The sequence below is a fragment of the Vibrio sp. S9_S30 genome, from assembly GCF_014694455.1.
Classification (GTDB): domain Bacteria; phylum Pseudomonadota; class Gammaproteobacteria; order Enterobacterales; family Vibrionaceae; genus Vibrio.
This window is the reverse complement of the sequence record NZ_JAAUWT010000006.1, coordinates 230,161-285,848: the sequence shown is the minus strand read 5'-3', so window position 1 is coordinate 285,848 and position 55,688 is coordinate 230,161. Positions and strand designations below refer to the sequence as shown.

The window sequence follows — 55,688 nt, the reverse complement described above, 5'->3', positions numbered from 1 at the left end:
ATCCTCTACGACTACATGATCAAGTGCATGAAGGAGTTGGCGAAAGCTGAGCCTGATATCGATGCACTGCTGCCATGGAACTTCAAGCATTAGTTATGTCGCCCCGTGAGTTCATGGGGCGCTTACCGATGAATGAGAGAGTACCCTCGATCAAATCAGGAGTTCCTGATGGAGCTTCATCGAAATACACAGCAAAAGCGATGTCTACTTTGGATCCGTTGGAAAATTCAGGAGTCGATGGCCACGGAGCGACCAACAAATTATTTACAACTCCACCCCAATGCACTTCAATAGACATATTGCTCACACTCTGAGTTCACTATTTGGAGACGCTATGTCTAACCACGACCCCATCTGGATACCAACCTCAGAAAGAATAGAAAACGCGATACTGACAAATTTCATTCAGCAATTGAATGATCAGTATGCGCTGTCTATTTCAACTTATCACGACTTGCAACAATGGTCGGTGGATGCGAGTGCTCAGTTTTGGTCGTTTTTGTGGGACTACCTTAGTGTCATAGGCGTGAAAGGGGAAATCATCCACGAACTGGGGCCTTCCAAATGGCGAGAAAGCGTCATCAGCAGAGATACACTTTGGTTTCCTGAAGCGACACTCAATTACGCTGAAAATCTATTGGCTGCACCTTCATTACCCTTGCCGTCCTCGGCGATAGAATTTTACAACGAACGAGGTGAATCGCATTCTGTGTCATGGGAACAGCTTCGGAGTCAAGTCTCGATCCTTCAACAATGGCTTCAAGATTGCGGTGTGAAGAAAGGAGATGTCGTTGCGGGTTATCTCCCCTACCTTACCGAAACGGTTGTCGCCATGCTCGCAACAACAAGCTTAGGAGCAATTTGGACGTCTACTTCACCTGATTTCGGCATAGACAGTGTGCTTGAACGCTTCGGTCAGGTAAAACCTAAAGTGTTGTTTTGTTGCGATGGCTACTCCTTCGCAGGGAAGCACCACGATATGCGAAACAAAAACCAAGCACTCAACGAACATCTCGATTCATTACAACAAATTTGCCAAATTGAATACCTCCATTTACCCCCTTTGAAAGGCAGCATCAGTTGGGCTGAAGTGAACCAAAGCTACTCGCCTAAAGACATGGAATATTGCCCGGTAGGTTTTAACGATCCTTTATTTATTCTTTACTCTTCTGGAACAACAGGAAAACCCAAATGCATCACACATTCCGTTGGCGGCACCCTTCTCAACCACAAAAAAGAGCATCAACTCCATTGTGATATCAAGGCAAAAGACCGTGTGTTCTACTACACCACTTGTGGTTGGATGATGTGGAACTGGCATGTGTCTGCGCTCGCCAGCGGCGCAACATTAGTCGTGTTTGATGGCAGCCCAGTGTATCCAAATGAAGGCATTCTGTGGGATATAGCTCAGCGCTCTGGTGTGTCACTGTTTGGAACATCTGCGAAATACTTAGCCGCACTGGAAAAGAATGCCTACTCCCCGAAACAACACTTTGATCTCGCTTCAATTCGAACAATTTGCTCGACAGGATCAGTTCTTTACCCTGAGCAGTTTGATTATGTGTATCGGCATGTCGAACCAGACATTCACCTTGCATCCATTTCTGGGGGGACAGATATCTGCGGTTGTTTTGTGCTAGGAAACCCCATTTCCCCTGTCTATAGAGGCGAGTGCCAAGGACGTGGCTTAGGGCTACATGTCGACGTTGTAGATGAAGACGGACGACCTCTTAGGTCAGAACGAGGGGAGCTAGTCTGCTTAAACAGCTTCCCCAACCAACCGGTAGGTTTTTGGAATGACACCGGCGAACGCTATCACAACGCTTACTGGAATAAGTTTGAAAACGTCTGGCATCATGGAGACGATGTGGTACTAACAGACAACCACGGCATGATCTTCTATGGCCGCAGCGACACGGTGCTCAACCCAGGCGGGATCCGTATAGGCACCGCTGAAATATACCAACAAGTCAATCAATTAGAAGGTATTGCCGATTCCATCGCGGTTGGACAACAATGGGATGGCGACGAGCGCATCGTCCTGTTTGTTCAGTTGGAAAAAACACATTCGCTATCCGATGATTTGGTCATCTTAATTAAAAATACTCTTAAAACCCGTTGCTCACCGAGACATGTTCCCGCCGTCATCCTTGCGATAAGTGACATTCCTAGAACGAAATCGGGAAAACTCGTTGAAGTTGCCGTTAAAGAAGTCATACATGGCAGCGAAGTTAAAAACATCGGGGCGATTGCCAACCCTGAAGTGCTCGGTGAAATCGCCTCTCTCTTTGAGCAAACCGAACGTCAACGCGAACAGACTTAACTCCGTCCCTATCCAAACCCACCTTAATTCAATGCTGGTTTGCTGGGCGATCCTTTACTCATTGCATCGCGCCTTTTGGTTAAGGTGTCGTAAATGGTTGCATTATTTGCTATTTTTTAACGATATCGACTCACATACCTCTCTGGGACAACGCGTTTTATGAACCTTTCTCAAGTTGAAGCCTTTTGCACCGTCGCTGACGTTGGATCGGTTTCTGAAGCCGCTCGGCAACTCGAGTGCAACAGAACCAAACTCAGTATGGCAATCAAAGCGTTAGAGAAAGAACTGAATACGGAATTGTTTGTGCGCTCTGGGAATCACCTTTTCCTTTCTGAAGCTGGAAAAGCGATTTATAAAGATTGCGAGAGTTTATTGGTTACGCAAAAACGGATCGTGCAAACCTGCCGGCAAGTATCGGGTGAATTTAACGCAGAAGTGTGGATTGCGCGAGACGACTCACTGCCAGATGAGCTCTGGCAGAATCTGGCACACGAGATAAACAAGAAGTTTCCAGCTACCTCTTTCAACATGGTGCTTGCCTCAAGTGGTGACTTAGCCAACTTAGTCGAAACTCAGCAAGTCGATTTCGCATTTGGTGTCGATTACGAGCGAACGGACGATCCTCGCGTTACCTACCATCCTATCGGTAAAATTCGAATGATGTCGGTATGTCGCTCAGGGCACCCTTTAACCAAAATGCGCCGTGTCGCCGATGAAGATTTGCGACATGCGATGCAAGCGTCCATCGCGTACTTGAACGAGAAAGATAACCCAGAACTTCAACCTTTCTCTCTTCGCTATATTGGTTTTTCAAGCTTCGATTACATGCTCAATACCATTCTCGGCGAAGATGCTTGGGGTGTATTACCCGAGCCCTTGATTCGTCCTCTTCTTCGTCAAGAACGACTCGCGGTGATTAAGCACACGTATGGGCTAACTCAAGAAGACTATTGCATGTTCACCGCAGCGGGAATGACAGAGGATGCCGCCATGGTTTGGCTGGCGGACAAGCTCAGCGATTACCTTTTTGACTTCTAACTCATCACTCAGAGTCAAATATATTGACACCTAATTTTAGGTTTAACACGTTGATATTTAAACATTATCCCCTCATTCACAACGTTCGCCTTTTTCAATCAGCCAGTTTCCGTTTGTAAAATATCCCTCTAGCACGAAGAATGAAAGTGTATTCACTACCGAGAGATTTTATGTGTGCTAGGACAAGCAAAAACGAAAACAGTGTATTAACCTTTTCAGCCCTTTTTGCTTCAGGCTTTGCATTGGGTGGCTTAATCCTTGGATTATGGGTAGGTTCACTGGTCATCGTTTTTGACGGTGTTTACTCCTTAATCAGTCTGCTGTTAACTTTATTGTCACTAGCTGCCGCATGGTATATTCAAAAACCATCTGACGCTCAATTCCCCTTCGGTCGCGCCGTCATTGAGCCCATCGTCATTATTATTAAAGCAACATCCATACTCGGGGTGGTGGCGTATGCCCTATATTCGGCCATTGAAGCCCTATTGAATGGCGGACGTGAAGTGGATGCTTCCATAGCAACATTATTTGGTGTCGTAAACGTTCTAGGCTGTGGTTACGCATGGTGGGTGATTGCCCGTAAAAGTAAGCAACATTCTTCTGGTTTAATTGAGGTGGAAGCCAAACAGTGGCAAATGGATACATTACTGAGCGTGGTTGTTACTGCTGGGTTTGTTGTTGCTTGGTTAGTTTCTATTTCCCCCTATAGCGAATACGCGGTATACGCGGATCCAGCCATGATGGTGCTCATGTCTTTCTATTTTATTAAAGTCCCATTCAACATGCTGAAGGACGCACTTCGAGAATTACTAATGATGGCACCCAGTAAGGAACTGTGCCAGAAAGTGGATAACGGTATATCTGCCGTAAAACAGGAAATGCCGCAAGACATTCACGTCACGGGTGTCGCTAAGATAGGGCGTGAGCTTAGAGTGGATGTTGATATTCATACCGACAAGAAAACCATAGACATTGATGATATAGAACGTACAAGAACGACGATCACTCGCAAACTTTCAGTCCTCCCTTACGATTTGCAGCTCAATTTGAACATATGCTAATCGCTATTCCAATGAGTTATGACACGCGCTAGATAGAGCGCGTGTTTTATTTACACCACCTAAATTTTTCGGTCATTATCGATATCTTCATTCATACTGAGGTTAATCAAAGTTTTTATAGCGAAACAATTTTAAAGATGTATTATAAATACATCTTTAACTTCTAGAGGTCTGATCTATGTTAAATATCACCGACATGAAAGTCGAAAATAAGACCCCTCCCATCTTGCGCCTTGGTTTTAGACCGTTCTTTCTTGCAGGTTCGGTATACGCCATTATTGCTATTGCTGTCTGGGTATTTGCTTTTCAGAACGGTCAGCCTAGCAACCTAACTGTTCCTGCACTTTGGTGGCACGTGCATGAGATGCTTTTTGGATTCGCCATGGCGATTGTGGCTGGATTTGCTCTCACCGCAGTACAAAATTGGACGGGTGTCAATGGAACCAAAGGGTATCGGCTGGCGACAATTTTCATACTGTGGTGTCTCCCGCGAGTGTTATTCTGGACACCAACACCACTTTGGGTCATAGCTATCATTGAAGCGTTGTTTCTTCTTGCCACCGCTTATGAATTAGGGTTTAGAATACTGAGGACGAAAGGCTGGAAGAACTTGTTTTTTGTGCCTATGTTCTTGCTCGCCATAGCGGCCAACTTTGCCAGTTACGCAGCAATAAAAGGGTTACCCCCTTTTCCTGCAAGTGCTGTATGGCAATCGATGATATGGTGGTTTGTATTACTGCTCTCCATCATGGGTGGCAGAGTCATTCCATTTTTCACAGCGAGTAGATTCCAATTCGAAAAACCCCAGCCACTGCTATGGTTAGAGTGGGTTGCAACCCTGCCTTTGGTGCTTTTATTTATTACGAGCTTTTTCCCACTAACATACCAACAAATTGGACAGTGGCTAATGCTGATTGCCGCGATCGGCCAGTTTTATAAAGTTGCTCGTTGGAAAACCTGGAAAACATTCTCTGAGCCCCTAGTATGGTCGCTGCACTTGACTTATCTGTGCATTCCTATTGCATTGACCATTCGAGGCTTAACGTCCAACGATTTCGTGAGCCATACCATGTTGCATCTCATTGCGATTGGAGCGATTGGTGGTTTGATTCTCTCCATGATATCTCGAGTGACTATGGGGCATACTGGTCGGGAGATTTACAAAGGTCCTAAGATGCAAGTTGCTTTTGCTACTTTAATCTTGGCAGCAGTATTACGCAGTATTGGCGTTTCTATTGCTCCATCCGCCATGATGCCGCTGATCTACACATCGGCACTGCTGTGGGGTATCGCATTCAGCTTATTCGTATGGAAGTTCGCGCCTATGCTTTGGTCACCAAGAATTGATGGCAGACCTGGCTAAAGAGATTAGAATAAAACCAGCCCTTCTGCTTAGGGCTGGTCGTTCAATAGTAGATTGACGGCTTACAAACGATCGAGAAGCGCTTTTACCAATTTATTGATCCCAACAGACGCTTGTGAAATCGATTTAGCCAACATATAAGCGGGGGTAGTAATGAGCTTTCGTTCCTCATCGACAAGTATATCCGTGACCTCGCAATTGATGTGTTTTGCCCCCATCGATTCTAATGCAGCGGCTGTTTCCGCCTCTTTTCCTATCGTCAGCTTCACTCCTTCACCATAAACTTCAGGCAACAATGCCGGGGCAATACACATATAACCCGCAGGTTTGCCCTCACGAGCAAATGCTTTGCACACAGAAAGCACCGAGCTGTGAACGCGGCTCTCTCTACCATCGAACGCAAACGACGATAAGTTTTTAGCGACACCAAATCCACCAGGAACCAATAGAGCATCAAACTCATTCACATCTAAATTTGCAATATCCTGAATATTCCCTCGTGCGATTCGAGCAGATTCAGAAAGGACATTTCGGGTTTCAGCCACTTCTTCACCGTTTAAATGATCGATAACATGATGCTGTTCGATATTAGGTGCAAAGCAATGCCAAGAAGCTCCATTTTGCTCTATCGCGAACATCGACAATACGGCTTCATGAATTTCTGCACCATCATAAACCCCACAACCACTTAAAATAACTGCCACTTTTTTCATTCGTTTTCCTTGCTATATCCGACGTTTCTCTCACTATACTCAAAGAGATAAAACAAAAGCGCGATCACGGTCAGACAAAAACGACCTACTCGAAAGCAGGCCGTTGGCTTAGTTTAATTTATTATAGTTAATGTGTGGGGAGCTGATCCACTACAACACTAAAGCTTAAAGAAAGAAAGCTGATGTTTTTGCTGTTCTGCCAATTCAGAAAGCTCACCACTCGCTATCGCACTTTGGCTAATGCCCGCTACATTTTGGTTTACCAGCTCAGACATATTATTGATGTTACGGTTAATGTCTTGTGTTACTTGAGATTGCTGTCCAGCCGCGGTCGCGACCTGAGCGTTCATATCATTGATATCGGCTACCGATTCAGTAATCCCTACCACCGAGTCATTTGCTTGGTTGCTCAGTGATTCGTTTAACTTCAACATCTCCAAACTGGTTTGCATGCTTTGGTTTGCCAACCCTGATTTGGCTTGCAATTCTTCAATAATGGTTTGGATTTCTTGAGTGGAATCTTGAGTGCGAGCGGCCAGCATTCTTACTTCATCTGCTACCACGGCAAAGCCTCTGCCCGACTCACCAGCACGCGCCGCCTCAATCGCCGCATTCAGTGCTAGCAGGTTGGTTTGCTCGGATACGCCACGAATAACTTCAATGACATTATTGATTTGCTCCGATTGCTCTTGAAGTTGAGTCACGACGCTCGCGGCCTCATTCAATGACAAAGACATTTGCAAATTCGCATTTTCTGCCTCTCGGAATACGTCCAAGCTTGATTTGGCAAGCTTGTCTGCTTGCTTAGCGGTAGAATCCGCCGCTATTGCATTGTCGGATACATTGTCAGCAGTACTTGCGAGCTCTGTTACCGCAGAAGCAACTTGTTCCAATTCATTTTGTTCTTGCTGAGCGTTTCGCTCGGCTTGCGTCATCACAGCAGCAAGCTCTGTCGATGCAGAAGCAACATCTTCACTAATGCGTGTCAGCGATCCAACCGTTTTATGAAGTTGAGAAACAGTGGTGTTGACGTCAGTACTTAGTTTGGCAATTTCGTTGTCACCATCCTCATCAGCTCTTACCGTTAAGTGACCTTCTGCCAGTTTGCGCATCACTTGTTGTAACTTGGTAATAGGCGTCACTATCAAGCCTGATAGCCACCATGCCAATGTTAATGAGATAAGAAAGACCGTTAATAAGATGTACGTCGCGTTGAACTTGACTTGGTCGTTACGCTTTATACTCACGTCTAAGTGCTTCAATGCATATTCATTAACTTTCTGTGATAACGCATTGATCTCTTGAACCATGTCATTACCAATTTTTCGGTATTCAAAGATAAACGCATCAAACTTTTCGGTTGATAGTGTACCGCTATCATAACTGTTAAGAATTGGCACTGCTCGATTTGAATAATCTACATACACAGCAATAGACTGTTTTACGATATCCACTTCGCGCTGAAAGATGGGTGTTTTTTCAAGCAGCGACAACTGCTCAGTAATAACCTGCCCTGTGTCGCGTAAATGCTGTTGAAAAGCCTCTCTGCGGCTAGGATCATAAATGGCGTATACGGCACTGATTCTTAATGGGTAAATATTATCGTCTATTTTGGCAAGGGTATCTTTATAGAAAACTAGTGAGCTCACATTGTCTGCCATGTTTTTTTGCTCTATATCCAAATTCACTTTTGTTATCCAAAGTGAAGCAAATAAAGCGATGACAAGAATAAGAACTGGAATTAGAACTTGGATTCGGATTGATATATTTTTCAACGAAAATGGCATAGGTACCTCATACAGTTTTAGCTGTATCCCTGCTGAACATTTATAGAAGGAAGGAATATAGAGCAGCACCTTATTTTTGTCCACAATAAAAGTAAACCTTATTATTTTAAATGGCTAAATTTTGTACTATTAAAATGATATTCAGCCTGTAATCTGGTATTTTTTTATTTATTGATGTTAAAAATATCAATACCGAACAAGAACAGAAGATAAATGACATTATATAAATTCGTTACAGATGATTAACAAATCATATATAAAAATTGCTGACAATGAAAAAGATTATCATTTACTTAACAGTTGGTTAAAAGCATTGCTAGCCATCTAAACCTCTAAACGTCTTTTTCCGGAGAGAGATCACATTGTAATTCCCTGCGCTTTTCCCATTTTATCACTGCTTATATTTTAGAATTTTTAGGTAAATAACATTACGTATAAACGAGTAAATAGAACAGCAATTACGGTATTGAAATTACACTAATACCAAAGCAAGATAATAAGCGACGTCTTTTTGAATTATAAGAATCATCTTAATTAAGATATTACCCCTTCGTTTCAAGCTACCCACCTTAATACCCCCTACTTTAATACTCACCGGCCTTAATATAAATCTTGGCTTTGATGATATAACCAGACTCGATACTTAACCTTGGAAAAACCGAACCGCTTGTTTTTTCATTTAGATTCCATGTTCTTATCTTCAATCTTCATGTAGAACGGCTAAAATAAAACGGAGGTTTAAATTAAAAAAGACTTAAATCAAAAAGTAGCTCCCCAATTCTTAAGGTAAGCTGAGTATCCAAACTGGATTTGGAACTGGAATTATGGAAAAAATGGCATGAACACCAAACTATTGTCACAAACTGTCACTCATCGCCCCCATTCTCCCTTTATAATACTGAAATACTAAATGCCTACTATGCGTGGATGACATCAAGTGTGCGAAATTTTGCTAACGGCTCCAGCCAATTAATCCTGTATTAACGACTGCGTGGCATATTAGCGATTATCCATTCAGCCATTAACCATGTTTGTGCAACGTTTTCTTGCAAGTATTCACTCACCTGTTTCTTACGAATACTGAGCAAATAAAACCCATCACGAAGAATGATAATCACTCCACCTAATCATAACCATTTGTTATTATAAGGTTTCATATTGGCACTCTGTTTTCAAAACGTTGTACCTATCACTGAGTAAATTGACCATGTTCAGTTCAACGGTAATTGAGTTGTTTAAGCAAAAACACCACAGAACCGGATCTCACTTTTATCCGTACTTAGAGATGAATTTAAAGAGGAAAAGAGAAGCAAATGTCTAAAAGATTGTTACGCTGGTTGGCTCCTGTAGTAATTCTTGGTGGCGCTTATGGTGCTTTCAACGTCATCGCATCAAGCGGACCAGAAGCAGAAGAGAAAAAGGAGGGGGGCACCCTACCTTTAGTTCAGGCTGAAAACCTGTTCCCAATAGATTACCAAGTGATCATCTCAAGCTTTGGTGAGATATCCCCTGTTGAAAAAACGCGACTTTCCGCCCAAGTGTCTGGCGAAGTCACAAATTGGCACCCAAATTTTGTCGCTGGCGGGATAGTGAAACGCGGTGAAGTGTTATTTCAATTGGAGCAGGATAACTACGAGGCGGCAGTTTTACAGGCAGAAGCATCGCTTGCAAGCGCTAAAGCATCTCTCATCGAAGAGCAAGCCAAAGCAAAAGTCGCTGAAAAACAAGCAAAAAAACTAAATAACAAGCAAGTGACAGACTTATACCTAAGAAAGCCACAGGTATTGAGTGCCCAAGCGCAAGTCAAATCGGCTCAAGCTGGTTTAAAACGCGCAAAACGCGACTTAGAAAACTGTACAGTGATCGCACCTTATGACGCACTCGTTGTTTCACGAAACATTGGTGTTGGTCAGTTTGTTACGGCGGGTTCGGAAGTCGCGCAACTTAACAACATTGAAGCGGCAGAAGTCCGTATCCCTATTGCTGGATTCGACAGCGCATTCCTTCCCGACACGTTAAGAGGCATCAAGGCGACGATCATTGAAAAAGGGGGACGAGCCATTGAGCGTGAAGGCTTCATTGCTCGTGATCTCGGTGTTGTCGACAGCAATACACGTATGGTAAACCTCGTTGTCCAAATCGAAGATCCTTATGGCATTAATTCAGGCAAACCAACACTAAAATTCGGCTCCTACGTGCAGGTCAGTTTTGCGGGTAAAGAGCTCAAACACATCTACCGTCTTCCTCAGGAGCTTGTGAATAATCACACCGTTTGGATCGTGAATGAGGAAAATCAACTCGAGCCAAGAACCGTTAACGTGTTACGCGAAGAAGGCGAATTCTTCTTGATTGGCGATGGTATCGAAGAAAAAGATCAGGTGGTTTTAACATTACCGGAATACCCACAAAGGGGCATGAACGTCGAAATCGCCCAATCTGGCTCTGAATCCGCCAATGTTGCGAAGTAAGGATTGATTCATGGACATGGATACAAGTAAAACGACTCAACCAAAAGAAAAAGGGTTGATCGCCTATTTCGCCAATAACTCCGTCGCGGCTAACCTGATGATGATCTTCATTATCATCATGGGTGCGGTGAGCTATTTCTTCATTCAACGTCAAATGTTCCCAAACTTTGAGATTAACTACGTCAACATCAGTGCTTCCTACCCTGGCGCTTCTCCACAAGAAATAGAAGAAAGCATTTTAATAAAAATCGAAGAATCACTAAAGGACGTCACGGGCATCAAACAAGCCGTCTCTACAGCCTCGCGTGGGAGTGCACATATATCCCTTGAAATTGATGTAGATACCGATCTCAATGACGTCCTAGATAAAGTAAAGCAAAAGGTCGACTCCATTGCCTCTTTTCCTGCGTCGATGGAGCCTGTCAGCGTTTACCAAATCGAATGGCAGCAAGACGTCATCGAAATGGTCTTAGCGGGCGATAGGCCGCTCACCGAACTTAAACCTTTAGCCAAAGCCATTGAGAACGAACTGCTTCAGCTAAGCAACGTAGTTTTAGTCGAATTAAGCGCACCAGAAGATGAAATCGCTATCGAGGTTCACCCAGATACACTTCGAAAGTACGACTTAACACTGAACGACATCACCAATGCCATCCAGCGTTATTCAGCCAATTACTCTGCCGGACAAGTCAGTACCAATACTGGGATGATTTCCGTTCGAATCGAAAACCAATACTACCGTGGGGACGAATTTCGCCAAATCCCTGTGAAAATTGGCGCAAACGGAGCAAAAGTTTACCTTCAAGATATTGCAACAATCAAAGATGGGTTTGTCGAAGGCAAACGACACTTTAAATACACGGGTCAGAACGCAATTTACTTGTCGGTAAAAGCAACCAAAGAGCAAAACATGATTGCTGTTGCGGAATCTGTAAAAGCGTACATTGATCATAAAAACCAAACGTTACCTGAAGGCCTGCAAATAAAGACGTTAGTGGACATGACCTACTACCTGAATGCTCGCTTAGACATGATGCTTAAAAACCTGCTCCAGGGTGCCGTCCTCGTCGCCATTATGCTCAGTATTTTTCTGCGCGTAAAATTGGCATTTTGGGTCATGGTTGGTCTACCTGTTTGTTTCTTAGGCGCAATGATGCTCATGCCTGTCATTGGCGTTAGCATCAACATCATCTCACTTTTCGCATTCATAATGGTGCTAGGCATCGTGGTCGATGATGCCATTGTCATGGGGGAAAGCGCCTATTCTGAAATTGAAAAAAGCGGCGGTGGCGTTGACAACGTTGTCCGAGGCGTGAAAAAAGTCGCCACACCGGCCACATTTGGCGTTCTAACAACGATAGCCGTGTTTGCTCCTTTCATCATGTCGACGGGACCTGAGCGAGCGTTCTTTTTCGGAATCGCATCGGTAGTTATCCTTTGTCTTATCTTCAGCTTAATAGAGTCTAAGCTCATTCTACCGGCTCACTTAGCGCACACGAACTTTACCCCGATTAAAGAAGGCAGTTGGCGAGATCGATTTAACAAGCGATTCTTTGGCTTTGTTAATGGCCCATATCGCCATTTTGTCTCGCACTGTACCCAATGGCGCTGGACGGTTTTTGCCAGCTTTATTGCCATTCTTATGGTCAGCATTGCTATGATAGTGTCGAATCACGTGCGTATTGTACCTTCACCGAAAGTACCTCATGATTTCCCAAGTGTGCAAATATCGATGAACGACACGGTCTCTGATGAACAAACCGTCGAGGCTTTGCGTATGATTGAAGACGTTATATGGGATGTGGAAAAAGAGACAATCGAGGCACATGGACAGGGTATGATCAAAGATCTACTGTCGATGAATAGTGGCCGCACAAGTGGTCGCATTATTATTCCATTGGTTGATGAAGACCTTCGACCATTCAACACATTTGAGCTTTCTCGCCGCTGGCGTGAGAGAATCCCCGTCATCCCAGGACTTAAATCCATCACCATCATTGATGATGTCAGCGGTGGAGGCGGTGGAGATGAATTCGGCTACCTGTTGTTTGGTTCAGACATTGAAACGTTAAATAATGCGGGTCGCGAGCTGATCGCCAAGCTTCAAGAACAAAATGGTCTTTACGATATCTCTTCTTCCATCGACGCGGGCAGCAAAGAAGTCCTACTTTCTCTCACTCCTGTAGCGTATGACTTAGGGTTAGATCTCTCCGACATTGCCAGACAAGTCGGTAGTAGTTTTTACGGAGGCGAGGCTCAACGAATTATACGCGACGGTGAAGAAGTCAAGGTCATGGTTCGTTACCCGAAACTGACGCGAGAAGCGTTTTCTTCACTACGCTATACCGTTATCACCACACCGTCTGGCAATAAAGTCATGCTCGGAGATGTGGTTGAAATCGCCCAGAAACCAGGAATCAGCAGCATCCGTAGAGAAGACGGTTACCGCTCGGTCTATGTTTACGGCTCGATAGATGAAGAAGTGGTGGAGCCAAACGAGATTATCGCATTGGTTTACTCAACGTTGCTCCCAGAAATCACCGCAAAATACTCTGGTGTTAAAACGCAGTTAGGCGGTTCCATTGAAGAACAACAAGCGCAGCAAAATGAACAGATAGCCTTTTTCATCGCAGGCATGATCATTGTTTACATTTTACTTGCCGTGCCGATGAAAAGTTACACTCAACCTCTGATCATTATGTCGATCATCCCGTTTAGCCTAACAGGGTCGATATGGGGACATTACTGGTTTGGTCTGGATATGAGCATGATGTCCTTGTTTGGTTTGATCGCCGCTGCGGGTGTCGTGATAAATGACTCGCTAGTGATGACCGACTACGTCAACCAAACCCGTGCGCGAGGTCTGGCAATTAAAGAAGCCGTGATTGAAGCCGGTTGCGCTCGCTTTAGAGCAATACTGCTTACCTCTATTACGACCTTTGCAGGTGTCTTGCCAATTATGTTCGAAACCAGCCTTCAGGCTCGCTTTGTTATTCCAATGGCTGTGGCACTTGGCTTTGCCGTTTTGTTTGCTACTTTGCTGACTTTGGTTTTGGTTCCCTGTCTTTATCTCATATTACAAGACATTAGGAACCTATTTATCCGTATGAGAAACGTCTTCGTAACCTTGTTCCTCAGAAAAGAAAAACACGAAACCAGCATAAACTAAACCTCAACTAAACCTCAACTAAACCTCAACTAAACCTCAACGCAGCGCTCAGACGCTGCGTTTTTTCGTTCCTTGCTCTCTTTTGTTACCCGCACTCGAAATGCCTTAAGTACAAGGCTCTGCTGCAATAAGATTTCATCAGCTCACATTCAAGCAAAGCGCCCCTTTCAATATTCCGCGATTGCTGCTAAAAACCTATAAAGGACGGTGGTTTTTTAATCAAAACAAAGACTTTACGCTATATAGCTGGCTTGAGACACATGTGCACGAAAGAGCAATGTTCACAGAGGGCAATGTTGACAAAAAGCAGTGCCTACAAAAAACAGTATTGACAATGAGCAATGCCCACAAAAAACGGTGTTGACAAAAAGCAACGAACAGCACGATATAAACGCGAAAGCAAACAAAAACTACGATTCACACGGAGAGCACACATGGTGAGAAAAACGGCAATAGCTTTTGGTTTAATATTTCAGTGCAGCTTGGCGTTGGCTGTTGATGTGATCGAATCAGATAGGCTTGTTGGCTTTGGAGAAGCAAAATACCCTGTGGGTTTTGAATACTTCGATTTCGTCAACCCTAACGCTCCAAAGGGGGGAAAGGTAACCTTTGCCCAAGTAGGAACCTACGACAGCTTCAACCGATATGCCTCAAGAGGCGATGCAGCCGCAGCGAGCGGCGAGCTCTACGATTCTTTGTTCTATTCATCAACAGATGAGTTGGACACATCCTACGCTTTGATAGCAGAAAAGGTGCGCTATACCGAAGACTACGACTGGATGGAAGTCGATATTCGGCCTAACGCAAAGTTTCAAGACGGGAAACCGATTACCGCCCATGATGTCGAATTTACTTTTCAGAAGTTCATGACACAGGGGGTGGTTCAATACAAAACGTATTACAAAGACGTCAAATCGGTCAAAGCACTAAATGACACCACCGCCAGAGTGGAAATGAAAGAGGGAAACAAAGAAGTCCTCTTTTCGTTGATTCGCGGCATGTCTGTTCTCCCTGCTCACTACTGGAAGGAAAAAGACTTATCAGAGCCATTGGATACGCCACCAATAGGAAGCGGGCCATACAAAGTCACCAGTTACAAACTTGGACAAAGTGTCACCTACAGCCGAATGAAGGATTACTGGGGGGAATCGCTCCCCATCAACAAGGGCAGAAACAACTTTGATACCGTGGTTTATGACTATTATCGTGATGACACCGTCATGCTGGAAGCGTTTAAAGCAGGCGAATACGATTTTCGAAGAGAGAGTATAGCCAAAAACTGGGCAACCGCTTACACAGGCATCAACTTCGACAAGGGTTACATTAAAAAAGAGGAGATTCCTCATTCTATTCCTCAAGCAATGCAAGGTTTTATATTTAACGTTCAACGACCCGTTTTTCAGGATATTCGAGTTCGGGAGGCATTAACGTATGCCATGGATTTTGAATGGATGAACAAAAACCTATTCTACAATCAGTATTCTCGAACCAGCAGCTACTTTCAAAATACTGACTATCAAGCAAAGACTCTTCCCGATGAGCAAGAACTTCAAATCTTAGCGCCCTTTAAAGGTAAAGTGCCCGAAAGAGTGTTCACCGATGTGTATACCCCTCCTTCTACTGATGGCAGTGGTCGAATCCGCACGCAAATGCGTACGGCCTTTAAGTTGCTCAAATCAGCAGGCTGGGAGTTGAAAAATAAAGTCATGACCAACGTGAAAACCGGCGAAGCCATGGCATTCGAACTTTTGATTTATAGTCCCAGCACTGAACGCCTTTCTATCCCTGTTCAGAATAATTTGAAGCAAATGGGCATTGAAATGAACATTCGTACCATCGACACCACGCAGTATTTGAAGCGTTACCGCGACAGAGACTACGATATGGTGTTCGCTCAAATTTCTTCAGGGAACTATCCGAGCCCCAACGTTCAATTGGTCTGGCACAGTAAGTTCCTCGACAGCACCTATAACCGCCCAGGGTTAATTGACCCCACGATCGATGCCCTAACAGAAGCCATTGCAGCAAACCAAAACGACCCTAAAAAGCTTGTACATTTGGGCCGAGCACTCGATCGGGTATTGCAATGGAATTTTCTTGCGATACCAACGTGGTACATCGGTACTTTCCGTGTCGCATCTTGGGACAAATTCGATCAACCAGCGACGCGACCTGCCTATGATTTGGGGCTAGATACATGGTGGATCAATACCGAAAAAGCCCAAAAGTTGCCCGAGAAACGCAGATAGCATTCATCACATCCCCCCCACCCTGCACGAGTGGAGTGGGGTTAACCGACGTTCACTGGTGAGAATAAGGGCGAATTCCTTATATCAGCGAACAAACATTCAACGTGTATAAACGTTAGTAAAAAGCTTAAAAGGATTTATGACCGCTTACATCGTTCGAAGATTATTACTGGTGCTCCCCACACTTTGGGCCATCATCACGATCAATTTTTTTGTCATTCAGATTGCCCCAGGCGGGCCTGTTGAACAAGCATTGGCTCAAATAGAGGGGCTGGAATCTGGTATTATGGAACGCTTCACTGGCGGCGGACAAGAAGTAGCCAAGAGCACGCCAGCAGAGGCAGCATCCGAAAACTATCGAGGGTCAAGAGGGTTAGATCCTGAAGTTGTAGAGGAAATCCGAAAGCAGTTTGGCTTCGATAAACCCCTTCATGAACGCTATTTTTCGATGCTTTATAACTATGCCACGTTTAACTTTGGTGAAAGCCTGTTCAAGGGAGGTAATGTCATCGACCTCATCATTGAACGGCTCCCTGTCTCCATATCTCTGGGCTTATGGAGCACCATCATCATCTACTTCATCTCCATTCCTTTAGGTATTCTTAAAGCCATTCATCATGGGTCACGTTTTGATATTTGGACCAGTGCGTTAATCATCATCGGCTATGCCATACCCGGATTTTTGTTCGCTATCATGCTCATCATCTTATTTGCCAGTGGGAACTACTTGAGCTGGTTTCCACTGCGAGGCTTAGTCTCTGCCAACTTTGAACAACTGACATGGTATCAACAAATCGTCGATTATTTCTGGCATCTTGCCCTTCCAACGCTTGCCATGGTGATTGGTGGGTTTGCGACGCTTAGCATGCTCACCAAGAACTCATTCTTAGATGAAATCAACAAACAATATGTGGTCACGGCCAGATCAAAAGGGCTGGATGAGCAAAGTATTTTGTATAAGCACGTTTTTCGAAATGCCATGCTGATCATTATTGCTGGCTTCCCTAGTGCCTTTATCAGCATTTTTTTTACAGGCTCTATGCTGATTGAAGTAATGTTTTCATTGGAAGGTATTGGGTTGCTTGGCTTCGAATCGACGATACAACGTGATTACCCAGTCGTATTCAGTACCTTATACATCATGACATTATTGGGCTTGATTTTGTCCATCATCTCCGACCTTACCTACTCTTGGGTCGATCCAAGAATCGACTTTGAAGCGAGGTAATCATGAGCCCATTATTTGAAATTCGCTGGCAAAGATTCAAGGCAAACAAACGAGGTTATGTGTCTCTATGGCTATTCAGTGTCTTGTTTTTCGTTAGTTTATTTGCCGAACTTATTGCCAACGATAAACCGTTATTCATCAGCTTTGACAATCAATGGTACTACCCTGTCGCCATTCAATACGCTGAAACCGATTTTGGTGGTGAATTTGAAGCAGAAGCCGACTACACAGACCCCTATGTGACTGAGCTAATTGAAGAGAAAGGCTACATAATTTGGCCCCTAATTCGCTTTCATTACGACACCATTAATTTCGATTTAACACACCCTGCCCCCTCGCCACCAGACAATGTGAATTGGCTAGGAACCGATGATAAAGGCAGAGATGTGCTCGCCAGAATCATTTATGGTTTTCGAATATCGGTTTTGTTCGGATTTGCGCTAACCATGATCTCCAGTGTGATTGGGGTGGTGATTGGTGCATCGCAAGGTTATTACGGCGGAAAGTTAGATTTGTTTGGCCAGCGGTTTATTGAGGTTTGGTCGAACATGCCAACCCTCTTTCTGCTCATTATCTTATCAAGCTTTGTCGCACCGAATTTCTGGTGGCTGCTTGGCATTATGATTCTGTTCAGTTGGATGGGCTTAGTAGGAGTCGTGCGAGCGGAATTCCTTCGGGGTCGAAACTTTGATTACGTCAAAGCGGCGCATGCCCTCGGCGTCAGCGACCGCAGAATCATTCTGCGACATATACTGCCAAATGCCATGGTTGCCACACTCACCATGATGCCCTTTATTCTATCTGGCTCTGTAACCACCCTTACTTCACTGGATTTCTTGGGGTTTGGTTTACCCGTTGGCTCCCCATCCCTTGGCGAATTACTGGCTCAAGGGAAAGCGAACTTGCAAGCCCCATGGCTGGGTTTCTCGGCATTTATTGTATTGTCTATTATGTTGAGCTTACTCGTGTTTGTAGGCGAAGCCGTTCGCGATGCATTCGATCCACATCAACAGAGGTAATCATGTCTGAAAGCGTATTGAACATACACAATTTATCCGTTGGGTTCGGTCGTAGAAACGACGTAGACGTCATTACACATGGAGTGAGCCTCTCCATTCACGCAAGAGAAACGCTTGCTTTGGTTGGTGAAAGTGGGTCTGGAAAATCGGTGACAGCAAACGCCATTTTGAGGTTGCTGCCCAAAGGGAGCGCTCAATACCTATCAGGCAGCATCTTGTTTGACAATAAAGATCTACTTACCTGCAGCGAAAGACATCTTCGTGGGATACGGGGTGGAAGGATCGGTATGATTTTTCAAGAGCCCATGGTGTCACTCAACCCTCTCCACAAGGTCGGACGCCAATTGGTTGAAACCGTAGAAATTCATAGAGGGCTTAGAGCAAGCAAAGCAAGAGAGCTGGCGCTAAAATGGCTCAACAAAGTCGGCATACGTAACCCAGAAATTAAGATTGATGCGTACCCTCACGAACTTTCCGGCGGCGAGCGTCAGCGCGTTATGATTGCGTTGGCTTTAATCAATGAACCCGAATTATTGATAGCAGACGAGCCAACCACTGCACTGGATGTATCTGTTCAAGCGCAGATACTTGAATTGCTTAAATCTCTACAAGACGAGCTGGGGATGGCGATGTTGTTCATCACGCACGACTTAAGCATCGTACGGAAAATTGCCGACAATGTTGCCGTTATGCAGCATGGCAACCTTGTCGAGGTAGGCACCACTAGCGACCTGTTCAGACATCCCAAACATGCCTATACACAGCAATTAATTGAATCCGATCCAAAAGGTTCTCCGGTAGCAGTAGACGAGCAGGCGGATGTGTTGCTCAACGCTGAAAATCTGAAAGTGTGGTTCCCCATTACAGGCGGAATTCTCAAACGTGTTGTTTCGCATATCAAAGCGGTCACCGATGTTAATTTCGCTTTGCGAAAGGGGCAAACGATTGGGTTAGTTGGTGAAAGTGGCTCTGGCAAATCCACAACGGGCATGGCGATTCTAAGGCTCCTAAACAGTGAGGGAATCATTCAATACGATGGCGAATCAATCAACCATTTCAACAGAAAACAAATGCTCCCACTTAGGAAGAAAATGCAGGTGGTATTCCAAGATCCGTTTTCCGCGCTCAATCCAAGAATGTCCGTTGCTCAAATCATTGGTGAAGGGCTCCAAGTCCACCAAAACTTATCCGAAGCAGACATGGATAAACGAATCTGCGAAACAATGGAGGAAGTCGGGTTGGATCCAGACACTCGCCATCGCTATCCCAATGAGTTTTCAGGCGGGCAAAGACAGCGAATTGCCATTGCTCGGGCGATCATTCTTAAGCCTGAATTTATCCTTTTGGATGAACCGACCTCATCATTAGACAGAACGGTGCAAGCGCAAGTGCTCAATCTATTGAAATCACTTCAACAAAAGTACGAACTGACTTATCTTTTTATCAGCCACGACTTAAATGTGGTCAAATCACTTTGCCACTACACCCTCGTGCTTAAAGACGGTCACGTCGTGGAACAAGGCAATACAGAAAAGTTATTCCAGTCACCGCAGCAAGACTACACCCGCCAGTTGATCAATTTGTCTGATTTATAACGCTCGAATTATCGATCATACTCGTACCCTCGGCTTTCAAACCAATCTCCGAGGAAATTCAGCAGGGTTCTAACTTTGGTGTTGGTTTGAATATCTTGATGCACCACAAGGTGACAGGGTAACTCCGAAATAGGAAGAAAATTCAATACTTGAACCAATTGACTGGATTTTTTTTGCCAACCCTTGATGTGTGGCAACGATGCCCGCCCCTTGATTCAACAGCGCCCAGTGCTGCGTTAAACTGTCCGTACGATAGCAAAAATGGTTTGGCTTCAATTCCAACCCGTGCAGACGAGCTTCATCAATGAAACTCGTCATTCTATCGAAGCCAATCAAACGGTGCGTTTCAAGATCCGCTATGCTCGTTGGTAACCCGTGTCGTTCAATGTAGGAGGTGTGTGCATAGAAACCAAGCGGGATGGATGGAAGCCTCCTTGAAACCAAGTCTTGCTGCCGATGGGAAAACATTCTAACCGCGATGTCCGCATCTCTTTTTGACAAATTTGTCGGCTCATTCGATATCACAACTTCAAAGTCTATCTCTGGATGCGCTTCGCGAAAGGCAACCAGCGCTTTAGGAAGCAGAAAGTGCCCAAAGAGCTCGTTCACACTGATACGAATCGATCCCTTCAGCACCCCACTGTTCCCTTGCGCCGTCCGTAAAAACTGGTCGGCAGATTCAGCCATGCATTTCGCCGATGCCAAAAGCGCTACGCCATTTTCCGTTATATTAAGCCCTTGGGTAGAGCGATCAAATAAGGCATAACCAAGATCTTTTTCAAGACGCTGTATTTGACGAGTGAGCGTAGGCTGCGACAAAGACAACACTTCGGCTGCTTTTGATAGGCTTCCCTGCTCTGCCACCACCAGAAAATGACGAATCCATTGCCAATTGATATTCATTTATGAATAGCACCCATAAGTTATGTTCGATTCAAAATTCAAATAACTATAGCAATAATTAGGTTATAGAACATCACATCAACAGGATAACCCGTATGGAAACGTCAAATACCAATAAGATAGCTGGTCAAGAGAAAAGAAATCGCAATCAAAAAAGCGCTCTCATTTTAGGAATTACCGGTGGGTTTGGTCGCTATGTTGCGTTAGCTCTTAAAGAAAAAGGTTGGAAAGTCACGGGGGTGACTCGCTCCTTGTCTAAGCTGGATCATGAGTTAAAACAATTCGATATTTTAGAAGGTGATGCTACAGACGAACACTACCTCTCGGAAATAGCCAAGAATCATCAGGTATTGGTGTATGGTTTGAATCCGGAGTACCACCTTTGGAAAACCTATGCACAAAAGTGGCTCGCGACAGCCCTGAACGTCGCCAAATCAAAAAACATGGAAGTGATCTTTCCTGGCAACGTGTACAACTACAACCCCCATCGTTTTGCCGAAATCTCCGAGCACACTCCTAGTGATCCCGTCTCAAGCAAAGGTAAAATCCGTGTCGATATGGAGAACCAACTCCATGCATTTTGCCAGTCCGGTGGTTCCGCCCTCATCATTCGAGCGGGGAATTATATTGGTCAACACGCCCCAAGCGCGTGGTTCCGTTTTCTGGTCGACATGAAACCCAATAAAACCGTACTGCGACTGCCTACCGACAAAAAAGCCAAGCACTCGTGGGCTTACTTACCCGATTTAGGCGCGGTGGTAGGCGATTTATTGGATCACCAACTCTGTGGAGAACACATCTATCACTATGCTGGGTTGAATGTTAGCTTTGAGGACATTGAGGACAGCCTTTTGCGAATGCGCAACTTGCCCGTTTCGACTCGCTCTTTCCCTTGGTGGTCTTTGGCTGTTATTGGTCTGTTTTCACCTAAAATGGGGGCGGTACGGGAAATGCGATATTTATGGCAACATCCTCTCAAGCTCAACGATGAAAAGCTTCAGCACACGCTGAATCAGGAAGTGCAATGCCGCTCTCTTGATGAAGTGATTAATGAAATGGCTATAAGGGGATGATATTTCGAAATGCAGCCCAAGGGGTTCGTTCGCATTGAAGCCAAAAAGGCAAACCTATTTGGTTTGCCTTTTTGAATCACTTTCCTCTTTTATCGGATCGAAAAATCCGGGAAATTTTTTGCGGATTCGGATTTGCTCTGCTGCCATCTGCTTTAAGCTGGGTCCTTCTTCTAGCTTAATCACGAGCTCGACACCATCGACACGCAATACCTCGCCAGAGATATCAAAAGATTCACCGCCACTCAATATGATGGTGCCTTTTATTTCCATCCGCTTTTTTATTTCAACTTCGGATGAAAATAGAAACCGCAATCCCTTTTCAGATATCTCTGTCACTGGGAACTGATGATCCCAAGCTTTGATTCTTGGTCGTTCCGACTTCGGATACCTTAAGCGATAATATTGTCTGGATTGTTTAGAAATGCTGTGTTCCATCTATATGCTTTGTCTGTATTTTAAACACTACCACTAATAGCTTAACAGATTCCAAAATCGAGATCATTTTTATCCGTCGATCCGTCGTTTTTAACCGCCGAACCATCATTTTTGAGCAACACCCATCAATACTGGCATTAAGCCTTTCTCAGATTCTATATTGAAAGGCGTGTCGATGGTGATGCGACGGAAGTTCGCTTTCTTCAATACTTTCTTAGCTTTACGCTGAGTCAAACCATTGCTTTCTTCATCGCTCTCGACAAGCCAATCCCAATGGATAAAGAAGCCACCGTCGTTGAGTAACGAGTGGATAATTCTCGCAGATTCTTCAAAGTTGTCCAAAAAGCCACATACTGAAGAAGCAACAACGATATCAAACTGCCCACGAAAAGCTGGGTGATAAGCCACCAAACCACGTGTAAGCTCATCGACAACAGGCTCTACGTTTATTAACTCTTTCGCATCCAATTGCTCAATCATCTTTTCAGACGAATCCAAAGCGACGATCTCTTTTACCAAAGGTGAAAGCTTTTGAGTGAGTAGCCCAGTACCACAACCAAAATCCAATACCTTTAATCCCTCAAGGCTTACTCTTTCTTTGAGCTGTTCGAATGCTTTGTGCGCGTAATCCGCAGTTGCCGCATTTTGCTCCCAGTTCTCTGCGTATTCATCCCATTCGTTGGACATGGTATTTTCCCCAAAATGTTTACAAGCTTATACCCAAAGATCCTGTGCAAAAGCGGAACAGCCACTGTGTTGGCAAGATGCTTGGGTATAAGGGACGTATAGACTAAACCAAAGCTAGCCTAGATACACACTCGTCGATACAAAAGTTCACCAAATCGGGCGTTAAGTCTAATTTGTATCAACAAGCAGTTGAGATTATTTTTCTCTTTCGTTTCAAATTCGGTCAAAAATAAGACGTAAGTTGCAATATTTTAGCCGAAATGTCATCTCAATTTGCGTTTGCCATATACCGCTCTCATTGGATCTCGTGGAAAATTTTCACAAAATTATTCAAAAGGATGCATAGCTAAACATATAAAACAACAAGAAATAATGGCATTTTCAGAATAAATAACAGCAACCTAGATTGCAATTGACTGACTTTATTGTAATCAGCACGTGATACCCAAGCTACATCACTTTTCTCACATTTTAAGTTGTATAAAATACGCACAATTGTCCATGGTTTGAATTTTTGAATGATTGTCGGAATGACCTAACTGTTTTATTCCTTTATTGATTTCGACTCATTGTTTCTCGATTTAAACACCTTTGGCAAAACAACATAAAATAACCATAAGATGTGTTTTAATCGGCCAATCTCATGCCACTGGTCTAGGGTTGGGTGTCAGCAAGCCATCTTTGAGCCTCAAGGAGCCAAGTTAGTGATGAGTGTTTTCTTTCGCCTGTTGATTGTGTGTTTTACTTTATTTTCTTTCCCCAGTTTTGCCGCCGAATCCCCCACCAGCTATACCTCTTCTGGTGTCGGATATGCTGCATTGATTATCTTTGGATTGGCTTACTGTCTTGTTATGGCAGAAGAGTACTTGAAACTTCGCAAGTCCAAACCTGTACTGCTTGCAGCAGGCTTAATTTGGATCATTATCGGGTTTGCATTCCAAGCAGACGGTCAGATAGAAGTCGCCAAACAAGCTCTAGAGCACAACCTACTCGAATACGCGCAACTACTACTTTTCTTACTCGTCGCAATGACCTACATCAGTGCCATGGAAGAACGGAGATTGTTTGATGCACTTCAAGCATGGATGGTTAACAAAGGGTTTAACTTAAGAACACTTTTTTGGATCACGGGTATACTCTCATTCTTTATTTCTCCTATTGCAGACAACTTAACCACTGCGTTACTCATGTGTGCTGTTGTGATGAAAGTCGGCGGAAACAACACGCGCTTTATCAATCTTGCTTGTATCAACATCGTCGTCGCCGCCAATGCAGGGGGGGCATTCAGCCCATTTGGTGACATCACAACCTTAATGGTCTGGCAAGCTGGGCTTGTCTCTTTCAGCCAGTTCCCAGCGTTGTTTATCCCTTCAGTTGCGAACTATATTGTCCCTGCCATTATTATGTCTTTCTTTATTCCAAAAGATCAGCCTGATGCACTGAAAGAAGTGGTCGAACTGAAACGTGGCGCAAAACGTATTGTGGCTTTATTTTTACTTACGATTGCTACTGCCGTCGCTTTCCACGGCTTTTTGCACTTCCCGCCAGTCATCGGGATGATGATGGGTTTAGCCTACTTGCAGTTCTTTGGATTTTTCCTTCGAAAAACATTGCCTATGTCCTTGGCGAAAAAACGCGCCAAAGCTCAAGCCTTACAAGATGAAGAGGCGCTTCGTAAATTAGGCTCGGTTGTACCGTTTGATGTGTTCCGACGAGTATCTCATGCTGAGTGGGACACATTGTTGTTCTTCTATGGTGTGGTGATGTGCGTAGGGGGGTTAAGCCTAATCGGTTACCTAGGCATGGCATCTGAAATCATGTATACGCAATGGAATCCCTTATGGGCAAACGTTATGATAGGAATACTTTCTGCGATCGTCGATAACATTCCGGTCATGTATGCCGTGCTCACCATGCAGCCCGAAATGACACTGGGCAACTGGCTACTCGTTACACTCACTGCGGGTGTCGGCGGAAGCTTACTCTCTATTGGTAGCGCTGCTGGCGTAGCATTAATGGGCGCAGCACACGGCAAATACACCTTCTTTGGGCACTTAAAATGGGCCCCAGTCATTGGTTTGGGTTACATAGTGAGTATTGCGTTGCATCTTATGCTTAACAGCGCACTGTTTTGATAAGACGGCAAATTTTAGTACCACATTAATAATGCGACTCTTTTGAAAGCGTATTCTGGATAGGTGGCGTTGGGTTCGTCACCTTCTTATTTCAAAATAATGTAAACGATTTACATTATTTTTTTGCTTTTATTTTAATGAATTACAACTCAACCGATGAAAATTGGGCATAAAAAATGTCTTTTGTTTCCACAATTGGTTACATTAATCCATTCCTTTTTATTCGGGCTCTGTAAATGGCAACCATTAAAGACGTCGCTAGAGCAGCGGGCGTATCCGTCGCTACCGTATCACGTGTGATTAACCGTTCTCCCAAAGCGAGCACCAAAGCGATTGAATCGGTAAATTTGGCTATGGCTCAGCTAGGATATCGACCTAACGCCAATGCTCGGGCTTTGGTTAGCCAGTCCACCAATACCATGGGTGTATTAGTGAGTGACGTGTCCGACCCTTTCTTTGGCACGTTGATTAAAGCGGTAGATGATGTCGCACATACTAAAGGCAAGCATTTACTCATTGGTAATGGTTACCATAATGCAAATGAAGAACGAGAGGCGATCGAACTTCTGGTAAACAGTCGATGTGAAAGCCTCGTCATTCACGCTAAAGGTCTTTCAGATAAAGAATTGCTTAGTTATACGCAAGAAGTTCGCGGAATGGTTCTAATTAACCGCCATATCCCTGAAATCGCTCACCGATGCATCGCCTTAGACAATTACAAAGGGGCATATCTTGCAACAGAATATTTGATCCGTCACGGTCATACCAACATCGCTTGCATTTCATCTTCTCATCACATTGAAGACGTCGATGCACGAATTGCCGGTTACCTTGCCGCATTAAAAGACCACAATATTGTACTCTCTGATAAATACATTGTGCATCGCAATCCCAACGGCGAAGGCGGTGAAGAAGCAATGACGCACCTACTGACACAGTCTTTACCTATAACAGCCGTATTTGCCTATAACGATTACATGGCTGCTGGTGCGATGTCCATTTTGGATGAAAATGGTCTCGATGTTCCTGAGAACGTATCGGTGATAGGGTTTGACGACGGACCTATCGCTCGTTACTTGACCCCGAAGCTAACCACGATACGCTATCCCATCCAAATGATGGCAGAACAAGCTGCACAGTTGGCACTTGCTTTGGCCAATGGCGAAGCTGTACATGTTGAACCTGTCATGCTCTCCCCGACTCTCGTCAGGAGGAACTCCGTCGATAAAGTGCGTAAAGAGTAGTTTTACTATTGCTGCAATTCAATGGCATTTAATGCGCCTAGGCTTATATTAAATGATCGAATCACTCCATACCTTTTTGACAACATCCAGTCCATACTCACAATTCTATCTATAAGATTGTACTTGTCGCCGCACTTATTTGATTAAATCTTAATCAGCACATACGCTTAGAAGTGATATTTTTTCCAGTCTAAGGTTAATCTCAATAGGGAGATTGTATGACGAAGCAATCAAAAAGCTCAGACGTAGAGGTTGAGCCTAAAAAAAATGATTCCGATCAATTGGCGCAAATTCAGCACCTTTTATTTGGCGAACGAGCCGAATCCATCGAAGTGGCTATTGAAGATCTTTCTCAGCGAACCAACCAGACTTTTATACAGATAGAAAAAAAATTAGACGCCATTAATTTACAAATCGCCAAATTAGCCGATTCTCTAGAAAGTCTCGCGCATACCAGCCAACAAAGTAATAGCAGCCTAGAAATGCACTTTACTCAAGAGGTTGGCGAGTTGTCTCAGCAACTTCACGACAAGCATGAAGAAGCACTCAATAAGATTGATAGCGTTTCAGAAGAGCTGAAAAACAACAAAGCGGATAGAAAAACCCTGGCCGCATTGTTGTCCTCCATGGCCGAAGATCTCGATGGGAATTAAATGATCAATCGGGACAATTCAAAACTTGAGGAACTTCGTTCTTTAGTGCTCGGAGAGCAGTACGAAAGCGCTCTTAATAACTTCATAGAAAAGAGTGACGAAACAAGCCGTGTGGCAGACGTCATCGTAGAAGCGATTAAACAAAGAAACCAAAAAGACAACAAGGTTACCGAAGAGCTTTCTCCTATCATCAACAGCGCCATCGAAGTGTCCATTAATAACAATACACAACGCTTCGCTGACATCCTATACCCCGTCATCGGCGCAGCTGTCCGAAAATCGGTCAGTACCACATTCAACCAATTGCTTGACTCTCTCAACCAAGTGCTGACGCAAAACTTCAGCTTGAAGTCGATCAAATGGCGCTATCAAGCATGGCGACAGGGGATCAGCTACGCTCAGTTCCTATTAATGAAAACATCCGTCTTTGAAGTGGAGCAGGTTCTGTTGATTCATAGAGAGACAGGGCTGCTGCTGAATTCTGTTGCCAATGAAGGCACAGAAACCAGCGATCCGGAACTCGTATCAAGTATGCTAACCGCCATCACTGATTTTGTGTCCGACTCCTTTAGAGGTAACAGTAATGACACTTTGGAAGGGGTTCGGCTGGGCGACTTACTCCTCAAAATTGAAGTCGCCCCTCATGTCATACTAGCCGCTGCTGTTCGAGGGATCCCGAACCAAGCCGTTGACACCATCATTTCCACAACGGTGGAAAAAGTCGAACAAGATTATTCAAATAAACTGGTGAATTTCAGCGGGGATAATGAAGAATTTGCCTCTTCTGTGCCTTTATTAGAAAGCTGCTTACTCAAAAACACACTCGAAGATAACGCTAAAGAGCGGTTTCCTTGGCGGCTATTTGCAATACTGCTGGCTTTCATTGCGATAGGGTTATACCAACTGTTTGTGTATATTAGCATAAGTAACGAGCACCAAATTACTCGCCAACTCTTTGAGTATGAACCTAATTATTTTGTTGCCGAATCCACCATTCAAGACGAGAACATCGTCCTGTCTGTACTTCGAAAACCTGGTTCACGAGCACCAAACGACATATTAAAAGGCATTAACTACCTTTACACAACCCAAACCATTGACGACAAAGTGGTGGATTTCAGTGAATCGGGAGAGTTACCTCAATATCACCCCACCATCATAGATGTGGTAAGGCACAACCTTCTCTCTTCTTTAGACGAAGAGGAATCCGCTCGGATTTGGTTATCTGACCAAACCATTAATATTGCGGGTGCATTAAAGCCCAACACGCTGGAACAGTTAAAACGTTACGTTACAAAAGTAGACAGTAGCCTCAGTTTATCCATACAAGACGTGACATTACTTCCCCCAGAACTCACTACGTCAGAGCAGCTGGAACGCGAGTTTCTTCGGCAGCAACTCACTGGCTTCCTCAGCGACAACGAAGCGCTCTCTGTAACCTTTGAGCAAGAAAAGGCTTCCCTATCCGGTCAAGTGTATCCCGAATCACTGGAAAACATCCGCCGCCTTTTAAAAAACAAAGCATTGGGGCTTAACGTAGACATGACGGCTTTGACAACATTAACAAAAGCACCCGATCACCAAAAACAATACAACCAACTCGCTCAATCACTGAATCAGGTTCGGTTTCAATACGAACTCAACGTAGTCACACCTAAAAATAACAAAGCGGAGATCGCACTGTTTGTCAGTCAAGCAAAAACATTGATGCAACTCGGAAAGACGCTGAGTCCCCCACTTACGCCTATATTTATAGTAACCGGGTATTCCGACGATATTGGCTCTAAAGAAAGAAACATTCAGCTCAGCAAACAAAGAGCATCCAATGTGAAGCAAGTTATGGTGGAGAATGGCATGGATGAAAACCATATAATCACCCTAAATATCAGCAACATAGAATCGACAGAAAGTATCTCATCTGCCTTAAGAAGAGTCACCATAGACGTGATAAACAAGGATTTGTGAACATAAGAGGTCACGCATGAAAGCAAAGAAAATCTGCATGATTGGTGCGTTTGCAGTAGGGAAAACCAGCTTGGTGAGGCGTTTTGTCGAAAGTATTTTCACTGAAAAATATCACACCACGATAGGTGTAAAAATCTCGAAGAAGTTTGTCGAGTCAACTCGGGAGCCATTGCAAATGTTGGTATGGGATATCGAAGGAAAAGATGTCTACACCAACATCAATGTGTCTTATTTACGAGGTGCATCTGGTGCCATGTTGGTCGTAGATGGAACCCGCCCAGATAGCCTTGAAGTCGCAGACGAACTAAGAGCACTGATCAGTGACAATTGTGGTGATATTCCCGTCGTATTGATGCTGAATAAATGCGACTTAGTCGATCAGTGGGTTATCGGCGCCGACAAAATAACCAAACTCGAACAAAAAGTTTCCGCCCTATTTACATCCAGTGCAAAAGATGGAAAAAACGTCGATGAGGCTTTCCAACAATTAGGCTCACTGATGCTGGATCGTGATTAAGCCGAGGACAATACCATGAACCATTTAGAAGCAGTATTGACGTCTTTAAATTATGTTGTCCTATTACGGAACCAAGATAAAACTTTTACCCTATTGAACCCCTGCGCTAGCTGGTTTAGCGACCTTTACTTTGACCAAACCGCGACCCGGTTCGACGCCAAGCGCATAGATCTTTGCGTTGCTTTTCCTTTCATCGAAAACTTCATGATTGACGCCGACACAGTTTGGTGCAAAACCCAATTAAAAGAGTCCATAGGCTCAGGTATTTGGACGGAATCCAAGGCAGCTGGAGAGGAAATCCAACTCACCGCGATTGCTTCCAACAACAATGGCTGCAATTTGCTGATTATCGAAAATCGCACCGAGCATTTCAAAGGCGAGCAGGACATGATGCAAAAGGCTCGGGATATTGCACTACTTAACGAAAAATTGGTCACAGAGCTTAATCATAGACAGCGAAACCTCCAATCGGACATCGCTCAGTTATTTGATGAAAATGCCAGTATGAAAATCATTGGAGACGCGATTAAATCTGAATCTGCCGCAGTGATCATTTTCAACGCAAAGAGTAACGTGCTCAACATCAATAATGAATTCAAAAGACTCTTCCAAATCGAAGATATTGCCAGTTGCCAACCTTTAGCATTACTTGAAAGGTGGTGCGGGGAAGCCGAGCCGGTTTACCCAGAAATGAATCGCGTTTTAACTGCGGGTTCTTATTGGGAAGGCGAATTTTCCACCCGAACGATTCAGGAAAAAAAGCGCTTTGTTCGGCTGAATATCGCACCAATCAAAAACGCCCGCCAACAAGTCACACATTTTGTTTGTATCATCCACGATATTTCAAACTTACGCCTCGATGAAAAACACGACAGTACACATTACACTGGGTATGAATACACCACGCAGCTACCGAATCGGCGCTATTTTTGGCGAAAAATCCAAGAAAGGGATAAAGCCTCTCGGAAGAACCGAACAACATACTCTGTGTTGTACATCGACTTAGACTACTTTAAGCGCATCAACGATAAATTTGGGTTTGAACAAGGGGACAAGGTCCTTAAACTCATCGGTTCACGTATTTCAAGGTGCGTAAAGCAGAAAGACTTTGTTTCACACCTCGGCGGCGATGAATTTACCATCATTGCATTTGGCGCGGCAGAGCAGCTCAAGCCAATGTCAGACAGGCTTCGCCGTTCGATCAGTGAGCCGGTGCTGATCAACGAAACCTCCGTCAGCATTACCGCCAGTATCGGGATCGCAACAATTGAAAATTCGATTAGCCTTGTGGAAGTCGTTAAGCATTCTGATCTCGCCATGTCTTCAGCGAAAGAGCTGGGAAGAAACCAGTGCCGTATATACACGGAACAGCTGGACCTCACTTTTTCCCTAAGGTTGCAACGTGAACATGACATTCATGACGCAATTAAAAATGATGACTTCCATTTGCTATACCAGCCTAAAACAAACGTTATCCCCTGCGATGAGTTTAACGTTGAAGCACTCGTGCGCTGGGAACACAATACGGAAGGAACGATTTACCCGAATGACTTCATCCCCATTGCTGAAGATTCCGGTCAAATCATCCCCTTGGGTCGTTGGGTTCTCGAGCAAGCCTGTCAAGATGCCAAAACGCTGCTGGATAAAGGCATTAACATTCGAATGGCCGTGAATGTCTCAACCAAACAGCTTAAGCACCCTGACTTTTATAGCCATGTCATCAAAGCCTTAGAAAAAAGTGGATTACCCTCTGAGAACCTTGAGCTTGAAATTACGGAAAGTGGCTTGCTTGCCGATATTCACTCCATCCTTGAGGTGCTGCATCAAATCCGAAAACTCGGGGTCGCTGTTGCGCTTGATGACTTCGGTACTGGCTTTTCCTCGCTTAATTACTTACGCCAAATGCCAGTGGATTTAATTAAAATCGATAAAGAATTTGTCGACGAATTACCCGCCAATAATCAGAGCATGCTGATCACCACCTCTCTTATTGAGCTGGCACACAGCCTTAACCTCAAAGTAATTGCAGAAGGGGTTGAAACCCTAAAACAACTCAATTGCTTAACCGACGTTAATTGCGATTACATTCAGGGCTACTACTTCTACAAGCCCCTCCCTTTTGCGCAGTTGGAAGCGGCATACAACACAGAAATAGAAGAGAAACGGATTGTAAAATCAAACCCTTGAGTGTATTTAGGGGCTAAGCCGCACCGTCATTCAATACGAGCACGGGCTACATTACGTGTGGGCTCGAAAACTGTGCCTAAGAAGCAATATAGAAACGGAAGTAATACAGAAACAAGTGATCACAAAGCTAGCTAAGCCAACCCAAAAAATGGAAATGTGACCACATGGATAGAAAGAGGCTTGATTTCACAAGCCTCTTTTCCTTTTATTGGTTGCCTAATACGTGTTCCAGATCGAACACGGGTGGATTGGCTAAGACTTCCTCACGGGTGGGACCTTCACCTTTGATCAACCATTGCGGAACATAGGGGGAATCAAAGCTGACTGTTTGCCCTGTTCGCCTGTAGTGTGCGGATAAAAACGCGGTGGTAATTGTGTGAAACATGGCTTCACTAGCCAATAAATCCAGTGATTCCTTACCTGTCTTTCCTCCCTTTTGGCGCGGCTCAATTTCAGAATAATACTCATAGTTAGCATCTATAGACGCGATAACGGCTTTATCCAATGAGGTGTCTTCATAACCCCAACATACGGATATGATGCTATACAAAGGAAAACGAAGCCATTGATAGAAGTCCTGCCAATATTCGTTGCCGTCACACGCTTCAATTAAAATTTCATCGGTAAGAATTGGGATCACCGTTTTTATCAATTGAATTTGTCGTTGCTTGTCACTTTCACCTAACAAAAAGGCATGGAATAAATCAAAAAATGCCAGTTCGATGTCGCGTATCGGTTGTCCCTCAAAACTCTGGCAAAGATCTTTGTGTTCGACTTTCAACATCTCCTGCTGCGCGGCTTGGTCATTGCACAAAATGGCGACACTGATATTGGTTAGCCACGCCGTTAGCCTATCCTCTGAGTTGTCGAGATCACGACGTTCTATGTAGGTTTCTACCTGGAATTGCCTGTCAAATAAGTTGACATCCAGCGTTTCACCTTGATGACGATGTATAAGCCAATGCAAACGAGCAAACTCAGAAGACTGCGCTAACATGAACATACCATGTTCAAGGGACCAGTGGTTTAAGACTGTATTTCCAATGTATTCTTTTAGCCAATATTCTGAAGTTTTAGGTGCAGAATGCTGATAATCCAACAAATGGTCGTCATTTTTTAGTCTCTTAACAATAAACTCAATCGATATCTCACTAAATTCCCGTATTAAATCAGGACTACGAAAATTCTCGAGATGATGAGACCTTACTTTTAGATTTAACGTATCTTCGTTAGACATTTTCTATATCTTACCTTGTTCAAAATCGGTTACCTTCACGCTATCCAGCGCACCGCTGTCAGTCTTAATCTTTTGATGGACAACTTTATACTGCAACTTCCCTGCTTCCCATGCTTCCATTATCTTTTGCCGTGTTAATGCGACCTTCGGGTTACTCTGTCCAACCCTTTCCATCTCTGCCAAGATCGCTTTGGTGTACTCTGGATGACCTTGCTGGTAGTTGATGCCATTTACTTTTCTGGAGCCCAATGTACCAGAGCCGCCTTTGGCTTCCAAAATAGTGATAACACCGTCCTTCTCATAGATTTGGTCAAAGCGACCAGAACCATTGCCTAAGCCCGGGTAGAATGTGGGGGTGGAATGTGGACAGGCACTTTTAGAAGAACCGACACAGAGCTATGTAATTGACAAGGTAGTACTTTTCTTATGGCGTCTGTCCTTGTTATTTACGTGCGCTCAATTCGTTCGGGTCAAACTCCAAGCATAAGGTTTGCTGGCTGGCGATGGTACAGGCAATCTAAAAAGTATTTGAATGGATGTGTGACTAGATAAATAGAAAGAGGCTTGCTTTCACAAGCCTCTTTTCCTTTTATTGGTTGCCTAATACGTGTTCCAAATCGAACACGGGTGGATTGACCAGAACCTCTTGAATAGTTGGTCCTTCGTTTTTGATGATCCATTCCGGTAAATATGGACTATCGAAGCTCATCGTCTTACCCGTTTGGTCAAAATACACAGCAAGCAAGGCGATGATTTTGTCGTAGAACATGGCATCAACATCACCCAAGTCCAGTGATTTTTCACCATTCGGTTGCCCTTTTTCAGGAACAAGGTATGCGAAGTAATGGTAATTTTTATCCATGGCTTCCAGCACCGTTTGTTCGACGCCCTCGTGGTTACCTTGCCAAATCGCTTCGATGATGTTTACCAGTGGCGTGTAAAGCGAGTGAATACGGTTCTCGATTTCTCGTTCCACAATGGCGTTAATAACACCGGGCTCACCCATTGCTCGAACACTGTTCAGTGCTTCGGCCCTTATTTGAGGGTCTGTTTCATCGCTATAAAACACCTTAAAAAACTCAAAATAGGTATTGTTCACTCGCCGAAACGGCTCATCGAAGTACGTCCCGAGAATCTCCTGCTCTACAAGGCACAGCTCTTTTACCCCTTCGTCATTACGAATCATTGCATTCGCGCTCACCGCGTCCATCCAGTCATAAAATCCGTAAGAGCCCTCTGGCGGTTCAAGCTCCATGGATGTGTCGAGAAACTCCAACTGGAAATGCGATTGTTTGCCTCGGCATAGGATAGAACGAAATGCCATCCAACTGAGTTGAGCAGAACAATATTGCAGAAAGCGTGTATACCTCTTTTCCACATTTAGAAGTATCGAGCCAATAACACAACTCCTGTACCGATCAGAGTGCATAGATAATGTGCATTTTTTGCAGTAAGTCTCCAGCTCTGAATTTCCCTCATCAAGGGAGTTTGTTGGAATCAACCAAACCTGTACTCGACGATTCCTATCGTGATCGATAGATAACTCTCTATGATGTCTAGTTCTCATTTTAACTATAGCTCTTTGTCTTATTTAGGCTTTTTCAAGGTATAAGTGTCCACAACAACATTCCCTAATTTACTATTTGGTTCAATAACTTGAGTAACCATTTTGAATTCAAGCTTATCGCTTTGTAGAGCGGTTCTAAGTTTTTCGATTGCCGATCTAAACTCTAGTTCCTTTTCTACAGGCCACTGTAGTATCTCTTCGCTTTCAGCAAACCTCTCATACTTCTTGAGCGTTGCATCAGCGTGCTCCCAAGTACCCTGTTCGTATTTCTTACCATCACTCCAAATCGCAGCGGCTTTTGAAGGCGGTAATCGCCCCTCCCTTTTGCGCAGTTGGAAGCAGCATACAACACAGAAATAGAAGAGAAACGGATCGTAAAATCAAACCCTTAAGTGCTTTTAAGGCAGTCATCGGCTGCTTCACCAACAATCATTGGCTATTAGTCAGTAATAACTATTCGATAGGTTTGGGTTATTCGATGGCGCTTCAAAAAGATAAAAACAGGCAAAAAAGAGCCACGCAATTGCATGGCTCTGTTCAGTTTGCTTTTCTACTTACAAAAATGGGAGCGACCAACGTTAATAGTCGTCACCAAACACTTCGGCTTTACTTTTGTAACCTTTGGAAATATCTCCCTTTACCATCCACTCAGGAACATAAAAGGTATCGACACTGGGTTCCAACCCCCAGCGGTGATAAGCCAAAGAAGCAAGACCTGTAATCAACCACGCTATCCATTGTTCGCTGTTGTAAGCGTTACTGCCATCTATATCATTATCGGTAATCTCATCGGGTCTGGTGTAACGCCCCCAAAAAGCTTTGTGGTCTTCTACCGCTGATTTAAGCTTTTCGGGATACAGCGTTTCTCTTTGAGAACAAAACATAGCGTGGATCAGCGAGATGATAGGCAGATATCGATATTGCACTTCATCTACGCGCTGATCATTGTTTCTTCTGGTTCTGCCTATAGCTTCAGGCTGGAATACCTTTTCTGCCGCATCTTTTAATAGGCTGTCCATATCCGCGTCGGGGTACATCACTCCCTTTAACAGCCGTAGCATAGCTTTATCGAATTGCTTGTCGTTACTGCTCGCTGTGTGGATGTCTTTATCTATAAAGTACTCATCCATTTGGCACAGCTCAAACACCCCATTGTAGTCTTGTAATATCAGCGCTACTGAAAATATCCGCACCCAGTCATCCAACCCGAGGTAAGCGTCAAACTCCTTGCCTACGGCTTGGTAGGAGTATTGGTTGACATTAATCGGCACCGATTGACCCGCATTAAAGTTCAAACGGTAAAAAGTTTGCCCAAAGTGGTAAATCAGCTTCAAATGCCATTCTAAGTAAGCCTTGGGGTCCCCCCGCATTGCACGTTCACACAACAATTCGAAATGTGGCTTAACTTGCGAGATAGCTCTCATTTGATAGGATTTCATCTCTACCCCTTCTAAGTCCTCTCTCACGTAAGGCTTGGATTGATCTATCATTCTCGTCAACCATTCGTGTTCTGACGGTGGTTTGCGATCTTCAGCCAAATCAAGCCGCGCCATTTCTTCATCAATTTTTTTCCTTATTTCATCATTGTGATGAGGGATGACAACTTTATTATTCATCAGCTTCAAATGCCTTCTCTTTATATTGAATGGTGGTTCCGTTGGGTTTTAACGAACCATCTGTACTGAGCAACGTTTTGATTTTTATGAATGACGCCGTCTCTTTATGTTCTTCCAATTTACGTAAGGTTTCATTGTGTGCACTCAATTCGCCCGGGTCAAACTCCAAGCATAAGGTTTGCTGGCTGGCGATGGTACAGGCAATCTAAAAAGTATTTGAATGGATGTGTGACTAGATAAATAGAAAGAGGCTTGCTTTCACAAGCCTCTTTTCCTTTTATTGATTGCCTAATACGTGTTCCAGATCGAACACGGGTGGATTGGCTAAGACTTCCTCACGGGTGAGACCTTCACCTTTGATCAACCATTGCGGAACATAGGGGGAATCAAAGCTGACTGTTTGCCCTGTTCGTCTGTAGTGTGCGGTTAAAAACGCTGTGGTAATTGTGTGAAACATGGCTTCACGAGCCAATAAATCCAGTGATTCCTTGCCTGTCGGCCTGCCGTTATGTCGAGGCTCTATTTCCGAATAGAACTCGTAGTTGGCGTCAATAGCGGCAATAACGGCTTCATCCAATGAGGTCTCTTCATGACCCCAACATACGGATATGATGCTATACAGAGGAAAACGTAACCACTGATAAAAGTCTGGCCAATAGTCGTTACCACCACACGCCTCAATTAAATTTTCATCGGTAAGAATTGGGATCACCGCTTTCATAAATTGAATTTGTCGTTGCTTGTCACTTTCACCTAACAAAAAAGCACGGAATAAATCAAAAAATGCCAGTTCGATGTCGCGTATCGGTTGTCCCTCAAAACTCTGGCAAAGATCTTTGTGTTCGACTTTAAACATCTCCTGCTGCGCGGCTTGGTCATTGCACAAAATGGCGACACTGATATTGGTTAGCCACGCCGTTAGCCTATCCTCTGAGTTGTCGAGATCACGACGTTCTATGTAAGTTTCTACCTAGAATTGCCTGTCAAACAAGTTGACATCCAGCGTTTCACCTTGATGGCGATGTATAAGCCAGTGTATGCGAGCAAGCTCGGCTGACTGAACTAACAAAAACATACCGTGCCCACGAGGCCAGTGGTTTAAGATGCTGTTCGATATATATGTTGACAGCCAATGCTCAGAAGCCTTGGGGGCGAAATGTTGACACTTCGATAAAAGGTTTTCATCCGTTTGGCTATGTAAACAATCTAAAATATCGTCAATATCTATCTCACTAAATTCCCGTATTAAATCAGGGCTACGAAAATTCTCGAGATGATGAGGGCTTACTTTTAGATTTAACATATCTTCGTTAGACATTCTATATCTTACCTTGTTCAAAATCGCTTACATTCACACTACCAAGTACACCACTGTCAGCCTTAATCTTTTGGTGGACAACTTTATACTGCAACTTCTCGGCTTTCCATGCATCCATTATCTTTTGCCGTGTTAATTCGACTTTCGGATTATTCTCACCAATTCTTTCCATCTCAGCCAAAATCGCTTTGGTGTACTCTGGATGACCTTGCTGGTAGTTGATGCCATCTACTTTTCTGGAGCCCAATGTACCAGAGCCGCCTTTGGCTTCCAGAATGGTGATAACACCGTCCTTCTCATAGATTTGGTCAAAGCAACCAGAACCATTGCCTAAGCCCGGGTGGAATGTGGACAGGCACTTTTAGAAGGCCCTACACAGAGCTATGTAATTGACAAGGTAGTACTTTTCTTATGGCGTCTGTCCTTGTTATTTCTACAGAAATAGAAGAGAAACGGTTTGTAAAATCAAACCCTTGAGTGTTTTTAAGGGCTATGCCGCACCGTCATTCAATGCGAGCACGGGCTACATTACGTGTGGGCTCGAAAACTGCGCCTAAGAAGCAATATAGAAACGGAAGCAATACAGAAACAAGTGATAACAAAGCTAGCTAAGCCAACCCCAAAAATGGAAATGTGACCACATGGATAGAAAGAGGCTTGATTTCACACTCGTTACGGTATCCGCATAGGCAACGCTGACAGGTAACATAAGAAATGCAGCGAACACATAGGAAACACACCTACACGTTAGCCCAACTGACTTGGCTATTTTTTTCATTATTTTCCACTACTTAGGTTATGTAATGATTTCATTCAATAAAATCAATTATAAAATGCAGTGAATCTATAAGCTCCAGACATGGTTGTAAATGATGTTCATAACATTTCTTAAAAAAAAGACATGCTTTCCATTTAATCCGCGACACTGGAGCAACCGCCTTAGTACGGGTTAACCAAAAAACCAATCCCCTCAATGCTTGAGAATCGACATTGAACGTGTTAACACGCATCCTCTTCTATGATTCAAATTCATTCATTGTTAGAAAGGTGTTAGCAGTGATAATTTTGTAGATTTCTTTATGATTTAATCGATTTAAATATTATTCGCGTAACTAATATAATACTTATTATAAATACCCAATCCAAAACAACCGATAAAAATAAATTATTATAATCATCACTTCCCGTATAAGATAAAATAAAAAGGAGAACTAATATAATGAAAAAACTAAATAGCTTATTATGCTTTGCTCTATCCTCTTCTGTTTATGCCGGAAGTGATAATATTATTATCGATAATAAAAGTCATTCGCCGATTTATGGGGCCTTTCAATCGTCGATTATGGATAATATAGCCGCTGATTCTCAAAACGGCACCATATATTCAGGAGAAAATCACCATTATCTTCCAGAGGATGACTTTTTCTCGTCAACCACAGTAAATATAAAACTGGGGGACACCATTAATAAAGTGGGTGTGTTCGACCTTTCAAAACAGCGCTACATACTATGTGATGAAAACGTCATCTACTCTGGTGAAGCGCAGTATGTTTACAATGGCAGCGATTGCATTAAGCAAGAAAACAAAATGGTTTGGATTGAAGTCGTACCCGGTGACGTAAACCAACTTGTCCGAGCCAATGCAGACGGAACAAACGCCCAAATCTTTGCGCAACGAGAGGGCTTAACCACCGTTACGTATAACGATGAGAAGATCTACACTCGCATATCGGGCTTCTTTGAGAATGGCATCGGCGTTTATGATTTGGATGGGCAGTATCTTGGAAATCAGATCCAGCTCGCGGTGAGAGGTTTGGGGAATACCGCTGTTGATCCAATCAACAACTGGATATACAACAGCACGGAATTAATGGATGTGATTGTAAGAAATGACTTGTCTGGAGACGGTTCTGATAGCAATGAAAGCGGTCATGTCATCTACGATCCGGTTCAAGAAGGTTGCATGTCAGATTGCAATCCAATGGGGTTAGGCATCAGTGAAAATACACACTCACTGTTTTTCGGAGTGGGTGGCTTCGGTATGTATCCTGCCCAGTTATTTCGTTCGGAGTTAGGTGAGCATACTCTCGTCAATCGTAGCCTGTTAGCGAACGAAGAATCAGGAATCATCACTGGAACGTATTTTGGCATAATGAACATCGTTGTAGACGACTTGAACCAAAAAGTATATTGGAATACTGCTAAAGCCGTACAGCGCTCGAATTTTGATGGTTCTAACTTAGAGACGCTATATTTAGACGAAAATCAAAATGAAAATTTATTTGCACTAAGCATGTCAAAAGATTCAAAGTATTTATACTGGTCTAATCTAAATAGTATCCATCGCTTAGACCTAAGTAGCAATGAAGAAAGTCACATCATTCATTCAGGTAAGCATCGTATAATTGCAATTTCAACATACTAAAATTCGTCTATATAACAAACATTCTCTACGAATACGTCATTGAATTTCATATTAGACGAATAGTGAATAAAAACCTGACCACTTAAAGTCGTCAGGTTTTATATTTATACCCAAGTAACCTAAAAATAAATTAATATTAAAAGTTAAATTGAAAGGATGTGGTATTGACATACCTTGATCCCGCTTTTAGCCGGCAAGCGCTTGGGTTGCGATTTGGTGAATCAGGTAAGCACTGGGTTTCTAGCGCGATTCCAGCGTGAATGTTGTATTCCTTGCCCTTTCCTAAAGTGCCACCGAGAAAGTTTCCACTGTACACCTGAATCGCCTCTTGGTTAGTCGAAATGTTCAGTGCAACAGTAGCATCAGACGATATTAATGAGCAGGCCTTGATAAGGCTCACTGGTGTATCATCCACACTTTCTCGTCGACCATTCAGAATAAAAGAGTGATCGTATCCCCCAACCCTTTGTTGCCCTTCATCGAGTAGCAAATCCTGCTTAATGCACTTTGCGGTATGAAAATCAAAACCGGTGCCGATCACGCTCAGTGGTTCAGAGTCTGGAATGCCTTCTGAATTGACGGGTAGGTATTCATCGGCATGAACGTTAAGTGTGTGATTTAGAATATCGCCGTCCCCATCAAGATTAAAGTAAGCATGGTTGGTGAGGTTAATCACGGTGTCTTGATCGGAATGTGCTGAATACTCAACGATCAACCGATTGTCGTCGCTGAGCTCGTATTTTGCGTTAACCTTTAGTTCAGCAGGAAACCCCTGATCGCCATGGTGTGAAATCAGCGAAAAGACGGCACTGTGGTTATGGCTATGCTCAACCCGCCAACGCCTTTTATCAAAACCGTCGATACCGCCATGTAAGCTATGCGGCGCTTGGTTTTGAGAGATTTGGTATTCCTTACCATTCAGTTTGAAACGCCCATTCGCAATGCGATTTGCGTAACGCCCGATACTGGCGCCAAAGTACGCAGACTGACGATAAAAATCGTCCATATTGTTCACGCCGAGCACCACATCACGCAGCCCACTCGCAAGCGGTAACCTACAGGTTAACCACGTTGCGCCGATATCCATAAGAGACACCGTCATACCTAGCTGGTTACGCAACGTGATCACTTTGGCGGGTTTACCGTCTCGTGCTACCCCTTTCATTGCTCAACGACCGATGTGCCAGATTGAGCAGAGCAGACGTGCAACTCGGCATCAAGCCCGAATTTATCGAAGTAGTTGGGGAAGACCTTTTTCTGAATGAGAGGGATCGCCTCTTGAGGCGCAAGCGCCACCACACAACCACCAAAGCCTCCACCCGTCATCCTTACTCCCCCCGTGCTGCCTATCAGTTCGTCGATTTTCGCCACCAAATAATCAATTTCAGGGATCGTGATTTCAAAATCATCCTTCATGGAAAGATGAGACTGGCGCATCAGTTCAGAGAGCTCATCAACCTGACCTTGCTTAAGGGCTGAACTGGCTGCGACCGTTCTGGCATTTTCAGTAACGACATGTTTCGCTCTTCGGTACACCAACTCGTCCATTTCTGATTTGGCGTTTTCGAGCTGTTCAATCGTCACGTCTCTGAGCGCATCCACGTTGAAAAACGCGGCGGCGGCTTCACATTGCTCTCGGCGCGTATTGTATTCACTGTCGACCAAACCTCGGCTTTTGTTTGAGTTAATAATAAGCACGGCAAGCTTAGAAGGTAAATGAATGGGCTGAGTTTCCAATGTCCGGCAGTCAATCAGCAATGCACTTCCTTCCTTTCCTTTCGCAGAGATAAGTTGATCCATGATCCCGCAGTTGCAACCTACAAACTGATTCTCCGCCTCCTGACCTATCAACGCGAGTGACTGGTTATTGAGATCTAAAGAGTAAAGCTCTGTAATGGTCTTTCCTACCGCTACTTCAAGAGAAGCAGACGAGCTCAATCCCGCTCCCTGAGGAATGTTGCCAGAAACCACCAGATCGGCTCCACCAAACTGGAAACCACGCTGACGAATATGCAAAACGACCCCGCGTATGTAGTTAGCCCATATTTTGTTTGGCACATGATGAATGGGCCCCGACACATCAAATTCATCCATCTCGCTGCCATAATCCAGCGCAACCACCCTCAGTAGGTTGTCATCGCGTTTTCTGGCGGCAATCACGGTTTGATAGTTGATGGCACAGGGCAAGACATAACCGTCGTTATAGTCGGTATGCTCACCAATCAAATTCACGCGTCCCGGTGCTTGAATACAATGCGACGGTGTTTCTTTGAATGCCTCAATAAATGAGTTATGCACGAAATAAACCAGTGCGTTCATGTTTTCTCTCCAACTCTCTATCAACTGTCAAGCTTCCTTGTAATGCACATCGCTCAACAGCGATAAGCGCTCTGCCGCTTGTTCTGGCGTTAAATCTCGCTGATACTCGGCGAGCATTTCATAACCCACCATGAATTTTCGTACGCTCGCACTGCGCAGTAACGGCGGATAAAAGTGGGCGTGCAATTGCCAATGATCAATGGGGCGTTCATCTTTAAAGAAAGGCGCAAAATGCCACCCCATCGAATAGGGAAACGCGCATTGAAATAGGTTGTCGTATCGAGTTGTTAAGGCTTTAAGTGCTTTAGCAAGATCTTCTCTTTGCCCCTCATTTAACTCGGAAAAACGCTGCGCTTTAAACGTCGGTAACAATAACGTTTCGAAGGGCCAAGAAGCCCAATACGGAACAACGGCTATCCAGTTTTCCGTTTCTACCACCACTCGCTCTTGCAATGCTTGCTCTTTCAATGCGTAATCCAGCAATAAATTGGTGCCATGAGCGTCACGGTATTCCCGCAGTCGCCCTTCTTTACGCGCAATTTCGTTAGGTAAAAAGCTGTTTGCCCAAATCTGACCATGAGGATGCGGCTGTGAACACCCCATCATTTCGCCTTTGTTTTCGAAAGCTTGTACCCATAAGTACTCCTTACCCAGCTCGGTCACTTGCGCGTCCCACGTGTTCACCACATCGGTAATTTGCTTCACACTCAATTCTGGAAGGGTTTTGCTGTGATCCGGAGAAAAGCAGATCACGCGGCTCAACCCATTCGCCGCATCACATTGAAACAGCGGGTCAACCGACTTGTCTGGCGATGGCGACTCGGGCATGAGCGCGGCAAAATCGTTTTGAAACACAAAACATCCCTCGTAATCTGGGTTCACTTCTCCTGATACGCGAGTATTCGTTGGGCACAAAAAACAATCACTTTGATAAGGCTGCTCATTGCCTGTTTCTATTTCATCACTTTGCCCACTCCAAGGGCGCTTTGCCCGATGCGGCGAAACCAACACCCATTGACCCGTTAGTGGGTTGTATCGTCTGTGGGGGTGCTCCTTGGGGTCAAATTGACCGGTATTCATAGCTAAATTCCTTGTGTATACGTTTACAATTTAATTCAAACAATCTCAACATGTCTCGGCTGCACCTAAGCTTGGTTGGTGATTCAGCGGTTCATATTCGGCTTAAGCGTTACTTGATAGTGGTAGGAGTGATCCGTTAGTTGATATTCAGCATGAACACTTGGCGTCCATGAATCGTCGCCCCCCACCCCCATGTGGGCTCCATCCACATTCACATACAGCAACCCAGTTTCGACCAGATCCTTGGTGTGTGTTGCTTGTCCAATGCGTTGGGGGTGGTATTGCGACATACCCAAATGTATGGGTTGCGATATTGGCGCTGAAAGGGTGAAATCACCGATGGTCGCTCTGCTCACATCGCACCGAAGCCCAGATTCTGTGGGGAATATATAAGGGGTAAACCAATCCTTGGCAGCCAATTGATAGTGACCAATATGCGCAGAAAACCGTCGATCAGGGTAATTTTCATGAGGACCTCGCCCAAACCAATCCACAGATTGACCACTGTCTACCAGAGCAAAAATCAACCCGACTCTAGGCAAAGAAGGCAGCCCGGAAGCCACTTCTACTTTTACGCTTATTTCCAATTCGCCGGAAAATCTTACTTGGTAAATCCAATGCGTTTTGATCAAGCAATGCGTATCGTTGCTGTGAGAAAAAACCGCTTCGATTTGGACATACCCTCCCATATGCGTGGCGTTAAATCGCACGCATTGTTGCGTCATACCCCATAAGCCAGCATGTTGCCAACGGGCAACCCAAGAGTTGGGATCCATATGGTTGGCTTCACTGGTACCGATGTCGTTATCTAAAGGGGCACGATAAAAACAGTCTTTCGGCGGCTCTGCAAGTACGGGGGTTCCATTCACCAACCAATGCTCAATCCACCCTGTTTTTTTGTCGAATTGAACGCTGAATGCCTGCCCAATTACCTCCACATGATTCGCCAGCACGTTCAGTTGGACATCGCCACTACTTTCTGAGGGGTCGGGACTTTCTAATCCGGTCAATGTCGGTATATTCAATTGCTCACAGGCAACTTCAAAACCAGCGTGCGCCCATGGTTGATCGTGACTCAGCACCACATGCACGTTAAGGTAACGTTGCGCTTTTGCCGCCTTGGGCAGGGCGTTATCAGACAAGACGATCCATTCTTTTTGATTGGGTTCGATCACTAACGGCAACTGCCCAAGTTCAACCAACTTATCCCCTTCAAGCAGTTGCCAATGTAGGGTAAATCTTGCATCAGACGGAAACAAATGTTCATTAGACACGCGAATCTGCAAAGTCTTTGCTTCAACTAATGAAAATTGGAAAAACTGCTGCGCCTTTTTCACCTCCGCCAAGGTAGGATGAGGCGTTCTATCGGGAAAAATCAGCCCATTGATGCAGAATTGCCTGTCGTTAATGCGGTCACCAAAATCGCCACCATATGCCCAATAGGCGGTTCCGTTATCGTCTGTTTTTGTTAGCCCTTGATCGACCCAATCCCAAATGAAGCCACCTTGCAGCCTTGGGTATGCTCGAAACGCTTTCCAGTACTTATCAAAGCTGCCTAAGCTGTTTCCCATGGCGTGCGCGTATTCGCACAAAATGAGCGGGCGCGATTCATTCGGTAGAGAAATCCATTTTTTGATGCCGTATTTATTGATTTTTTCTGAGTCTTGACCAAAAACCACATCACTTTCAACGCGTGCATACATCGGCACAATAATGTCGGTGGCAGCGGTATCGGCTCCCCCACCTTCATACTGAACAGGGCGTGTTGGATCCGACTTTTTTATCCATTGATACATGGCGTGGTGGTTGCCACCAATCCCAGACTCATTGCCCAAAGACCATATGATCACACTCGGGTGATTTTTGTCTCGCTCTACCATCCGAGATGCCCGTCTCATATAGGCTGGAAGCCAAGAAACATCGTCGGAAAGCCGGCACATCGGAAACTGACCATGGGATTCGATATTGGCTTCATCGACAACATAAAGCCCGTATTGGTCACATAGCTCATACCAATAGGGATGATTCGGATAGTGCGCAGTTCTGACGGCGTTAAAGTTGTTTTGCTTTAATAGAAGAACCTCTTCCAGCATGCTTTCTTTGGATATCGCGTGCCCAGATTCAGGATGGTGTTCGTGTCGATTGACACCACGTATCAATAAAGGCTGTCCATTCAACCGAAGTAACCCATCGATGATGTCGACCTGCCGAAACCCCACTGAATAGGCTTCGCAATCGAGTAGATTTTCCGCATCATCAAACAAAGAAACCACACACCGATATAGGTATGGCGATTCTGAACTCCATTTATTGGGGTTGCAGATAAGCAGGCTATGGTGCGTTCTGTTGCTCCAGCCGCCTTTTTCATCGACCAAGACTTCACCCGTACCTGCGAAATCGGACTCCATCACGCTTTTGCCTTCCGAATCATAAAGTGCAATGTGAGTTTTTAGTGCAGAGACGTGTCCGTATACGTGAACGCAAACATTTAAGCGCGCATGACAATACGACGCATCCAATTTTGTATGAATGCTCACATCGTCTATTCGTTGATTCGGCTTTCTAAGCAAATACACATCACGGAATATGCCGCTCAGCCACCACATGTCTTGGTCTTCAAGATAGCTTCCATCCGACCACCGCATGACCATCACCGTGATTTGATTCGAGCCTAATTCAACGAATTCGCTCAGGTCAAATTCGGCGGGCAACCGGCTGTCTTGCGAGTACCCTACCCACTTCCCGTTACACCAAAGGTGAAAGGCAGAATTGACACCATCAAACACCAAACGAATCTGCTGCGCCAAATCGTGCTCATCGAGCATAAAATCGCGCCGGTATACCCCTGTCGGGTTATCACTCGGAACGTAAGGCGGATTGTCTTCAAACGGGTATTTTATATTCGTGTAAATAGGAAAATCATACCCCTGCATTTGCCAATTGCTGGGCACGACTATGGTGTCCCAACTCGAATCATTAAAGTGATGTTCAACGCACTGAGCTTCAACCAACTCAGGTTGGGGAAATAATTGGAATGACCAAAAACCGTTAAGATACTTGCGTGCACCATCACCGCCCAAAACAGCGTCTTCGTGGTACGAGTAAGCATGCAACGGGACGTGGGCGTTCAGAACATTGTGGTGGGTAATGTGCTGATTCTCCCATTCGCGTGCCGTTAGTATGTCCGCAAACTCTCTCATGGTATCACCTTCAACATAGCGTCGTGTTCAACATGCTGTTTTATTCAACATGGCGTTTTTATTAATATAACGTTTATTTAACAAAATGCTTATTTAACAAAGCTCTTATTTAATAAAGCTCTTATTCAACAAAAAGCATAACGTCTTCAGGCTCCTCAGAGCCGTCGGAAATAGTCGGAAATAAAAGAGAATGCCGCAGCCCTACACTGCGACAAACCAAACCGATTTACTTAAACGTTCTTTGACGCGCTTTTTCAAGACGCTCCAGGATCTTGTCTAGGCGTTTAGGGTAAACCATGAATTCTTGGAACCCTTTCATGCCTTCTTTAGCCATTGCAGGATCGGTATCTCGATCATAAAACTGTGCGGTACCTTCTACACTGCCAAGCATCGCAACGCCTTTATTCAAGAACGGGTCGTCTTTCACTTTGGCGTTTTTGTTGGTCGGGATTTGAAGAAGGTTGTCGTTAATTAAGGATTGAATTTCAGGAGTGGCGACAAACGCTAAGAATTTGCGTGCTTCTTCTTTGTTCTTTGCTTTAGTCGGAATATGGATAGTATCCATAGGGGCGTCTTCGGCTAGCCCGACAGATGCGTCAATCACAGGGAATTGGAAGAAGCCCATTTTTCCGTCCATTTCTGGTGGGAAGTTTGGCACAATGAAATTACCAATCAAGTACATAGCGGCTTTACCGTTGTATAGGAAAGGCTGCGCTTCCTGCCAAGAATAAGATGCGTGGTTTTCCAAGAAGTAGCCTGGCTCAACCAATTCCGCCCATTTCGCGAAGGTTTTCTTCACACGCTCATCGGTATAAGGCACCTTCCCGTCCATTAACTGGATATGGAAATCCAAGCCGTTGGTACGAAGATTCAAGTAGTCAAACCAACCCGCAGCCGTCCACAAATATTTGGTTCCAATAGCAAACGGTGCCACATCATTCGCTTTCAGTTTGGCCGCAGCGGATTTCAGCTCTTCCCATGTTTTAGGCTCTGCAATCCCAAATTGTTCAAACAGATCTTTACGGTAGTAAACGCCCCATTGGTAATAGGTGTAAGGCACACCGTATTTTTTCCCGTTCACCGACATCGCTGGGGCGGCGGAAGAAAAATCGTCGTTCATGCCATTTTGTGCCCACAGATCACTCACATCTTCCAGCAACCCACGATCCACAAATGTTTTCATGCGGTTGCCCGCAAACCAGAACACCACATCGGGTGGTGATGTTACCAACCAATTGCGAATCGTCGTTTTGTACGACTCGTGGTCATAGAGGTTGTATTTCACCTCGATATCTGGGTTCGCCTTTTGGAAGCGTGATACCACTTCATCCCACGCTTTTTTGGGTGCAGCGTCCGATGCATTTGAGTTAATCACTAGCGTACCTGCTACTGCGGTACTGGCTATAGAGGCAGCCAGCATCACTGAAGTCGCAATGTGTTTCACGTAGTTCATAATAGGGTCCTTGTTGTCGAGTTTTGCTCTTTGTGGTCCAAAATAGGGGTATTCTTGTTTTACTCTTGCCAAATCCGTTGAAAAGCTAATGCTTTAATTTCGATGTAATTATCCTTTTGTTGCCCCAAGCGTCAGCCCAGCAATAAAGTGGCGTTGCATTGTAAAAAACAGCACCACTGGCGGTATAGCCGCGACAATGGCACCAGCAGAAATAAACTGCCAAGAAGCCAACCACTGCCCGCGTAACGCACTCAACCCAGCGGTTACCGGCCGAACTTCGTCGCTTTGCACTAACACCAGTGCCCAAAAGAAATCATTCCAAATAAAGGTAAAGACTAATACCGATAGTGCCGCCAGAGCCGGTCTCACAAGCGGCAGTACGATATGCCAGAAAATTCGCCATTCGCTTACCCCTTCCACTCGCGCCGCTTCAATCAATGCATCGGGAATGCCGACAATAAAATTACGCATGAACAAGGTGCAAAACCCTGCCTGAAACGCGATATGGAACAAGATCAGTGCCGAACGTGTGTCGTACAAACCGAAGGCCATGGTGAGGTCGCGTACCGGAATCATCAAGATTTGAAACGGAACAAAATTCCCTGCAATAAACGTCGCAAATATCCATATATTGGCTTTGAAATTGAATTTCGCGAGGGCATACCCACCCAACGTAGACAAGGCAACAGCGCCAGCCACCGCAGGTAAGGTAATCATTAGGCTATTAAGCAGGTACTGCCCCATCGGAGTCGAAGTGAATACTTGAGAATAATTTTCGAAAAATTGGATTTCGCTCGGAATCCCCCAATAATTGCCTTTGTTTATGTCTTCAATGGATCGAATAGACGTCATCATCACGGCGATCAGTGGAAGCAGCCACATCAAAATTGAGATAGGCAACGCTACGCGATAGCTGATATTGGTAAAGCGCCCAGCTTTTTGAATCGGTTGTGGGTACATTATTTCTCACTCCTCAACATGCGCCACAAAAAGTAAGCGATATAAACGTCCATAATTAAGAACAGAACGACCGATACAGATGCCCCATATCCCATTCGATAATTAAAGATAGATTCTTCATACATTTGATACGCCAGCACCGATGAACTGCCCCAAGGACCACCTGCGGTCATGGTAGCCACTAAATCGAAGGAGCGAAGTGCACCAATAACGGTAACGACAATGGCAATAAAGGTGGCGGGTCTTAATTGAGGAAGAACGACATACCAAAGCATGCGCCATTTTTTTGCGCCATCCAAACGTGCGGCCTCAATTTGTTCCGGATCGAGATTATTCAGCCCTGTGAGGTATAGAATCATGCAATACGACACTTGGGGCCACAAACCCGCCGCAATAATGCCGTACGTGACGTAATCTTCATCTGATAAAATGGCAATGGGCTCAATGCCAATACTTGATAAGGCGATATTAAATAAACCAAATGTCGGATCGTAAAACCACGCAAATACCAACCCAACGACCACTTGAGAAATCACAAACGGAAAAAAGAATAACGATTTTACAATCCGAATACCTTTAATCTGTTGATTGAGGAATAGCGCAATCGCCAGCCCTGCTGGGGGCGCTATCATGAAAAAAATCAACCACAGAAAGTTATTTTTTAAGGAAGTATAAAAGGCGTCAGATTCAAATAACTCGATATAGTTACCTAATCCAACCCACGTTTTTTCGCTTAAACCGTCCCACTCAAAAAAACTCAGCCAAATGCTGTCAATAATTGGGTAAATCACATAAACCAGAAAAATAACCATGGCGGGTAATAAGAAAAACCATGGCGTATAGCGCCGAAGGGGGCTTCTTTTTCTAGTCGCTGATGGCATTCTGTTTCTGGGGTATATCGTTTTCACAGATTGTTCCATTTCAATGCATTCCCTTTCATTTTCTGCTCAATCCACTGTCCACCAACGTTGCGAAGATTCGCGTAAGAATGTCGCCTATTAACCGTTTATACTATCAATATAAGATCATAGTAGAAATTTTGCACAGCATAAAACCTAAAGTGTAAACGTTTCCACAAATTTCATTAAAATGCGCCCTTTTTAGTTGATCACGATCAACTATTATTAACAAACCGATAACAATAAGCGCACATTCACGTATTTTAAATTTCAGTCGTTTCTAATTGCTGGTACTTGGGAGTCCAAAATGGTAGACATCACTCTACAGAACGTCATAAAAGAATATGGCGATATAAGAACGATTCACGGCGTAGATTTAGAGATCAATAACGGTGAGTTTGTCGTTTTTGTCGGCCCTTCCGGTTGCGGTAAGTCCACATTGCTGAGGCTCATTGCTGGGCTCGAAGAGATCACTGATGGCACCATTGAAATAGAAAATGAAATTGTTAACGACGTCGATCCCGCCGAACGTGGCGTTGCCATGGTTTTTCAATCGTACGCGCTCTACCCCCATATGACGGTGGAAGAAAATATGGGCTTTGGATTGAAAATGACGGGGCATTCTAAAGAAACGGTTAAAAAACAAGTCTCTATTGCGGCAAAAGCACTGCAACTGGAACCATTACTTAAACGTAAACCCAAAGAGTTGTCGGGCGGACAAAGGCAAAGAGTGGCTATTGGTCGAGCCATCGTACGTAACCCGAAAGTGTTCCTATTTGACGAGCCTCTATCCAACCTTGACGCAGAACTGCGAGTGGAAATGCGCCTTCAAATTGCTAAGTTACACCAAGAGTTACAAAACACGATGGTGTACGTAACGCATGATCAAGTTGAAGCCATGACACTGGCTGATAAGATCGTTGTATTGCGCGCAGGTAAGGTTGAACAGGTAGGCACCCCGCTGGAACTGTATCACCATCCCATAAACGAATTTGTTGCTGGGTTCATCGGTTCACCTAAAATGAATTTCATTTCCACCACAATAATTTCATACTCAGCTCAACTTCTAACATTAAAAGCGCCTGATGAATCTATCATTACAATACCTTGTAAAAATGACCTGTCCGTAAAATCTGGGGACCATCTCACACTTGGTATTCGACCTGAGCACCTATTGATTGGCGAAGAAAATAATGTCCAATTCCAATTCCATAGTGAAGTAATAGAAAGACTGGGAAACAGTACTTATCTGTTTGGGCAATCATTAGGAGTGGATGGGTTCACGGTGCATTCACAGGGCGATAGAGAAGTCAGCAAATATCAATCGCTAACACTTGGGTGCCATGCTGAAAATATTCACCTGTTTTACCAAAATGGTCAAAACGTTAAAAGTCTCTAGACAATATGGGAGGAATTTCTCCCAACCTTCCCTTTTTAATAGTGTAAAAATATATTTCAAATACCCTTTCACTCCTTTTTTTTTTTGCTATGATCCTTCTCACATTTAAGTCTTGTGAAATAAGCTCAAAATTATTGAGATAATAGTCACACTTGTGTGCAATTCGACTTAGAAAACACTCATGGCTTGTTTTATGAATATGCCATAATCCACCAAATATCAGCTCGGTATTTAGAAATTCAATAATGCATAACACTGAGTGATCTTAGATTTGTCGAAATTTATTTCCGTGAATAGCTTTGCTTTCGACTAACAATAAATTTACTTACCAACGTGTGAGGGTAGCTATGCAATTAGGTTTTAAAGCGCGAATAAACATGAGTGTTGTCTTGCTGGTAGCAGTATCTCTATCAGTTTTGGCAACCATCAGTATTATTAATCTTAAAAATGAAATGGTTAACGGACTTCAAGAAGCTACTCAGCAAAAACTGAACAGTTATGTAAATGAAATTGAAAACGATATGGAATCGAAAATTCGAACCATCCGACAAGGCGCTCTGCATTTTAGTAGCGATTTAAGCGACCAAGAAAACATTGACCGAGTTCTTCTTCTTTCTAAAACCTCTTTGCTCTCAGCAGTCATGATTGCCTACACAGACGGTCGCAACTACATGTCTGATGATGGTGGTATCAAAGAGGTTACCGATCGCTATCTAACCCGTCCTTGGTTTACGGAAACCGCCAAAAGCCGTACAACCATTACCAGTGATATTTATCAAGATATCGTCACTAAAAATCAGGTTATGAGCATTTCAGCACCCGTTTATCAAAATGGTGAATTAATCGCTGTTTTGGTTGGTGATGTGAACTTGAGCGGCATTGTTAGCCAAGTCAGCTCTATGCGATTTGCAGGAGGCGCTGCGACGCTGTCTGATAGAAACTATAAGTTTTTTGCCAGCGACGACCCTAACGATATTGGTAAAACGCCTTCTCAAGTAAGCCCCGCTTTCCAAGTGATTGAAAATGGCTTCCGCAATGATCAAAATGGCTTAGTTAAATTCCCTTACATGGGCATCGATTTTGATGGCTATTTTCAACGCGTCGCGATTGATAACAGCAACTTCTGGACACTGATGGTTTTTGTGGACCATGGGACGGCAATAACAGAAGTAAACGCAGCGGTAAAATCATCGATATTGGTAGGATGCCTACTGCTGGCCGTCTCAACCGTCATTATCTTTTTTGTGATTAGCCAACTGTTCCGACCGCTCGATCACTTAAAAGCGGCAGTACTGGACCTTTCAAATGGAAATGGTGACTTAACCGCGCGCCTCACGGTCGTTCAAAACGACGATCTAGGGCAAATTTCTGAAGGTTTCAACAGATTCGTCGCTAACCTTCAGAATATGATCAGCGAGATCACGCAGTCTAGCGCTCAGATTTCCGAGGGCATCCGAACGCTAACGACATCCGCCCACCAAAATGAACAGATGTTGCTGTCACATTCCGCCGAAACCGAACAAGTGGTGACCTCGATTACTGAAATGAGTGAAAGCGCCCGTTCCGTAGCGGAAAGCGTGCAACAGTCATCTCAAATCACCGTTTCTACTGCCTCTGAAGCGCATAATTCTAAAACGGTTGTGAACAATGCCGTTCAGACGGTTCGTTCTTTGGTTGACGACGTAGAAGAAATGGCGGAACGCATTCAGGTAATGAATACCGATGCCAACCAAATCAGTGCCGTGCTTTCGGTTATTGGCGACATTTCGGAGCAAACGAACCTTCTTGCCTTGAATGCCGCGATCGAAGCAGCGCGAGCGGGCGAACAAGGTAGGGGCTTTGCGGTGGTGGCAGATGAAGTGCGCGCCCTTGCCGCCCGAACACAAAACAGTACCACCGAAATCTCTGACATGCTGACTCGCCTGTTGGATGGTACCGACAAAGTCGTCAATGCAATGGAGACGACAAAGGAGCGCTGTCAAATCACCGCAGAGAAAACGTCTGAAGTGTCCGGCAGCCTCGATATCGTATCCAACTCCGTCAACCAGATTGATGACATCAGTAGCCAAATTGCTACGGCGACAGAAGAACAAAGCGCCGTGTCTGATGAAATTTCTCGCAATATGCTTGCCATTCGAGATATCGTAGAGTCTCTCGTTTCTAGTGGGCAAGACACCGTCTCGGTGACGCAATCATTGTCAAAGTCCAATGCTCACCTAGAGCATCTAGTCAAACAATTTAAAGTTCAATAAACAAAAAGGGCATCAGAAATGATGTCCTTTCTCCATGTAACAGAATATTTCCATAAGGATAGAGAAACGCTATGGACATTTCTTTATTGAAAGACGCTCAGGCAAACCACACCACTCCAGAGTTTACGAAGCTATATAACGAAGTATTTCGTGATTTCTTCTCTCGCGACGAAAACTTGTGGCCCATATATAAAGATCCTGGTTTTGCTGCACTGAATCAGTTTCGGGCCAGACACCTTCAACCCAATCAACGATTGGGTGCTTATTCCAACAGCGCGGAGCTACACAATACTCTACTGAATCAAAATCATGTGCCGAAAAAGCGCATGAGACCGACGGGCACACCAGATGAAGTGTTGGCATTTTCGGCGGCATTATCAAAAGATTGGGAAAACCCTTCCTCAGTTGAAAACGTCATTACCATGCCGTCCGATCCTGCCATTTATGGGGCAATGATGGGCACGTTGGCTAACCCCAACTTGGTTTACAGTGAATACGCAGGCATGGCAGAACAGCTTGAAAAAAACGTGGTTCGACAAATCGCCAATGTCGTTGGCTATGATCAAAATGAATCAACGGGTTTATTCACTCAAGGAGGCACATTCTGTAACCTTTATGGTTACTTATTGGGTCTACGTAAATCATTACCTGAGGCAATCTATAAAGGTTTGGATTCAAGCCGCGACTACCGAATTCTGAATTCTCAGGGGGGTCACTACTCCAACATGACCAACCTTTCTTTGTTGGGTGTGGACATCACCAACAAAACCATTCGCATCAAAGTTACGGAAAGCCATGAAATTGATTTGGCGGATCTAGAGCGCAGCATGCGTGCGTGCTTCGACGTGAACACCGTGGTTCCTGCCATCATGCTCACGATGGGCACAACCGACACTTTTGCCATCGATCAGGTTAAACCCGTTTATGACTTGCGTGAACGCCTATGCGCAGAATACGACATCGCAGTCAAACCACATATCCACGTAGACGCTGCGGTGGGTTGGTCGATGATGTTCTTCATCGATTACGATTTTGCAGGGAATCCTATTGGCATTAACGAAGCAACCCTTGCTGGCATAGAAAGTGTAGCTGCACGAATGCGTGAATTGAAATACGCAGATTCGTTTACCGTCGATTTCCAAAAATGGGGTTACGTCCCTTATACATCTAGCCTGGTGATGATAAAAAACAAGAAGGACATGGACGCACTCAAGAACGATCCAAGGAACTTTTCTTACTTTGAAAATGACCTTCAAGAAGACACGCACCTGCAATCCACTATTGAATGTTCTCGTGGCGCAACGGGCTTGTTCGGTGCGTATTCGGCACTGAAATACATGGGCTTAGAGGGATACCAAACCCTAATAGCGCATAGCTTACAAAACGCAAACTACATGCGTCATCAGCTGATGCAGGACCCTGCGTGTAAGGTTGTTGTGCCAGAAAACCAAGGTCCAAGCGTAACCTTCAGATTGTACGACCGAAATATCGTTAAAGATGCCAATGAAGAGTTTGCCATCGAGCGCCACAGTACTGAAGACGAAATAATCAGAGCGCGCATGGAACGCAATAGCGAGTTTCATCGTCATATTTTTAATCACCGTGGAAAAGCGGGGTTATACACCAACTGGGTCGAATTCATTTCACGTTCTAATTATGTAGGACGCGGGATTTACTCTTACATCCCAGGCGAAAAGGCGGTGTTCATGAACCCTGCAACACAAAGAGAGCACATTGACACATTCTTAGAGCGTTTGTACTATTCAAGCAATCAGTAAGCTGTAAGCTGAACCAAACCATAATTAGACTGGTCGGGTCATAAATAGATGAGCATGATGCGCCTCTAAACCTAAACATGCCGTATGTTCGTCTAACACAACTCGACATTCAAAGCCGGAATCTCCCGGCTTTTTTCGTATTCATTGAGAGATACATCAGCCACAATCCCTCGGAAAAAAGGATAAGCAATGAAACCAGCAATGATATTACTCACTTTTCTATTTGCATTTAGCGCCACCGCGAAGTCCGACCTGTCCTCTAACATGAAACAAATGAAACTCGCCTTTAATCAGGCCGCTGAGGCAAGCTCTGTCGAAGAGATGAGAACTCCTATTGAAGAATTTGAAAAACTCGTTTTACAATCCGCTAACG

At 44.3% G+C, this 55,688-nt stretch carries 41 protein-coding genes (1 of these 41 running past the window's edge); 22 read left to right on the top strand and 19 right to left on the bottom strand.

Annotation, left to right across the window (positions count from 1 at the left end):
- Positions 1–334 precede the first annotated feature (334 nt).
- From HC752_RS09785 to HC752_RS09770, 4 genes are all read left to right on the top strand, one after another.
- A complete protein-coding gene (locus HC752_RS09785) occupies positions 335–2,323 on the top strand; it encodes an acetoacetate--CoA ligase (RefSeq protein ID WP_190334952.1) in 1,989 nt (662 codons plus the stop codon).
- Positions 2,324–2,482: 159 nt separating this feature from the next.
- Positions 2,483–3,361, top strand: a complete 879-nt coding sequence (locus HC752_RS09780) for a LysR family transcriptional regulator (RefSeq protein WP_190334951.1) — start codon at positions 2,483–2,485, stop codon at positions 3,359–3,361.
- Positions 3,362–3,531: 170 nt separating this feature from the next.
- Positions 3,532–4,422, top strand: a complete 891-nt coding sequence (locus tag HC752_RS09775) for a cation diffusion facilitator family transporter (RefSeq protein WP_190334950.1) — start codon at positions 3,532–3,534, stop codon at positions 4,420–4,422.
- Positions 4,423–4,600: 178 nt separating this feature from the next.
- Positions 4,601–5,785 (top strand): NnrS family protein, encoded by a 1,185-nt coding sequence (locus HC752_RS09770; RefSeq protein ID WP_190334949.1) that lies wholly within the window; start codon positions 4,601–4,603, stop codon positions 5,783–5,785.
- Positions 5,786–5,847: 62 nt separating this feature from the next.
- Here the strand turns inward: HC752_RS09770 and elbB are convergent, their stop codons facing one another.
- The gene (gene elbB / locus HC752_RS09765) at positions 5,848–6,498 is read right to left on the bottom strand and encodes an isoprenoid biosynthesis glyoxalase ElbB (RefSeq protein ID WP_190334948.1); all 651 of its coding nucleotides are present in this window, start codon (positions 6,496–6,498) and stop codon (positions 5,848–5,850) included.
- Positions 6,499–6,656: 158 nt separating this feature from the next.
- Entirely contained in the window at positions 6,657–8,285 is a 1,629-nt protein-coding gene (locus HC752_RS09760; protein WP_190334947.1) for a methyl-accepting chemotaxis protein, read from the bottom strand.
- 1,313 nt (positions 8,286–9,598) lie between these two features.
- Between HC752_RS09760 and HC752_RS09755 the strand changes: the two genes are divergently transcribed.
- The 6 genes from HC752_RS09755 (at position 9,599) to HC752_RS09730 (ending at position 20,013) form a co-directional block, all read left to right on the top strand.
- A complete protein-coding gene (locus HC752_RS09755) occupies positions 9,599–10,753 on the top strand; it encodes an efflux RND transporter periplasmic adaptor subunit (RefSeq protein ID WP_190334946.1) in 1,155 nt (384 codons plus the stop codon).
- Between the two features lie 16 nt (positions 10,754–10,769).
- Positions 10,770–13,922 carry an efflux RND transporter permease subunit gene (locus HC752_RS09750; protein ID WP_190334970.1) on the top strand — a complete coding sequence of 1,051 codons (3,153 nt, stop codon included), beginning with the start codon at positions 10,770–10,772 and terminating at the stop codon, positions 13,920–13,922.
- Between the two features lie 434 nt (positions 13,923–14,356).
- Positions 14,357–16,171, top strand: a complete 1,815-nt coding sequence (locus HC752_RS09745; protein WP_190334945.1) for an extracellular solute-binding protein — start codon at positions 14,357–14,359, stop codon at positions 16,169–16,171.
- A 139-nt stretch (positions 16,172–16,310) separates the two neighbouring features.
- Positions 16,311–17,399, top strand: coding sequence for a microcin C ABC transporter permease YejB (locus HC752_RS09740; protein ID WP_190334944.1), 1,089 nt, complete (start codon positions 16,311–16,313; stop codon positions 17,397–17,399).
- Positions 17,400–17,401: 2 nt separating this feature from the next.
- The gene (locus HC752_RS09735; protein WP_190334943.1) at positions 17,402–18,418 is read left to right on the top strand and encodes an ABC transporter permease; all 1,017 of its coding nucleotides are present in this window, start codon (positions 17,402–17,404) and stop codon (positions 18,416–18,418) included.
- 2 nt (positions 18,419–18,420) lie between these two features.
- Positions 18,421–20,013 (top strand): ABC transporter ATP-binding protein, encoded by a 1,593-nt coding sequence (locus HC752_RS09730; RefSeq protein ID WP_190334942.1) that lies wholly within the window; start codon positions 18,421–18,423, stop codon positions 20,011–20,013.
- Between the two features lie 69 nt (positions 20,014–20,082).
- Here HC752_RS09730 and HC752_RS09725 read toward each other — a convergent pair whose 3' ends face one another.
- A complete protein-coding gene (locus HC752_RS09725) occupies positions 20,083–20,916 on the bottom strand; it encodes a LysR family transcriptional regulator (RefSeq protein ID WP_190334941.1) in 834 nt (277 codons plus the stop codon).
- 95 nt (positions 20,917–21,011) lie between these two features.
- Here HC752_RS09725 and HC752_RS09720 point away from each other — a divergent pair, with 95 nt between their 5' ends.
- Positions 21,012–21,989, top strand: a complete 978-nt coding sequence (locus HC752_RS09720; RefSeq protein WP_190334940.1) for an NAD-dependent epimerase/dehydratase family protein — start codon at positions 21,012–21,014, stop codon at positions 21,987–21,989.
- 54 nt (positions 21,990–22,043) lie between these two features.
- Here HC752_RS09720 and HC752_RS09715 read toward each other — a convergent pair whose 3' ends face one another.
- A complete protein-coding gene (locus HC752_RS09715; protein WP_190334939.1) occupies positions 22,044–22,424 on the bottom strand; it encodes a PilZ domain-containing protein in 381 nt (126 codons plus the stop codon).
- A 105-nt stretch (positions 22,425–22,529) separates the two neighbouring features.
- Positions 22,530–23,111, bottom strand: a complete 582-nt coding sequence (locus HC752_RS09710; protein WP_190334938.1) for a class I SAM-dependent DNA methyltransferase — start codon at positions 23,109–23,111, stop codon at positions 22,530–22,532.
- Positions 23,112–23,818: 707 nt separating this feature from the next.
- Here HC752_RS09710 and nhaD point away from each other — a divergent pair.
- From nhaD to HC752_RS09680, 6 genes are all read left to right on the top strand, one after another.
- On the top strand, positions 23,819–25,246 hold the full coding sequence (gene nhaD / locus HC752_RS09705; protein WP_190334969.1) for a sodium:proton antiporter NhaD: 1,428 nt from the start codon (positions 23,819–23,821) through the stop codon (positions 25,244–25,246).
- A 236-nt stretch (positions 25,247–25,482) separates the two neighbouring features.
- The gene (locus tag HC752_RS09700) at positions 25,483–26,490 is read left to right on the top strand and encodes a substrate-binding domain-containing protein (RefSeq protein WP_190334937.1); all 1,008 of its coding nucleotides are present in this window, start codon (positions 25,483–25,485) and stop codon (positions 26,488–26,490) included.
- 218 nt (positions 26,491–26,708) lie between these two features.
- Positions 26,709–27,143: a hypothetical protein gene (locus HC752_RS09695; protein WP_190334936.1), complete on the top strand. Its 435-nt coding sequence runs from the start codon at positions 26,709–26,711 to the stop codon at positions 27,141–27,143.
- Positions 27,144–29,108, top strand: a complete 1,965-nt coding sequence (locus HC752_RS09690; protein WP_190334935.1) for an OmpA family protein — start codon at positions 27,144–27,146, stop codon at positions 29,106–29,108. It begins immediately after the preceding gene.
- Complete coding sequence (locus HC752_RS09685) at positions 29,101–29,625, top strand: Rab family GTPase (RefSeq protein ID WP_342029467.1); 525 nt, start codon at positions 29,101–29,103, stop codon at positions 29,623–29,625. Before HC752_RS09690 ends, HC752_RS09685 begins: the two co-directional genes overlap by 8 nt.
- 15 nt (positions 29,626–29,640) lie before the next feature.
- A complete protein-coding gene (locus HC752_RS09680) occupies positions 29,641–31,812 on the top strand; it encodes a putative bifunctional diguanylate cyclase/phosphodiesterase (RefSeq protein ID WP_190334933.1) in 2,172 nt (723 codons plus the stop codon).
- A gap of 205 nt (positions 31,813–32,017) precedes the next feature.
- Here the strand turns inward: HC752_RS09680 and HC752_RS09675 are convergent, their stop codons facing one another.
- From HC752_RS09675 to HC752_RS09645, 7 genes are all read right to left on the bottom strand, one after another.
- Positions 32,018–32,809 carry an Imm49 family immunity protein gene (locus tag HC752_RS09675; protein ID WP_190334932.1) on the bottom strand — a complete coding sequence of 264 codons (792 nt, stop codon included), beginning with the start codon at positions 32,807–32,809 and terminating at the stop codon, positions 32,018–32,020.
- Between the two features lie 243 nt (positions 32,810–33,052).
- Positions 33,053–33,325, bottom strand: a complete 273-nt coding sequence (locus HC752_RS09670; protein ID WP_190334931.1) for a hypothetical protein — start codon at positions 33,323–33,325, stop codon at positions 33,053–33,055.
- A gap of 313 nt (positions 33,326–33,638) precedes the next feature.
- Positions 33,639–34,427 (bottom strand): Imm49 family immunity protein, encoded by a 789-nt coding sequence (locus HC752_RS09665; protein ID WP_190334930.1) that lies wholly within the window; start codon positions 34,425–34,427, stop codon positions 33,639–33,641.
- 767 nt (positions 34,428–35,194) lie between these two features.
- Entirely contained in the window at positions 35,195–36,232 is a 1,038-nt protein-coding gene (locus HC752_RS09660) for an Imm49 family immunity protein (protein WP_238930477.1), read from the bottom strand.
- Entirely contained in the window at positions 36,225–36,401 is a 177-nt protein-coding gene (locus HC752_RS09655; protein ID WP_190334929.1) for a hypothetical protein, read from the bottom strand. The genes HC752_RS09660 and HC752_RS09655 overlap by 8 nt, the downstream gene beginning before the upstream one ends.
- A gap of 108 nt (positions 36,402–36,509) precedes the next feature.
- A complete protein-coding gene (locus HC752_RS09650; protein WP_342029466.1) occupies positions 36,510–37,190 on the bottom strand; it encodes an Imm49 family immunity protein in 681 nt (226 codons plus the stop codon).
- A 361-nt stretch (positions 37,191–37,551) separates the two neighbouring features.
- On the bottom strand, positions 37,552–37,797 hold the full coding sequence (locus HC752_RS09645; protein ID WP_190334927.1) for a hypothetical protein: 246 nt from the start codon (positions 37,795–37,797) through the stop codon (positions 37,552–37,554).
- Between the two features lie 972 nt (positions 37,798–38,769).
- Between HC752_RS09645 and HC752_RS09640 the strand changes: the two genes are divergently transcribed.
- A complete protein-coding gene (locus HC752_RS09640; RefSeq protein WP_190334926.1) occupies positions 38,770–39,975 on the top strand; it encodes a hypothetical protein in 1,206 nt (401 codons plus the stop codon).
- 136 nt (positions 39,976–40,111) lie between these two features.
- Here HC752_RS09640 and galM read toward each other — a convergent pair whose 3' ends face one another.
- The 7 genes from galM to HC752_RS09605 all read right to left on the bottom strand — a co-directional run bounded on the left by galM (position 40,112) and on the right by HC752_RS09605 (position 49,907).
- Positions 40,112–41,140: a galactose-1-epimerase gene (galM, locus tag HC752_RS09635; RefSeq protein ID WP_190334925.1), complete on the bottom strand. Its 1,029-nt coding sequence runs from the start codon at positions 41,138–41,140 to the stop codon at positions 40,112–40,114.
- Positions 41,137–42,294 (bottom strand): galactokinase, encoded by a 1,158-nt coding sequence (gene galK, locus HC752_RS09630; RefSeq protein WP_190334924.1) that lies wholly within the window; start codon positions 42,292–42,294, stop codon positions 41,137–41,139. The genes galM and galK overlap by 4 nt, the downstream gene beginning before the upstream one ends.
- A gap of 27 nt (positions 42,295–42,321) precedes the next feature.
- On the bottom strand, positions 42,322–43,374 hold the full coding sequence (locus tag HC752_RS09625) for a UDP-glucose--hexose-1-phosphate uridylyltransferase (RefSeq protein WP_190334923.1): 1,053 nt from the start codon (positions 43,372–43,374) through the stop codon (positions 42,322–42,324).
- A gap of 83 nt (positions 43,375–43,457) precedes the next feature.
- Entirely contained in the window at positions 43,458–46,574 is a 3,117-nt protein-coding gene (locus HC752_RS09620) for a beta-galactosidase (RefSeq protein ID WP_190334922.1), read from the bottom strand.
- A 226-nt stretch (positions 46,575–46,800) separates the two neighbouring features.
- Positions 46,801–48,027: an ABC transporter substrate-binding protein gene (locus tag HC752_RS09615; RefSeq protein WP_190334921.1), complete on the bottom strand. Its 1,227-nt coding sequence runs from the start codon at positions 48,025–48,027 to the stop codon at positions 46,801–46,803.
- Between the two features lie 108 nt (positions 48,028–48,135).
- Entirely contained in the window at positions 48,136–48,987 is an 852-nt protein-coding gene (locus HC752_RS09610) for a carbohydrate ABC transporter permease (RefSeq protein ID WP_190334920.1), read from the bottom strand.
- On the bottom strand, positions 48,987–49,907 hold the full coding sequence (locus HC752_RS09605; protein WP_190334919.1) for a carbohydrate ABC transporter permease: 921 nt from the start codon (positions 49,905–49,907) through the stop codon (positions 48,987–48,989). The genes HC752_RS09610 and HC752_RS09605 overlap by 1 nt, the downstream gene beginning before the upstream one ends.
- 286 nt (positions 49,908–50,193) lie before the next feature.
- On the opposite strand from HC752_RS09605, the gene HC752_RS09600 reads away from it, so the two are divergent.
- The 4 genes from HC752_RS09600 to HC752_RS09585 form a co-directional block, all read left to right on the top strand.
- Positions 50,194–51,285 (top strand): ABC transporter ATP-binding protein, encoded by a 1,092-nt coding sequence (locus HC752_RS09600; RefSeq protein WP_190334918.1) that lies wholly within the window; start codon positions 50,194–50,196, stop codon positions 51,283–51,285.
- A gap of 347 nt (positions 51,286–51,632) precedes the next feature.
- On the top strand, positions 51,633–53,537 hold the full coding sequence (locus HC752_RS09595) for a methyl-accepting chemotaxis protein (RefSeq protein ID WP_190334917.1): 1,905 nt from the start codon (positions 51,633–51,635) through the stop codon (positions 53,535–53,537).
- A gap of 71 nt (positions 53,538–53,608) precedes the next feature.
- On the top strand, positions 53,609–55,315 hold the full coding sequence (locus HC752_RS09590) for a pyridoxal phosphate-dependent decarboxylase family protein (RefSeq protein WP_190334916.1): 1,707 nt from the start codon (positions 53,609–53,611) through the stop codon (positions 55,313–55,315).
- A gap of 189 nt (positions 55,316–55,504) precedes the next feature.
- A protein-coding gene (locus HC752_RS09585) for a cytochrome b562 (RefSeq protein WP_190334915.1) crosses the window boundary here: on the top strand, positions 55,505–55,688 show its beginning. 197 nt of this gene lie beyond the right edge of the window; only the first 184 of its 381 coding nucleotides appear in the window; the start codon lies at positions 55,505–55,507; the stop codon falls past the right edge of the window.

What these genes read in the sequence shown, in the direction of transcription:
- HC752_RS09785 (WP_190334952.1), top strand. Translation starts at nt 335, where the DNA reads ATGTCTAACCACGACCCCATCTGGATACCAACCTCAGAAAGAATAGAA.
- HC752_RS09780 (WP_190334951.1), top strand. Translation starts at nt 2,483, where the DNA reads ATGAACCTTTCTCAAGTTGAAGCCTTTTGCACCGTCGCTGACGTTGGA.
- HC752_RS09775 (WP_190334950.1), top strand. Translation starts at nt 3,532, where the DNA reads ATGTGTGCTAGGACAAGCAAAAACGAAAACAGTGTATTAACCTTTTCA.
- HC752_RS09770 (WP_190334949.1), top strand. Translation starts at nt 4,601, where the DNA reads ATGTTAAATATCACCGACATGAAAGTCGAAAATAAGACCCCTCCCATC.
- elbB (WP_190334948.1), bottom strand. Translation starts at nt 6,498, where the DNA reads ATGAAAAAAGTGGCAGTTATTTTAAGTGGTTGTGGGGTTTATGATGGT.
- HC752_RS09760 (WP_190334947.1), bottom strand. Translation starts at nt 8,285, where the DNA reads ATGCCATTTTCGTTGAAAAATATATCAATCCGAATCCAAGTTCTAATT.
- HC752_RS09755 (WP_190334946.1), top strand. Translation starts at nt 9,599, where the DNA reads ATGTCTAAAAGATTGTTACGCTGGTTGGCTCCTGTAGTAATTCTTGGT.
- HC752_RS09750 (WP_190334970.1), top strand. Translation starts at nt 10,770, where the DNA reads ATGGATACAAGTAAAACGACTCAACCAAAAGAAAAAGGGTTGATCGCC.
- HC752_RS09745 (WP_190334945.1), top strand. Translation starts at nt 14,357, where the DNA reads ATGGTGAGAAAAACGGCAATAGCTTTTGGTTTAATATTTCAGTGCAGC.
- HC752_RS09740 (WP_190334944.1), top strand. Translation starts at nt 16,311, where the DNA reads ATGACCGCTTACATCGTTCGAAGATTATTACTGGTGCTCCCCACACTT.
- HC752_RS09735 (WP_190334943.1), top strand. Translation starts at nt 17,402, where the DNA reads ATGAGCCCATTATTTGAAATTCGCTGGCAAAGATTCAAGGCAAACAAA.
- HC752_RS09730 (WP_190334942.1), top strand. Translation starts at nt 18,421, where the DNA reads ATGTCTGAAAGCGTATTGAACATACACAATTTATCCGTTGGGTTCGGT.
- HC752_RS09725 (WP_190334941.1), bottom strand. Translation starts at nt 20,916, where the DNA reads ATGAATATCAATTGGCAATGGATTCGTCATTTTCTGGTGGTGGCAGAG.
- HC752_RS09720 (WP_190334940.1), top strand. Translation starts at nt 21,012, where the DNA reads ATGGAAACGTCAAATACCAATAAGATAGCTGGTCAAGAGAAAAGAAAT.
- HC752_RS09715 (WP_190334939.1), bottom strand. Translation starts at nt 22,424, where the DNA reads ATGGAACACAGCATTTCTAAACAATCCAGACAATATTATCGCTTAAGG.
- HC752_RS09710 (WP_190334938.1), bottom strand. Translation starts at nt 23,111, where the DNA reads ATGTCCAACGAATGGGATGAATACGCAGAGAACTGGGAGCAAAATGCG.
- nhaD (WP_190334969.1), top strand. Translation starts at nt 23,819, where the DNA reads ATGAGTGTTTTCTTTCGCCTGTTGATTGTGTGTTTTACTTTATTTTCT.
- HC752_RS09700 (WP_190334937.1), top strand. Translation starts at nt 25,483, where the DNA reads ATGGCAACCATTAAAGACGTCGCTAGAGCAGCGGGCGTATCCGTCGCT.
- HC752_RS09695 (WP_190334936.1), top strand. Translation starts at nt 26,709, where the DNA reads ATGACGAAGCAATCAAAAAGCTCAGACGTAGAGGTTGAGCCTAAAAAA.
- HC752_RS09690 (WP_190334935.1), top strand. Translation starts at nt 27,144, where the DNA reads ATGATCAATCGGGACAATTCAAAACTTGAGGAACTTCGTTCTTTAGTG.
- HC752_RS09680 (WP_190334933.1), top strand. Translation starts at nt 29,641, where the DNA reads ATGAACCATTTAGAAGCAGTATTGACGTCTTTAAATTATGTTGTCCTA.
- HC752_RS09675 (WP_190334932.1), bottom strand. Translation starts at nt 32,809, where the DNA reads ATGTTAGCGCAGTCTTCTGAGTTTGCTCGTTTGCATTGGCTTATACAT.
- HC752_RS09660 (WP_238930477.1), bottom strand. Translation starts at nt 36,232, where the DNA reads ATGAATAATAAAGTTGTCATCCCTCATCACAATGATGAAATAAGGAAA.
- HC752_RS09640 (WP_190334926.1), top strand. Translation starts at nt 38,770, where the DNA reads ATGAAAAAACTAAATAGCTTATTATGCTTTGCTCTATCCTCTTCTGTT.
- galM (WP_190334925.1), bottom strand. Translation starts at nt 41,140, where the DNA reads ATGAAAGGGGTAGCACGAGACGGTAAACCCGCCAAAGTGATCACGTTG.
- galK (WP_190334924.1), bottom strand. Translation starts at nt 42,294, where the DNA reads ATGAACGCACTGGTTTATTTCGTGCATAACTCATTTATTGAGGCATTC.
- HC752_RS09625 (WP_190334923.1), bottom strand. Translation starts at nt 43,374, where the DNA reads ATGAATACCGGTCAATTTGACCCCAAGGAGCACCCCCACAGACGATAC.
- HC752_RS09620 (WP_190334922.1), bottom strand. Translation starts at nt 46,574, where the DNA reads ATGAGAGAGTTTGCGGACATACTAACGGCACGCGAATGGGAGAATCAG.
- HC752_RS09615 (WP_190334921.1), bottom strand. Translation starts at nt 48,027, where the DNA reads ATGAACTACGTGAAACACATTGCGACTTCAGTGATGCTGGCTGCCTCT.
- HC752_RS09610 (WP_190334920.1), bottom strand. Translation starts at nt 48,987, where the DNA reads ATGTACCCACAACCGATTCAAAAAGCTGGGCGCTTTACCAATATCAGC.
- HC752_RS09605 (WP_190334919.1), bottom strand. Translation starts at nt 49,907, where the DNA reads ATGGAACAATCTGTGAAAACGATATACCCCAGAAACAGAATGCCATCA.
- HC752_RS09600 (WP_190334918.1), top strand. Translation starts at nt 50,194, where the DNA reads ATGGTAGACATCACTCTACAGAACGTCATAAAAGAATATGGCGATATA.
- HC752_RS09595 (WP_190334917.1), top strand. Translation starts at nt 51,633, where the DNA reads ATGCAATTAGGTTTTAAAGCGCGAATAAACATGAGTGTTGTCTTGCTG.
- HC752_RS09590 (WP_190334916.1), top strand. Translation starts at nt 53,609, where the DNA reads ATGGACATTTCTTTATTGAAAGACGCTCAGGCAAACCACACCACTCCA.